We start from the raw sequence: 57,671 nt of genomic DNA on the forward strand, positions 1-57,671 counted from the left end.
TGGTCAATTTGGCCCGAAATCAGGTGGTCAGTTTCCCGCGGAACAGGTGGTCAGTTTAAACCGAAACGGGGTGGTCAATTTCAGCGAAATCTCCATTTTGCCTACAGATAGGTGATAAACCAGACACTTTATAACTACTTATTTACGCTCTCATGTTAAAAACAAGCAATCGCCGCCAATGTCTTTTTGAATATTTGAAAAGAGATATGTCTCTTTTTTCTTTTTAGTCGTCTTAATATCTTTTTTTCAATTAAATCAATTATGATTAACTGTTACATAATAGGTGAACTGGCTACTGAGCTAAGTAAGAAAGTTGAAGTACAGGATGCGTACATCAAAACCCTGAATAAAAAAATGAAATAATTTAGCAGTAATCTGTTAGGAGTCTGAAAACTAATATCCTTTTAAATTTTAATCAAAAAAAAATCAAATGAAAATTTTAATGTTCTCAATCTTGCTGTGTTCAGCAAGTGTTGCTTCTGCCCAAACTAAAGTACTAACCACAGGAAACAATCTTATCGATGCAGCTAATCCTTATGCTGCTGATGTAGTCATCGGAAGTGATGGTGATGGAGGTACCAGGCATGATGGTAGTATGATGTGGTGGTCTAACTATAGTGCTAACCGCTTAAGCAGTAGCGGCAACTCCCTTTATTTTTCGACATGGAACAATCCGCAAACGCCTAATGTTTCTCTTGCAACAGATTTTGGTGGAACCAGCTTTTTGATGGGTAATGTAGGGATTGGTACAGCTGCCGCAAATGATAGGCTTGTGGTAAATGGAAATATTAAGGCTATTCTAGATCAGGCTACTTTTCCTAATAAAAATGTGGCAGGTATTGTCTCATTAGGTTTTTCAGGAATTACGGGGGCGCAGAATTGGGCGCTCAGGGGGGTATATCAGCATGGTTTTGGTGTAAGTAACAATGCTGACGGCGGTGATCTGGATGTGATTAAATCACTAAATGGAAATACCGTACTGGCCACTAAAACCGATGGGTCTGCCTTGGGTAATGTGGGCATAGGAACAACAAACCCGCAAGAAAAGCTTACCGTAGCAGGAAACATTGGTGCCCGTGAAATTAAGGTCTCTACCAATGCTGGCGCCGATTTTGTCTTTGAACCTGCTTATAAACTCCCCGAATTAGCAGAACTCGAAAAATTCGTGAAAATCAATAAACACTTGCCCGAGGTCCCAACCGCTAAGGATATGGTAGAAAATGGTGTAAACCTGGGGGAGTTGAACATTAAACTGTTACAGAAGGTAGAAGAACTGACTTTGCACCTGATAGAAAAGGATAAACAGCTCAAAAACGAAAAGGAAGTAAACCGTAAGCAACAGGAACAGATTGATTGCGTGATAAAAGAACTGGCAAACGTGAGGAAAATAACAAACAGATAAGAAAATGAAGAACTTGAGATAATCAGGTATGAAGAAATAGTAGATACAACAGCCAATTAAAATGAAGAAAAAGCCTTTCAGAAAATAATAATCGAAGTAGCTTAACAGATACTGAATAATTACGGAATATAAAACTAAACAATTAGAATAGTAAAAATGAAATTGTTATCCTGCATTGCAATAATAGCCATCCTTGGGATGAAAGTTCAGGCACAATCTAAAAGTGCCCTCCCAAAAATTATACCCTTAACACCCAATGCTACTGAATTTGTCCGGTATGGGGATTATCAAGTAAATACACTGACAGGACGTCCTGAAATTAGTATTCCAATTTACAATGTCGTATCTGGAAGCCTGAAGCTGCCAATTTCAATTAGTTATTTTGCCGGCGGAATTAAAGTTAGCCAGGTAGCCACGTGGATAGGTTTGGGATGGTCATTAAATGCCGGAGGCATAATATCGCGAAGTGTAAGAGGAATACCTGATGAGGTTCCGCAATATGGCTGGATCGATGATGTTATAAGTCCTAGTGAATTAACCTCTACTCAAGATGCTTCCCTGATTCAAAAATACGGAGACCGCTTGAGAGATGCCGAGCCTGATTTTTTTAGTTATAACTTACCAACTGCATCAGGTAAATTTATATATAAACGCAACATCCAAAAATTTGAGGCAATCCCCTACAGTCCGGTAAAGATTACTAGAACTGTTGGCGCCACAGATATTAATAATAATTATCAAATTACGGATGAGAATGGTATTGATTACATTTTTGCGCAAAAACAAAATTACTCGAACGATAACGATCTTGAGATATCTCAAACGCTTAGATTTTACACACAGTCTTGGTATTTAACAAAGATCATATCTGCAAATAAGAAAGATTCTATTTTATTTAAGTATGAGTATAAGCCTGTATCTACAGATTTGGGTAATGGAAGAAGCACCCAGCCAGAGTGGATTATCTATCCTAGTTACTCCAAAACCTTTTATAAATCTGGAAATAGTGAGGCGGGTAATTATGGAGTATTTACCGATCAGGGGATTACCCAAAGTTCTTCAAGTATTTCAACTGCAGAGCCGAATCTTACTGAAATCATTTTCAAAAATGGTAAGATTATATTTAATGCTATCACCGGAAGGAAGGACTATCCAGGTGCAATGTTGAATAATTTAAGTGTATATGCAATGAATTCAACTGGTGGATATGATTTAATTGAAAAGCAAGTTTTCGATTACGATTACTTTACAACGAATAATCCGGTAGGCCAATGGGACTATAGACTGAAATTGAATTCAATTAGTAAAATGAGTAGCACTGGTAATGTAATCGACCGCCATAATTTTGAATATGAAACGACAAAGCTACCCTCTACAATGTCCACTGCACAAGACTATTGGGGGTACTATAATGGACGGGAGCAAGAATTTCTACCAAATGTACCTCCAACTAACCCCGAACTACAACAGTGGTATTCTAAAACGCCGCTTGGCTCCGCTGACAGGAGTTCAGACATATCTTATATGCAGGCGGGTATTTTGAAAAAGATTACTTACCCAACAGGTGGTTATACGGCATTTGATTTTGAAGCGAATAAATACAAATCTGATATTGTAACCTATGTGAACGTTTCAGTTGTTGACACCCGATTGAACGGGGCCGGAAAAAGAAATCCCGTTTCCACCAGCCAGGATTTTTATTGGCCAACTGATGCTATCGATACCCTTGGTATTTTTAATATTACGTTTTCAGCACATACTAACCCTTCGGCAGCAGATGTTGCACAGCGTGTCACACTAAGAGACTTGACGACTGGGCAAGATGTCAATTCTTGGGAACACACAGGTAATTTTGAAGTGCCTTTGACAATTTCTCCTGGATACAGGTTCAATAGATCACATCAATACAGAGTTACAATTCGAATAGATGATGATGCAGCAACAAAAATTAGCCTTGCTTTATATTGTGAAAAAATTAATACTTCTAACCAAATCAAGGACGGTGGGGGACTAAGGGTTCGAAAAATTGAGAACCATGATAGTAATAATAGTATTCAATCAATCATCGCTTACAGTTATAAAGGTTCTAATGGAGAAGGCGTTGGTAATTTTTTAAGAACAGACGTCGATTTTGTGAAAAACTCCTATAAAAGGTATGACTGGGCGTACAATCCGAATTGTGACCCAACAAAACCTTGGAGCGAATGTCTTCTTTACAAAGATGAACGCATTATCTTCGTGGGGCAAGGAGATATTCCTCAGGTCGATTTTGCTGGTTCATCAGTTACTTATGACGAAGTCACCAAGTTCTATTTAAATGCTAACGGCGAATCGAATGGAAAAATTGTCTATTCATCAAATACTAAAATTTTTCCCAGTAGTATTGAGAATTTAAATGTTCCTGGAGGTCGATGGTATTTTGAAAATAACATGGTGCAGGATGGTAAATTGCCTAGTGAACATTATTATTCTTATGATAAAAATGCTAACTCGTATAAATTAACAAAGGAACGTATCTATCAATATGATACGCTAGTAAATTCTGATACACAAGGAGCTACCAGCATAAGCCGTATAGTATATTTTCCCCTGGCCACTGGCAGCTTAGAAAACTATTTATCAACTACGGATTTTAGCCGAGCATATTACCCAATACATATGGGAGCATACCGTCTCTCTAGGTTGATCGAAAGGAATTATGAACAGTCAGGGATTTCAGAACTTATAACAGAAAACTCCTATAATAATCTCGGGTTACAAAGCCGAAGTACATCTAATAAAAGTAATGGGAAAAGTATCGTAAATATTAATCTTTATGCAACTGATTTTAACTCTGGAATACCATTTATTGACGACATGATTAATAATAACAATATATCTACACCTATAGAATCAGTATCATATATGCAATCTCCAGAAAAAACTGTCGTAAGAGGTTCGCTTATTCAATTCAGGGGGGGAGGTGGCTTGATAGATCGCGTTTTTCAGTTTGAATCGAACGAACAATTAGCAGTGAGTAATTTCAAATTTTCTAATCAAACTATTGGGGTATTACCAGAAATTAATACGTTAGGTACATACTCGCCTGATTTGCATTATCAGGAGAAAGTGACTTATGATAAATATAATGATAATGGTAACCTGCTCTCTGTTAAGCAAAAAGATGGTATGTCTGTCAACTATTTGTGGTCCTACAACTTTGCATATCCAATTGCGGAGATTAGAAATATAGATTATTCCACGGTAGAATCGATACTTGGTGGACCAACAGCTGTAAGTAATTTTGCGGATTCCAATCCCACAGACCAGCAGGTCAAAGATCTGGTCAGCATTTTGAGGAATTCCCCTTTACTTAAAAATGCGCAGATCACTTCTTATACTTATAAGCCATTGGTTGGCATGAGCAGTCAGACCGACGCCAAGGGAATGACCACTTATTATGATTATGATGAGTTTGGCCGGTTAAAAACAGTTAAGGATCAAAACAGCAATATTCTAAAACAAACCGAGTACCACTATAAAAACTAACGCCTCCATGAAACAACATCTAAAATATTTCTGTGCGGCAGTATTGCTGTTGCTGTGTAGCCGCTCTTCTGCCCAAAAGTTGGTGTCGGTTTATAACGGGGAGAGCGAGATCAGTGCCCCTTCAAGTGTGACCCTGACCGATGGTTTTTATGTACCTGCAGGTAGTACTTTGCGGATTTTCACCACAGGGATAAGTTACCTGAACTGTGTACCCTTGTCCTCAACACCAACTACCAGCCAGAACTTTATCCTTACCCGTAGCTTTAGACAGCGCGGGGTTACAGATGCGACCCTGGGTGCCAGCCGCAGTGTATGCCAGGAGAACCAGGCCATCCAGTACTTTGACGGACTGGGCAGGCCTTTGCAGACCGTACAGGTGCAGGGCAGCCCGGGCTTTAAGGATATTGTTCAGCCCATTGCCTACGATGCCTTTGGTAGGGAACAGTTTAAATACCAGCCTTATGCGGCGCAGACAGGGGCTACGGGAAGTTTCCGTGATGCAGCAATCGGTGCTCAGTTTGATTTTTTCCATTTACCACAGGCAGCAGGTGTAAAAGCAACAGACTATGCCTTTGCCGAGACACAGTTCGAAGCCTCACCTTTGAACCGGGTATTGCAGCAGGGGGCACTGGGCGAAGCCTGGCAGATCAACGGGGGGCATACCCAGAGAACCGAATATGGAACAAATGCACAGGATGAAGTTAAGCTTTGGACCGTTAACAATGCGGGCAATGGTGCCTTTGCCGATGTTTACTTTCCAGGTAAACTGTATAAGACCACCAGCCGGAACGAAAACTGGGTGCCAGCTGACCAAAAAGCGGGTATTACCGAAGAGTTCAAGGATTTTGAGGGGCGTGTGGTACTCAAACGGGTATGGGAAACAAATGGCAAATACCTTTCTACCTATTATGTGTATGATGATCTTGGTAACCTGCGTTATGTATTGCCACCTGCGGTAAACGAGCATACAGACAGGCTGCCTGCTGCGATCAGCAGTTTTGATGAAACGCAGGCAGTTTTCGATCAGTTTATCTATGGTTACCGTTATGATGGGCGTAAAAGACTGGTGGAGAAAAAGATCCCGGGCAAGGGCTGGGAGTTTATGGTTTACAACAAGCTGGACCAGGTGGTGCTGAACCAGGATGCGGTCCAGCGTGGTAAAAGCCCGCAGGAATGGCTATATAGTAAATACGATGGGTTTGGCAGGGTAGTGGCTACGGGGCTTTACGCACAGGCGGGTACCACGGCCGACAATGGCACGGTCCCCCAGCGTGGAGCGAAGGATGCCCTTCAGAGCGGACTGGATAACCAGGCAGAGCAGATTGCAAATGGGGATACTTCCATCTCGCTATGGGAGACCCGTAACGGTGGAGATTATGATTCAAAGTCCTTTCCGCAGAGTGGTGGGGATGTGCTGACGGTAAACTATTACGACGACTACGGTTTTACAGGCAATAGTTTTGGGCCGCCTACAGGAGATCAGGCACCGGTAGCTCGCACGAAAAGCCTGCTGACAGGAACGAAGGTGAAGAACCTGTCTACCGGGACAATGCTGCTTACGGTAAATTATTATGACCTTGAGGGCCGTGTGGTGCAGAGCAAAAGCACCAACCACCTGAACGGAACGGATGTGGTAGATAACAACTGGAATTTTGATGGCAGCCTGGAAAAGAGCAAACGTACACACAAGGTAGGTGGGGTAGAAACGATCATTGCCAACCGCTATGAGTACGACCATATGGGCCGCAAAATTGCAGCCTTTGAAAACATCAATAATCAGGGTGAGGTAGGGTTAAACCACCTGGAATACAATGAGATCGGTCAGTTGAACAAAAAGAGCCTACATAACGATACACAGACGACTACCCTTGCCTATAACGAGCGCGGCTGGCTGAAGAATAGTATATCCGATCAGTTCAGTATCCAACTGGATTACCAGGAGAATGGTGGCGGCCAGTATAATGGGAATATTAGCCGGCAGTTCTGGTCGCAGAATGCTTTGCCCTCTAGTTCGCCTAATGTATTCAGTTATGGCTATGATAAACTGAACAGGCTGACCAGTGGTACGAGTACCGGGATCTATATGAGCGAGGTGCTGAACTACGATAATATGGGCAATATCAACCAGCTGGGCAGGAACGGGGGTGCGATGGACCAGTATTATTATAACGGGAACAGACTGGACAGGGTGGATAATGTTGCAGGAACTTATGCCTATGATGCAAACGGGAATGCTACGGTTGATGGCCGGACGGGCATGAGCCTGAGCTATAACCTGTTGAACCTGCCTTCGGGTGCCAGTGGTAGCGGTAAGGTACTGAGCTATGTTTATGATGCTGATGGCGGCAAGCTAAGGAAGACCGTAACGGAGAACGGGCTGACTACGGTCAGGGAATATATTGATGGGATCGAGTATGATGGAAACAATATTGATATTATCCATACCGAAGAAGGTGTGGCACAAAGGAACGGGGCTAACAGTTATAGTTATCACTACAACTTGACAGATCACCTGGGCAATGTGCGCTATACCTTTGATGTTTACGATGGGCTGATCAGGCCGTTACAGGTAGATAATTATTATCCTTTCGGAATGCGCAACAGTTTGGCTTTCGGAAATAATAAATATCTTTACAATGGTAAAGAGGTTCAGGATGAATTAGGGGGCCAGTTGGATTACGGCGCAAGGTTCTATGATCCGGTAATAGGACGTTTTAGCTCAATAGATCCAGTTGCAGAGCATTTTGTATGGATGACGAACTATCAGTACGGTTCAAATAATCCTACTTCTAAAATTGACTTAGATGGATTGGAAGGTGTTTTCTTTTTTGAATTGCCTTATGCTTTTGGCAACTCGAATCTTGTACCTAAAGTGGCCTCAACCGCTGAGGTAGCGGCTAAATTCTCTGAAAATTTAGCAAAAGCGGGAGCAGAGATTGCAGGAGAATCAATTAAATCCCCACAAGAGCACCATATTGCTCCAACACAATGGAAATTTTTGGAATTTGTCCAAAGGGCAATAAAAGGTGGATTTAAATTTGAGGGTAAAGAGAATAAAATTACACTGGAAAAATATAGTAAATTGACAGGAGAGGGTGAGCATGCGAATCATCCGACATGGAATGAAACCATGGGAAGATATATTAAAGAATTGGCAGAGGAGAACAAAACGGCAACCCCTGAAGAGGCGGCTGAGTTGCTTAGAGGTCTAGTTAAAGAAGGACGTGATTTAATAAATAATAATCGTGGGACTAAGATTAATGATCTTTTTAAGAAAAATACACAGGATGGAACAAAGGTAGTTTTGCCTCCAGTTCCTCAGCCCGTCAAACGTTCAAACGATCTTCCTCCCCCAGTTCTACCAGAAAAGTTAAGACCAAAAAAGGGAAAAGGTTAATTTGATTAATAAATAAAAATTTAACGGTGGGTTAATTTAATAATTGATAACATGTCATCTGAAAAATATTACATTTTTGAAAGCGCAAAAGCACCGCAGGAGATTGGTCCGGAATTCCCGCAGATTCAAATGCTTAAATCCAACTATGATATGGAATCTGAAAAATCTATATTTTCATTTTTGCAAAATTCCAGTACAAAAATTAGTAAGATAAAACCTGATTTAAATGCCTTCATACTTCAGAAAGAGTCACTTCCGACTGATTTAATAAGTAATGCTATTACTGCAGCCCATGGCTTCTTGGTTAGTTTGAAATTAAAAAGGGTATTGGAAGGATTTAAACTTCCGCTTCATGAGTTTTTTGAAGCACATGTAATTCATAATAATGTACATCTTAATGATTACTTTTATCTGCATATTATTTCGGATTTAACAGAATATGTGGATTATATTAATTCTATATTTTACTATCATAAGAGATTTTCAAGTGAAAAACATTACATTCAAGTTAAATCAAAGCAAGATTACAACTTAATAAAAAAGAAAATCAGAATAGAATTTCCAAATACCTATATAAAAATAAGCGCGGAAAAGATAGTAATTAACTCTCCAATAGATAATTATTTAGATTTTTTCCAAATAGGAGGATTTGATTTTAATTTTTATACCAGTGAACGATTAATGGAGGTAATCAAAGCCAGCAGGTTGTCAGGAATTAATTTATCGAAATCAAATTTATCGGTTTTTTCGCCTTGAATGAGTATTTCAGGAAAAATGATTCTTCCCTTCATTTTAACAGTAATTCTCGTATAATGAACGCGGATGGATAAAATGCAGAGTCAGTAACGAGTTCAGTATGAAGCTCGATTATGAGGATGGTGTTGGACAGGGCTATAATGGCAACATTACCAAACAATATTGGAACTGGGCAAATACAGCCAGCCCAACGGCAAACATCTTCAATTATGGTTATGATAAACTGAACAGATTGGGATCGGCTGCAACTGCGGCAGGTGTTTCGATGAGCGAAGCCCTGACCTATGATGTGATGGGCAATATTGCCAGCCTTAACCGGGATGGTGCTGGGGCTAGGGTGTATAATTATCAAAATTCAGGGAGCAGTAATAGGCTACAGAGCGTAAGTGGGCTGACTGCGGAGGACTATGAATATGATGCCAACGGTAATGCTATAAAGGATGGATTGAACGGTTTTAGCCTGACCTACAACTACCTTAACCTTCCTGCAATGGCAATAAGAACAACGGGCACAGCTGTTAACCTGTCCTACACTTACGATGCCACAGGTAAGAAGTTGGTAAAGAACAGCAATGGTTCGGTCAGGAACTATATAGATGGGATAGAATATAAACTAGACGGCACAATTGATATTATCCATACAAAAGAAGGTGTAGCACAGAACAATGGGAGCGGAACATACACCTATCATTATAACCTAAGCGATCACCTTGGCAATGTACGTTATAGCTTTGAGGTAGTGAACGGCATTATATCGCCTTTGCAGAAAGATGATTATTATGCCTTTGGAAAAAGGAAAACTTCCATGCTGGGATCGGTAGATAATAAGTATCTTTACAACGGCAAGGAATTGCAAGAGGAGTTGGGACAGTACGATTACGGGGCTAGGTTTTATGACCCGGTGATAGGGCGGTGGAATGTGGTTGACCCTAAGGCAGAGCTTGGTAGACGATGGTCGCCTTATAATTATACTTTTGATAACCCCATAAAATTTACAGATCCTGATGGCATGTGGCCAGATCCGATATTTGGTTCGCTTCTTTATTCCGCATATGTGGCGGTGTCAGCTAAGGTACAATCAATAGTTAACCATGTTGGCAATACTGCTTTGAAAATGGAAAAGCCGCAAAGTAAAAGAAAAGGACAGGATATTGTAAGAGTCGGAGTTGGAGTGGAAGCCGAGCATAAAAGAACTGGGGCAAAAGTTGAAGCAGGGGCTAGTTCAGCAATAAACTCAAAGAAAGGACTTGTTACCGGAGCTGGAATTTCTGGAGAAATAAAGAATGTTGTAAAAGGAGAATTGTCTGGACAAGTTTATCAAGATCAAACGACTGGCCAAACCAAATTTGAAGGAGAAGGAAGTCTCAAGTTTGGAAAAACAGATGAACCAAAAATTACTCTGCCAAGCGAGGAACAAACGATCTCGGGAGATGGTGTTTCTGTATCAGGTAATGTTAAAGAGCTTGGTCGCACTGTTTCGGATGCAGTTGACGGAGTGAAAAAGTATATAAAGGCAGAAGTTGATAATATTAAAAAAACAATTAACCGTGGGAGCAATTAAAAGCTTAAATATAATATCCAGCACTTATTTAATAATCAGCGGGGTTGCCAGCCTGTTTTTTTTAGGCGTTGTCTTGATTCAAAATGATATAGAAGGAATATTTTGGGTAACAATGCCCTTATGTATAGCTGCTGTAGTGGTCACAATTGTAAACAATTATAAAATACTCAGGTCATTATCAATAATAAGCAAGAAAAATCTCTTAATAAATATTGTTTTAACAGCATTTCAAGCTATAAATGTTTCTTTTAATGGGTTCCAATTTAAATATAACCAAGGCTTGGAAATTGTAGTTTATGCGAATATGGAGAACATAAGTAAGAAAGTTAACTGTGGTGCTTATGTTTCCAACTTTAATTACTTTTTAAATGTAAAGTTTATAGGATCAGAATATTCAGTGATCGGTTTAAACTTGTTAGCTCTATCTTTATTCTTATTTTACTTTTATCAATATAAAAGGATAAGACCGGTTGCTGGCAGGGAATAGCTCGAATATTAAACAGCCCCATCTTCGCTAAGGTTTGTATCTCGGTAGTTCTCTAGTGCATAGCGTCCCGCTTGTGCTTAAGATAAATCATAACCCCCGCTGGCTCACCGCGTGTTTAGTTGGTTCGCTGGTGCGAGCCTGTGGCTGGTACCAAAATAGATTAAATTAAAAGCAAGGCCCAGCAGTTTAAAAGTTGCTGGGCTTTGTTATTTTACCCAAAAGTAAGCCTGGTCTTGGTGCCAGGCTTTTTATTTCTTAGCTATCTTCAATATATAAAATTATCCATACAACAAGCTGCACTGCTTGACCGTCTCTAAAGTGACAATCACCAATCTGTCTGTTGTCTACCCCGCTAGCGCACGCGTGTCGCGTGTGAAGTAAGCAAATAGCAAAACTCTTCAACTTAAAATTGTTGGGTTTTGTTATTTTTTGCATTTTTCCGATATACCATTGTTTTTAATAAATTTAGAATTCTTTATTGCACACGCGCCACGCGTGCGCTAGCGAGGGGGGGTAGTTACCACCATTGCCACCCGCTATGAGTATGATCATGCCGGCCGCAAGATCGCCACTTTCGAGAACATCAACGATAAAGGGGAAATCGCATTGAGCCATCTGGAGTACAACGAGATTGGGCAGTTGAGCAAAAAGAACCTGCACAACGATAGCCAGGCCACTACCTTTGCCTACAATGAACGTGGCTGGATGAAGAACAGTACTTCCGATCAGTTTAGTATGAAACTCGATTACCAGGAGGGCAGTGCCCAGGGCTATAACGGTAACATTACCAAACAGTACTGGGAGTGGACAAATATTGCAAACCCAACAGCAAACATCTTTAATTATGGTTACGATAAACTGAACAGGCTGGAAACGGCAGTTACAGTGGCAGGCGTATCAATGAGCGAAGCATTGACTTACGATGTAATGGGCAATATTAAAAGCCTTAACCGGGACAATAACGGTATCAAAACCTATAACTACGATTCTGGTAATCAACTGAAGAATGTAAGCGGTTTAACTTTGGAGGATTATGAATACGATGCCAATGGTAATGCAACCAAGGATGGATTGAATAAGATCAGTTTAACTTACAATTACCTGAATTTACCGGCAACCGCTACAAGGACAACTGGTACAGCAGTTAACCTGGCATACACATACGATGCTGCGGGTAACAAATTGGCCAGGAACAGCAATGGCACAATTAGAAATTATATTAACGGTATAGAATACAAGCCAGATGGTACTACAATCGATATTATCCATACCGAGGAAGGTATAGCCAGAAATAATAATAATGGTAATTACAGTTATGAATATAACTTAGGCGACCATTTGGGTAATATAAGGACTACTTTCTATAAGAATCCTGTAACCAATCAATTGGAGGTTTTACAGCAAGACAACTATTATGCTTTTGGATTAAGGAAAGAACCGGTTGCAAAAGAGGGAACAAATAAATATCTTTATAATGGCAAGGAGTTACAGGAAGAGTTGGGACAATATGATTACGGCGCTAGGTTCTATGATCCGGTGATTGGTAGGTGGAATGTGGTGGATCCGTTGGCGGAGAAGATGCGTAGGCATTCGCCATATAATTATGGATTCAATAATCCAATTAGGTTTGTTGATCCTGATGGGATGGAGGGGACTGATTTTGTGAAAAGAAAGGATGGAAGTATTTATTGGGATAATAATGCGAACAGCCAAGCTACAACAAAAGCAGGCTCTGGAGATACTTGGTTAGGGAAGACATTGAAGTTTGAATTTAATAGTTACATTGATGGAAATCTTTGGGATGGTCCAACAATGGGAGGATTGATAGATCCAGCTGGAGATAAGCTCACCAGCACGGTAACATTAAAAGCCAGCGAGAATGAAAATGGAGAGTTAACAGATCTGTCAGCGAGCAAATCCATTAAACTTGGAGATACACCCATGGGTGAGGCAAGGGATTTTTACCCAGGAGAAGGGGGAAGCAATAATGTCTTAACAAAGTCTAAAACGGGACAAGGTATAAGCATAGGCTTTGAGCAGCACGCAAGCGTTTCAAGGTCCGAAGAAGTCCATCTAAATATGCTTGATTATAAAATTGTAGATGTGGCCCAAAAGCTCAATATTAATTATAATAGCAAAAATGGTAATCTTTCGGTAAATTCTTTTACAAATATATTTCCTTCGGCTACACTTAAAGTTAATGGAGCTAAGATCATGCAATACAACCAACCTTCTTTTAAACAGACACACGGGGTGTCTTTAATCAATATAATTATAGGGAAAGAAACTACCGACGATTATCCTTCTAAATTTTATAAACGATAAACATGAGGCGTATTGTACAGATCATATTAACAACCTTAGCCATTTTTTCATTGGGTGTTGGTATTTGGCAAATGTTGCAAACGAAAACAATGATTCTTCCGTCCTGGTTTTTGGTTGTGATTTCTTTACCTGGCACCCTACTTTTGTCTTTTGCATTAGGTTTTATAGTAAAGAAGTTGCTGAACTCAAAATGGCAAACCTTAACATTTACTTCCATATTTGTAATAATATTTTGTTCTATATTTTGTATAAGTGAATATAAGCCAGTTTATATTGTTGTTGTTCCAAAAAACTATGTTGGAGAGATTAGATTGTTTCTCTCTAATGAAAATGAAAATGATTTTTCCATCAGTAGATACGGTATTGGTTATATTGATATGAGAACTTTCAATGATGGTTTTTATCCAAAAATAATCCAAGGAGGTAATGATATAACCAAACAAATAAAAGAGTATAGCAAGGGAGCGTTGGCAACGACATCAGAAGATGTTTACTCTTTTGAATATTTGTCTTTTTATATCCTGGATAATGGAAAAAAAGTAGAAGGCAAGGATATTGAAGAACTAGTCAAGATTAAAGCAATAGATACTGCCCGTTTATATAAAAAATAATTACCTCCGCTGGCGTAACGTGTGTTTAATCGGTTCTCCAATCTGGTGCAATTGTTAAGCGCAGCGTCACTTGTGTCTAAGACAAAATCAAAGCCCCGGCGATGTAAAAGTTGCTGGGCTTTGTTATTTCTGTAGAAACCCTAATTTGATAAGCCTTGCTTTAATTGCTCCGTATGTACGTGAATGTAGTTTGGCGAGTTGGGTAATCTTAGTGTCTTCGTTAAAACGTTGTGTGAGCAATTCGTCTTCTTCTTTGCTCCAGGCCAAGCCCTAGTTACCTTTTTCGGCGAGGGCTTCGAGTTGGTTAATGGCGAAGAATAGCCCCCATCTGTCCGTAGCATTGAGCGTAAGGAGACTATGGACTAATTAATGAAGAACGTTTTACTTTACTATTACAAGTCTTTGTGATCTTGCAGGGCGTGAGTGGATAATTGTTGCTTGAAAACAATTTTATTTTTAGCCTGGCCTTGGTGCCAGGCTTTTTGTTTTGATGGTATGGTCAATACTCTGTTTATACATACAACATGTCAAACTGCTTAATCAATGTTACTGCTGGTAATAACCTGGGCGAACCATTAGTTACGATGTAATGGGCAATATTGCAGTTTGGCCCGCGTTAATCTTGGAATGAACAATTACACTGGCTACGATGGTAACAAATTAACAGCAATCAATGGTTTTACCAACGGTACATACAGCTATGATGTTAATGGCAACCAGAAAACTAATACGGCCAGAGACATTATCAACATAGATTATAATTATCTGAATCTGCCTGTTTCTATTGTAGTCCCAAATGTTAACTACACCTATAATGCAGCTGGTAAAAAACTGGCCAGGAACAATAGTAGCACGGTGAGGAACTACATTAACGGTATAGAATACAAGCCAGATGGTACTAGAATCGATATTATACCGAAGAAGGTGTAGCCCGGAATAATAATGATAATTACAGTTATGAATATAATTTAGGCGACCATTTGGGCAATATAAGGACTACTTTCTATAAAAATCCTGTAACCAATCAATTGGAGGTTTTACAGCAGGACAACTATTATGCTTTTGGTTTAAGAAAGGAGCCTGTTGTAAAAACTGGTACCAATAAATACCATTTATAATGGCAAGGAATTGCAGGAAGAATTGGGGCAGTATGATTACGGCGCGAGGTTCTATGATCCGGTTGTGGCTAGGTGGAATGCGATTGATCCGCAGGCGGAAATTTATAGAAAATGGTCGCCATATAATTATGCAATGAATAGCCCAATCAATTATATAGATCCTGATGGAATGTCTACAGAAGATTGGATGAAAGAACATGGTATTACATCAGACGATATGATAACCGTCTATCAAGCGCCCGCTCCGGCGCAGACACAGTCAGGAAATGAAGTTTCTTGCTGTGAAATCAAACCAGCTCCTGTAGTTAAGAGTAACACTTTTGTAAACAAAAATGGCGAGTTGATTAAGGCAGGAGGTAAGCTTGCAGCTGGGATGTTAGAACTGCTTGGTTATATTACTATAAAGCTTTTTTCTTCGAATGATAATCCAGGAGAAAGCCTTCAGCTTGCTTACAACAGTGCCGCGAAGTTTAATTTTAAAAATGCCGAAGCAAACCAAGGTTTGTTTAATGAGCTTATGAGGAATGGGTACAGAGCACCAGGCGCAGATGAAGAAGAAGATGATAAATATATATATCGTGGAGGTCCAGCGACAAACTCAAATCTTACTCCTCGGTTTAAAGATTTGGATGGATTATCTACTTTTACAACGGCGGCTCAGGCGAAATCAGGGGCTAAGATTGCAACTAAGATTAGTGTCAATTCTTTGCGAAGCCTAGGTTTACAGGTAGATTATAAGGGTAATCATGCCTCAATAAGGCCTGCCACCGCTAAAGAATTAGCAGAATGGTCTGCTACAAGAGCAGGATTAGCAGAAGGAGGGAATACTCATATAAATACAAAAAAGTACAAGCATCAATAAGAGGCATTGAATAGATATGAAAAATAAGAATTTTATTCCAACTAGCATTTATGATATTGAGGCGGTTGAACGCCTAAAGCATTTGCCATTTGAGTCGGTTAAGGAAGATGTTCCAGCATTGCTAGAATGGTTACAAGATACGCATTGGGATGTGGCTGAAGGTATTGCTAAATATTTTGTGCCTCATGTTAATGAGATCAAACAAGAATTATTGTTTATACTCAACTCCAATGATGGTATGTGGAAGTATTTTGTTATGTATATATTAATTGCTCGTTCACTGGATAAACTTGACCCAGCATTAATAGAAGTTTTAAGAAGAATCGCTGAACATCCATCAGATATTGATGCAGAGGATGGTGTCGATGAAGCTGCAAAGGATATACTCATGAATAAATTTTTATGTGACTAGAAGTAAAGTAAGATGCCATTTTGCGCCTATCTGTCCGTAGTCTTGAGCCTGAAGATTGCAGATAAGGCGACTACGGACTAATTAATAGAGAAGTGTTTTCAATTCCAAACACCAACCAGTTGGAAGTATTGCAACGCAATGATTATTCACTGTTTGTTTATTTTTTAAACTGTGTTCATGAGCTCGGTTGTGCCTCGGTTATTATACTTTCGGTTTAAGAAAAGTAGGTTCTCCAAATTCCAATGTAAACAAGTATCTTTATAATGGAAAGGAGTTGTGGGATACTTAAAAGCGAATTCGATCTCCATAGGACATTTGAATCCTATAGCGATGCAGCCCGAGAAGTAGACTGTGCCATCTACAGATACAACAACCTCAGACTTCACGCCAGCTGTGGATACCAGACACCAGAATATACATACATGAAGACAAAAAAAGAGAAAGAAACGTTGACTGTAAACCTATATCAGGAAAAAAACATACTATTGTAAACCCAATCCAGTATAGGACAACGGACAAAAAGGCTGAATTTGATTACCCTTCCTTTACCTGTTGTTTACCCTTTCTTGCTACCAGGTTAACCCCAGGCTTACCTCAGGGTTACCCTGGCTGTACCCTTTGGTTACCTAAAAGGTAAAGCCAGGGCCTGTTTTGGCCGATTGGTCACACTACTTAGGGTTATGCAACCCTTAAGCAGGCCGCCATGTCATGTAATGAAGTTGAGCCTTTAGTACAGTAGGCGTTAATTTAACCACAGATCAGGACGGATATAGGTATAAAAATCCGTGCTTATCTGTGTGCATCTGTGGTTAAAAACCCTTAATTTAACCACATTAGGCTGCCATGTGCGCTCAGGCCCTTGCAAACTGCCACGCTATAAGGGCCATTTTAGCTCATTAACGATGCTAATGAGCTCAATTTGGCTCATTTAAGCCCAAAATGAGGCGCCAATGCTCCTAAGCTGCTAGGTTTGCGCATGGATTTAAACATACCGGTGTAAACAAAAATCCTTTTTTGAACAACATTTTTTCATTTTAAAAAAAAACAAAAATGATGGTAAGGTATTCAAAAGGTATAAATGGCGCATTCTCAGGTAAAGCAGGCCGCATCATTAGCAATAGCAGGCATGAGGTAGGTTATTTAAAGGAGCTTACCAAAAAAAAGAAGTAATAAATATATTTTACAACTGCTGGTAACTGAAATACTAATGCAGCAACCCAATCTCAGCAGCACTATAGTTTTTAGCTACGGCAGGTATTCGTATCTTTTTTACGTTTACCGCTTCAAGCCCATTTTCCTTCATTTCTATCTCAAAAAACACTGTTTCATTCAACTCCAAATCTAAATCATTTAACCGGTTGAAGCCGATAGTTTGTCTGTTTTCATCAATGATGATTCCAGAACGATTGGTTAAACATATACTTTTAATTTTGCCTCTTCTCATTTTCGGACTGTTTGTTAATTCACTTTTTGATCTCAGTTCGCTTGTTTTTTATAGATTGATATATTTAAAGTCAATAAAATAAGTTAGATGTATTGTGTTTGATTTCTTATGATTTTCCTAAGATTATCTTGTATTCTCTCGGTGTTAAACTTGTTTTGACTTTGAAGAAATAACAGAAATAGGTCTGACTCTTAAAACCCAAATCAAAAGCAATTTCCTTGATGGATCGGTCAGAGCTATGAAGCAATCTCTTTGCCTCGAGTAAAACACGTTCCTGAATAAAATCCAATGCAGACATTTTGTACTGCTTTTTGCAAAGTACCCCCAGGTAATTGGATGTGATGCAAAGGTGGTTCGCATAGAACGATACCGATTTCTGGGTTTTAAAATGCTTGTCAACCATTGCCTGGAATTTGTAAGCAATGGACTTGGACTGCCGCGGCGAATGATCGCCAAAGGTATGCGCTACCCAGAGGGTGATCATTAAACCTACTAAACGGCACCTTGCATTAACCAGTTCGCTGAAAACAGTAGATGCGGATAGTTCTTTATTAATGGCTGAAAATTCTGCGCAGACTTTTTCGTACATTTCCGTATCCAGATCCAGGAGCGAGTGCGCATTAGGTCCCAAAAACGAAAATTGCAAAATGGTGGGAAAGGTCTCAATCAATGGCCGCTTTATCAGCAGGATTTGGCCCTTTGGCTCATTCTGGAAACTCCATTGAGCAATTTCTCCGGGTGGGTATATACAGATCTGCTGGGGCTTGATCACTTGTTTTTGAGAAGTGATGTTTTGCTCTCCCGTTCCGCTTTCAAATAGTATCAGCGCGAAATAATCGCCTTCTAGAGCCGCAGTGAGCATGCTGGCGTTATCAAAAGACTTATATTCTACGAAAGCTTTGTTTTCGGGACCTGGATCACTGTCTGGATGTCCAATGTAGCTCTTTGTTTTAGACATTTAACAATTAATAATTAGCTTGAGTGATGTTGATTTTTTAGGTAGCGGTATCAAAGTTTGTGAATTGTTCTTCTTAGCCATAGTTTCGAAGGGTTTTTACTTCTTGCTGGAGCTTTTTGATCCGCTCTAGAAGGTGCATTACCGTTTCTATACCTTCCATATTGATCTCCAGATCATAGTGAAAGTGAATGTATTTCTCCAGGTCGTTCAGCTGCTCATAGGAAATAAAGGCCCCTTCGCCAGATGAAATAAGGCTTATTAATCCATGTTGATCCAGTTTTTGTATAAAAGACAATTCAATTTTATAGTAGATACAGCACTGTTCTACAGAAATTTTTGTTAAATTTTCCATCGGCTTTATTATTTTTTGGACTCTTTTGCAAGTTGCCAGAATAACTCCTTTTCACGTTCAGTGAGGTTTTTGGGGATTTGCACATCAAAGGTGACGTAAAGATCTCCAAAGGTGCCTTCCTTTTTGTAGATAGGAAATCCCTTGCCTTTTAAACGTACTTTTTTTCCGTTTTGTGTTTCCGGGGGAATATTCAATTTTACTTTTCCGCTCATTGTTTGAATCATTTCTTCTCCTCCCAATATTGCTTTGTAAAGATCTAACAAGACAGTTAAATACAAATCATTTCCTTTGCGTATGAAAGCAGTATTGTTTTTAATTTCAACCCTAATATATAGATCGCCTTTTGGCCCTCCGTTAGCGCCATCGGCACCATAGCCCTTAATTTTGATTTCCTGGCCATTTTCTACACCCGCAGGAATGGTAATTCTAATATTTTTCCCGTTTATGGTAAAGGTTTGCTTATGGGTTGTATAGGCTTCTGATAGATTGAGCTGGAGCGTAGCACGAAGGTCTTGCCCCTTAAAATGGGACTGTCTGCCTCCCCTTGATCTGCCCTGGTCTCCAAACATCGAAGCAAAAAAGTCAGAAAAGTCTCCATCATCATCGCTTGAATAATACCCTGCCTGACCTCCGAAAGGGTTGCCTCCGGTGTAAGCAGACTGTTGTTGTTGCCTGCGGGCCTCTTCAAACTGTTCTGCATTTTTCCAGTCTTTTCCGTACTGATCATATTTTTTTCTTTTCTCAGGGTCGCTGAGCACCTCGTTGGCCTCGTTGATCTGCTGGAAAAGTTTTCCCGCAGCGGGATCATTAGGGTTCAGATCGGGATGATGTTGGCGGGCTAACTTACGATATGCCTTCTTGATCTCATCGGGTGTTGCATTTTTACCAACACCAAGAACTTTGTAATAATCAATGTAATCCATTTGGCTGGGTTATCTATAATAAACTGTCTTAAATTTGAATCTTGATCTAATAGACGGGGCCGTTTTTCTTTGTTGGCAATAATTGTTCATTTTCTTTGATTGAATTATTCGGAAGTTGCCGAATAACTTTGAAGCATAGTTATGGTTGGCACAAAATAAAGTGTACCGGTTTTAGCGGTACTAAAGTCAAGTATTCGGTCAGAATTTCCCGGAGGACTTCCAATAAACATTCTGGTTAGCATTTCTTTTACGGTGCTGAAGGTATTGGCATAGGCAATAAAATAGGTGCCAACTTCTCCTTTTGCCGGATGTCCAAAAGGCATATTATCCCTGATGATTTTAAGATCGTTCCCCTCGGCATCTTCGATTCCGGCCAGCGCACTGTGCGAATTGCTTGGTTTTACCTCATCGGTCATTTCGATGTCGCTCATTTTATAACGGCCAATTACCTTTTCCTGGTCCTCGGTAGACAATGCCGTCCAGTTTTTCATCTCATGCAGATACTTTTGTACAAATAAGTAACTTCCACCTTTGTAAACCGGATCTTCATCTCCCACAAGGGCAAAAAGTTGCCTTTCCTCTCCAATAGGGTTTTCTGTGCCATCTACAAAGCCGAGTATAGAACGGCCGTCCCAGTACCTGAAACCATGTATTTCCAGGCTGCATTCGGCTACAGGTTCGAGCACCGCTGTAATGTCGCTGGCCATATCGAAACATATGCCCATATCCAGTGCCCGTAAATGTAGGTGTAGATCTCCTGGAGTAGACACTGCGGTGTGTCGTTCTCCAACAATGGGCTCGAATTCTGCCAGTTCTTTTGGGAGGGGGGTGGGTAGCCCGAGTTTTTTCCAGGCATCATATCCTACACCGAGCACACAACTCGTCCGGCCCTTTACAATACGGATTGCATAAGAGCGATTTATATTTTCTACCAAGGCACATAGTTGCTCGAAGGCGGGTTTGATGGCTGCGCCATCTTTGAATTTCCAAACCATGAAAATGGTGTTGTTATTAGGATAGTCTGTTACGTTTTGTGGTTGATTCACGCTGGTGGGTTTATAATTTTCAATTTTATCTGATTTTTATCTTAAATATACGCTATCCAAATCAATTCCTGTTACGGTGGAACTTGGCTGTTAAATGCCTGGTATAATTCTTCAATATCAATAAGATTACTTAAAATAAAGATTACTTAAAATAAATAGAATAACATGGTGCTCATGCAGAAAATCACTGTTATTTTTCAACAAACTTAATGCAAATCAATTTCAGGCTGCTGTAGCTTTATAAGCATAGATTTTTTTCGCGTTTGCATAACCCGTTTTTAAAAGGCATAAGCCAAATTTAGTTGATGTAACTGTGATACAGTTCACATTTTCTGCAAATGCATATTATTCGATATTATTTTCACTAAATACAACATTTATAGTTTTTAGCGTTTCTTTTCCCGTGCTTTAATATTTAAATAACCTAAACAAACTGCTCTTCATCCGAGCCCTAGCCCAAAATATACCGGTTTAATATTTATTTTTTTCTGCTATCTAAAATCTTACCTGGCTTTGCCATGGGCTACAAAATCATTTTTGCAGGTCGGGCGGTCTGGACGTTTTTTGCAGTTCCCGGATCGATAATTTACGCTACTATTTTCATGCTATTCTATAGTGATAGCGCAAGATGCCGTTTTTTTATTATCTAATATTGTATTGGCTGATGCCATGAAATTTGATAGTTGTAAAGAATACAGAATGTGCCCTAAGCACCAAGTGAGGTTAGGAATTGGGATTTCTATTGAGGTGTATAATCACTGTCTATTTTAAGACAGGTGATTTCGATAAACAGGGTTTTTGGCTAAAGAAAGTATTAATCTGAAATAATTAAATTTTTAACTAAAACTTATCTAACATTATGGGCAAAATTATAGGCATTGACTTGGGAACCACCAATAGCTGTGTGGCAGTTATGGAAGGAAATGATCCGGTAGTGATCGCTAACGATGAAGGAAAAAGAACCACTCCTTCTATTGTGGCTTTTTTAAAAAATGGAGAACGTAAGGTTGGCGATCCTGCGAAAAGACAGGCTATTACCAATCCGCAAAATACGATTATGTCTATTAAACGTTTTATGGGCCGTCGTTTTGATGAGGTAACAGAAGAAATAAAGCATTGTAGCTATAAAGTTGTTAGCGGAGACAATGATACCATCCGGGTTGATATTGATGGGAAGTTGTACACCCCACAAGAGATCTCTGCCATCATCCTGCAAAAGATGAAGAAAAACGCAGAGGACTACCTCGGACAGGAGATAACCGATGCTGTAATTACTGTGCCGGCATATTTTAATGATGCCCAAAGACAAGCAACCAAGGAAGCAGGTGAAATTGCGGGGCTTAACGTAAAAAGGATAGTAAATGAGCCAACTGCGGCTGCGTTAGCCTATGGCCTGCAAAAGGCAGATAAGAACCAGAAAGTAGCCGTTTTCGATCTTGGAGGGGGAACGTTTGATATTTCAGTACTTGAACTAGGGGATGGTGTTTTTGAAGTGAAATCAACCAATGGTGATACCCATCTTGGTGGTGATGATTTTGATAAGGTAATTATAGATTGGATGGCAGATGAATTCAAGAAAGAGGAGGGGATTGATCTGCGCAAGGATCCCATGGCCCTTCAGCGTTTAAAGGAAGCAGCTGAGAAAGCCAAGGTTGAACTTTCAACGGCTACCGAAACGGAAATTAACCTGCCCTATGTAACTGCAATGGATGGAATTCCTAAACACCTGGTAAAAAAACTGACCCGTGCAAAATTTGAAAAGTTAGCAGATAGTTTATTTTCGCGCTGCCTAAAACCTTGTGAGACGGCCCTGAAAGATGCCAAACTGAAACCGGCAGATATTGAGGAGGTTATCCTTGTGGGTGGAAGTACCCGTATTCCAAAAGTACAGGAAATAGTAGAAAAATTTTTTGGCAGACAACCCAGCAAAAGTGTTAATCCTGACGAGGTGGTTGCATTGGGAGCTGCAATCCAGGGTGCGGTATTATCTGGTGATGTAAAGGATGTGGTGCTATTGGATGTGACGCCACTCTCATTGGGAATAGAGACCATGGGTGGTGTAATGACAACTTTAATCCCAGCCAACACAACCATACCGGCAAAAAAATCAGAAGTATTCTCTACTGCATCTGATAACCAGCCGGGGGTTCAGGTACATGTATTGCAAGGGGATAGAGCCATGGCAAAGGACAATAAAAGCCTGGGCATCTTTAATCTTGATGGACTTCCACCTGCGCCAAGGGGAATCCCTCAGATCGAGGTTGTATTCGATATCGACTCCAACGGGATACTTAATGTGACCGCAAAGGACAAAGGCACCAATAAGGAGCAAAAAATACGGATCGAGGCTGGTAGCGGGCTAAGCAAGGAAGAGGTTGAAAAGATGCGGGAGAGCGCAAAGGCCAACGAGGCTTCTGATAAGGAGGCCCGGGAGCGGGTAGATAAACTGAATATGGCGGATAGTCAGATTTTCCAGTCTGAAAAACAATTAAAAGAGATTGGGGAAAAACTTTCTGCAGATAATAAACAGGCAATTGAAGGCGCACTTTCTGCCCTGAAATATGCATACGAAAAACAGGATATTGCTGCTATCGATACTTCCCTTGCAGATATAACCAAAGCATGGAACAGTGCCAGTGAGGAGATGTACAAAACCGATCAGCCTTCACCGGGAGCAGAAAATGTAAACCAACCTGCAAATGACGCACCGGATGATGTGACAGACGTTTCTTTTGAGGACGTAAAGTAAAAGAATAAAAAATGATACCGTTTAAATGGAATGCGCTCCAGTTAAACGGTATTATTGATCGAGATATAAGATCTACCTGTTATGGGTTTTGTGTACAGCGGCAAAAAATAAGCATATTGGCGCCTCTAATTCTCTGCTCAATCAGTATCTTTATATTTCATTTTTGACTAGGACGATTTATGAGGGATATTCCATCGGTTTCGATTAAACACTTGCCCGTAAAAAAAGTATCGGGATTTATCGCTTCCCCGGCGCTCGACATACTTTCTGTGGAAGAACCGCTGGAAATCCGGATAATATACGGACCTGCAGACGCTCGGGTCCAAAAAAATATCTCCGTAACCATGCGGACACCTGGCAATGATCTGGAGCTTGCTTTGGGTTTTTTATTCACCGAAGGCATTGTATCTTCCAAAGAGGAGGTGACTGTTATTGCCCACTTGGCAATGGCATGTGAATTTGACAAGGAAAATATTGTTTGTGTTGAATTCAGTGATCAATTTACGCCTAATCTCTCGCAGTCTGACCGTAATTTTTACACCACGTCGAGCTGCGGAGTTTGCGGTAAGGGATCAATACAGTCTATCAGGACATCAAGCATTTATTCAGGTCTGGCCAGTGAGCAGGAACTCAGCCTGTCGCCTGAAATCCTCTACCAGCTGCCAAACAAACTAAGGTCAGCCCAGCAAAATTTCTCTGCTACGGGTGGGATCCATGCGTCGGGCCTTTTTACGATTGAAGGAGAAATGCTGATGCTTAGGGAGGATGTAGGCCGTCACAATGCTTTGGATAAGCTCATTGGTGCGGCACTTGCCAGCGATCTGCTTCCCCTTAACAGATACATCCTGTTGTTAAGCGGGCGGGCAAGCTTTGAGCTGATCCAGAAAGCAGCTATGGCAGGAATCGCAATTGTAGCCGCTATCGGAGCCCCATCCAGTCTTGCTGTAGAACTTGCGGCCGAATTTGGTATCACTCTTTTAGGCTTTTTAAAGGAAGACCGTTTTAATATTTATACCAGTAACGACAGAATTTTAATACCTACATCACATGAAAATTAGAATAAAGGGCAATTCGCTCAGATATCGTTTAACCCAGTCTGAAGTAGCGGCATTAGGAATGGTCGGGTTTCTTTCCGAACGTACCCACTTTGCTAGCCAGGCGCTGGAATATGCAATCATGACGACAAGCGAGGGACAGCTTACTGCCGATTTTTCGGAAAATCGGATCGTGCTGAATATGCCCGAAAAAATGATTGGGGAGCTGGTTAATACAGATAAAGTCGGTTTTAGCGATGTGTCTGGTCCGGTAAGCCTGCTTATAGAAAAAGATTTTACCTGTTTGGATAATGTGGAAGAAGATCAGAGCGATAATTTTCCCAATCCCAATATAAACTGTTAAGCCATGGAACAAGATAAAAAGATACCTTCTGCAGAAAATCCATATAAGCTGCTCGATCTGAAACTGACACCTGTAGAGAAATCGGCAGCAGGAATGCACGCGGTAATGGCGGCTATGGGAGATTTGATAGAGGAGAAGACATTTTTCAGGGGAAATCACGCACTTTTGAACATGAACCAGTTTAAGGGATTCGATTGTCCGAGCTGTGCATGGCCAGATCCTGATGATGAACGCTCTCCTGTTGGCGAATACTGTGAAAATGGTGCAAAGGCACTTGCAGAAGAAGCCACAACGAAAAGAGTGACAGCCGAGTTTTTTAAAAAGAATTCAGTTTTTGATCTGGCCAAGCTGGATGATTACCAGATTGGCAAGTTCGGGAGACTTACCGAGCCGATGTATATGCCCAAAGGCGGAACGCATTATGAGCCTATTAGTTGGGAGAATGCTTTTAAGAAAATAGCCGCGCACCTCAATGCACTCGAGTCGCCCAACCAGGCAGCATTTTATACTTCGGGCAGAACCAGCAATGAGGCATCATTTGTGTATCAGCTCTTTGCCAAGGAATTTGGTACCAACAATATGCCAGATTGTTCGAATATGTGCCATGAAACTTCTGGTTCTGCACTGCGGCCAACTATTGGCATTGGAAAGGGGACCGTTACACTAGAAGACTTTTATGAAACCGATTTGATTATCGATATTGGCCATAATCCTGGTACAAATGCGCCCCGGATGATGAGTGCCCTGTCTAAGGGGAAAAAAAACGGCGCCATGATCATAGCCATCAATCCGCTGCCAGAGGCCGGATTGCTTGGTTTTCAAGACCCACAATCTGTAAAAGGAATGATTGGTGGCGGGGTTAAGCTGGCAGATTTATATCTCCCAGTAAAAATCAACGGCGATATGGCCTTGCTTAAGGCCCTGGAAATTCTACTGATCGACTTCGAAAAGAAATTTCCGGGACAGGTTTTTGATCAGGAATTTATCAAAGATAAAACAACCGGATATGAAGCATTTTTGGAGCAATTTGAACATGAGGATTATAATCTTGATCATTTATCCGAACAATGTGGTGTTTCCAAAGAAGATATTTTAAGGGCTGCGGAGATGATTGCCTTTAAAAAGAGAATCATTTTCTGTTGGGGAATGGGACTTACACAACAGCCTAATGGTGTTGCGATGATCCGTGAAATTCTCAATATTCTGTTGCTTAAGGGCAGTATCGGAAAGCCTGGAGCCGGCGTATGTCCGGTACGTGGGCACAGCAATGTGCAGGGTAACAGAACCATGCTTATAGATGAAAAGCCGACAACAGAACAGCTCGACCGGCTTGAAAGTTACTACGGCTTTAAAATGCCGCGAGCGCATGGCTATGATGTGGTGCGGGCAATCAAGGCCATGCACGAGGGAAAGCTCAAATTTATGTTTTGCATGGGCGGAAATTTTTTGTCTGCAACTCCTGATACTACCTATACCGCCAATGCTGTACGAAAACTGGATCTGCTGGTTTGCGTGTCTACCAAGCTCAATCGAAGCCACCTTATTCACGGAAATGAGGCATTAATACTGCCAACTTACGGCCGGAGTGATAAAGACATTGTAAATGGCGAGGTACAGATCATTTCTACAGAAAACTCCATGGGTGTTGTACAGGCTTCGAAGGGAATGCTGGATGCGGTATCCAAAGACTTGATTAATGAAACGCAGATAGTATGCCGAATGGCAATGGCAACACTGGGAGAAAAGTCGGTGGTTAACTGGCAACTTTACCATGATAGTTATGACGCTGTTCGGGACGCGATAGAGAAATGCATTCCTGGCTTTGAAAACTATAATGAAAAGGTAAGGCAAAAAGGTGGATTTTACTTGCCAAACGCTGCAAGAGACGGGAAGTTTATAACCAAAGAATTTGGCGACCGTGCGCCTTTTACCCTTACTAAAATTCCTAATAACCATCTCGAGGAAGATGAATTTATGATGGCCACAACCAGAACACATGATCAGTTTAATACCACCATATATGGACTGGATGACCGTTATCGAGGCATTAAAAATGAGCGGCGTGTGATCTTCATGAATAAGAAGGACATCGAAAAACTGGGGATGAAGGCTGGAGACAGAGTAGATTTGTTTAATTTCGATGACGGCATTGAACGGATTGCCCCGCTGTTCATCATTGTACCTTACCAGATTCCGGAACGTAATACGGTAACCTATTTTCCCGAAACCAATGTTTTGGTTTCTGTGAACAATGTGGTAGAAGAAAGTAATATGCCAGCTTCTAAATACGTAAAGATTAAAATTAAAAAGCATGAGCCCACTATTTATGACCGGGTAAAAAAAGTAGAAGAAAATTATCGGTTGATGCAATAGTAATCCTAAAGCATGGAACCAGATTGTATCTTTGACTATGAAAATTACCATTGTCTAAATGATCAATAGCTCAACATAATATGATAATCAGGAAAAAAGAAAATTGGTTCAAAATGCTTTTTGTATGGCATGGCTCGGTTCTTCCCAGGTTACTGCCACGGCTTATCTTACTTTTTGTACTTTCTGTAGGGGTAGTGTTCTTTCATGGTAAAATACTTTCCTTTAAAGTGCCTTTAAATCCCACACCATTAACCTTGTTTGGTTTTGTGCTTGCCTTGTTCCTGGGCTTTCGAAACAATGTGAGTTATGACAGGTTCTGGGAAGCCCGAAAGCTTTGGGGCTCCCTTTTAAATTGTAACCGTTCACTCGCCAGGCAAGTGATAACCCTTCCCCGCACTTCATCAGAGAAAGCTGAATCCACAGGCTTTATCAATCTTTTGGTATCATGTACCTATGCGTTAAAACATCAGCTAAGAGGTACAAATGCAGAAAATGACCTTAAAAAAAGACTCAGCGATACCCAATTCAGCCTCATCCATACTACGCGTTATAAACCGATCATGATGATTAAGCTGATGGGGGATTGGATTGCTCATGCACACAGCAAAGCGCATATAGATTCAATTCAGCAGATGCGGTTAGATGAAAACCTAGATAAGCTGGCCGAAATTGTTGGAGGCTGCGAGCGTATTATATCAACACCAATACCTTACAGTTACCGGGTGTTATTACACCGTACAGTATACCTCTACTGCTTTCTTCTACCTTTTGGACTGGTAGATAGCCTACAATGGTTAACCCCATTTATTGTTGTTTTTATTGCCTATACTTTTGTTGCTTTTGAAGCCATTGCAGATGAGATTGAACAACCCTTTGGTACGGCGCCTAATGATCTTGCATTGAATGAAATGTGCCAGATGATAGAAGCGACATTGATGGAGCTTGACGGCAAGGAAATTCCCGAAATTAAAGCCAGGAAAAGTGGCACCATAGATTAACCGATGTAATCTGATTAAATTCCGATCCCAGGATTTCTGTTTGGGAGTCTTTGATATAAGATCACTATAATTAGAATAGACATTGCACAAAAAAGAGGAAACCTTTTTAGGCTCCCTCTTTTTTTTATCTGATCTATATTGTTATTTGATCTATATTTGGTTTATTTATAAAGGTAATTCATTGCAATTACATCATTTGCATTAAATGTGCGGTCGCCGCCGTTAGAGCAAGCCAGCATAAACGATTCTGCATCTGCTTTTGACGGTGTTCCCGGAATCTGTACTGCACCTACACCTGCTGTTCCTTCGTTGGAGCGTTTTCCTCCACAGCTATATGCCCTGTTCATGTAGTCAGTATGGCGGAATCCTATACAATGTCCAACTTCATGTTGTAAAACAGAAGCTACATATAACAAATTAGGATTTGTTCCATAGGCATTCACATTCGTATTCATTTTAACCTGGTTAAATGGTTCACCGCTTGAAGTAGGAAAACCAGATGAACCTAAAGTGATATAACCACCGCTCGGGCCTTCGTTAAATCCAAATACATCAATATTACCTGTAGTGCCGGTACTTGCCCGTTGAAAAGTCATACGCAGGCCTAGCGAATTGTATCTTGAAATCATCAGGTCAACAGCATCGCTATATACTTGTGGTAAATTGGTAACAGAAATCGTAATCACACGTGGCAGTGATTTAACCACATTCGTTGTGCGGTACTGCTCGGTTTCAGCAATGTTTAAATTAGGGCTTAAAGATTTTTCAGTTAAGTTGGCGTCTGTTAGCACGATGTCGCCTTCAACCAGATAACCGTTATCCACTTTACGTGCATTCTCGACACTAAATCCCAGGCTTTTTATTTGTTGTAATGTACTTGCTGATATTTCGGCATTGTTATCAGTTTGTTCGGAAGTGTTGTTCTTTTTACAAGAAGATGCGCAGATAAATAAAGCGCATAGCATGGCTAGCGATAGAAACTTTGTGTTTTTCATGTTTAAGTTAGTTTAGGTTAATGTATCGATCAGATAAAGCTAATATATAAACAAATTGTATGTAATCAAATAGTTACAAAGTTTTTTTGCCAAATATTTATGAACTTGTTTTTATAATGCTTTGCGAGGCCGTAAAGCCCCACTAACATTGTCGCATATGACCACTGGCAAACCCGAATTTACATGCCATCTTTGTATAGTCAGGAAATAATATTAAAAAAAACAAATTGATGGAGCAGCTACCATTCTAAAAACGGGCGAAACCGAAAAGCCTTAAGAGTAGGGAATTAAAAAATGATATTATGTCGAATAACACCGTTTCATTACACAGAGTTTTAAAAGCATCGCCAGAAAAAGTATACCGCGCATTCACCGAGCCGCTGGCAATTGCTTCATGGTTACCTCCATATGGCTTTCTTTGCACTGTTCACGAAATGACAGTGGCGTTAGGAGGTTCTTTTAAAATGTCGTTTCAAAACTTTTCTACTTCCAATGGTCATTCATTCGGCGGAAAATACCTTGAGGTAACACCGAACGAGTTTTTAAAGTATACCGATCAGTTTGATGATCCAAACCTGCCTGGTGAGATGATTACCTCTGTTTGGTTGAAAAAGACTTTAGTGGGTACCGAAATTAAAATTTCGCAAGAGGGGATTCCATCAGCTATACCTGTAGAGATGTGTTACCTGGGCTGGCAGGAATCGCTAGAAAAGTTAGCGAAGCTGGTAGAACCAGAGATACCAGATGCTTAATTTAAAGGAATTATATTTTTCTGCAATACATAAAACAGTTAAGCACGCAGCTTAAACCCCTCTAAATGATTTTGGAGGGTTTTTTTGCGTGCTTACCCCATATTAAGCGATTTTGCCAAATGATTAAGCCTGATATCCGTAAAGAAAGTCTTAATTTTTTTTTCTCTAATGCTTTTTTTGGAGGAGGTGTAATGTTTCTAAATATCTATTTTCCATTTTAATAGTTTTAAGAATATCATGGAAATACCCCTGTTCGTCACTCCAAAAGCATCGTTCGTCAAAAATATTTGATGTTTTTTTGAATATAAACTATTTTGTAATCCAATTCAAACCGGAAACAACTATTTACTTTTTTTATGCTAAAAATTACACAACAACGTGCAATTTCAATTTTACTTGTCATCACAGCAGTCCTGTCTCTATTATTGATCGGTAGTTATTTTATGAATGAAAAAAAAATAGCCTATGTCGATTCGATGAAAATATATAACGGGTATGTAGGGATTAAGCAAGCAAAGATCGAATTTGAAAAAGAGGTAGAGTTTTACAAAAGTAGAACCGATACCCTAACTGCAAGGGCGAAAATTACGATCCTAAAATTAGAAAAAGCAAGAGATAATAAGACTGAGTACACTAAATTATCAGATTCGGTACAGTTTTATAAAGGACAGCTCAATAATTATCAGTCATCCATGAATGAATCCTTGAAACAAAAGGAATCGCAGCTTACGCAGAAAGCCATGCTAAAACTGAATTCGTTTTTAAAAGAATACGGCAATTCCCAAGGGTATGATATGATCCTGATTGCAAATCCATCGGGTACAATTGCCTTTGCAAAAGATTCTTTTGATATTACTGAAGATGTTTTAAAAGCTGCAAATGAAAAGTTTTAACCTTTTTTTGATAGGTATTTCTTTTTTGTTCCTCTTTTCCTGTAAAAGGGAGATGAACCGCGAACAGCTCAGGTCCTACATTTATGATGATAGTAATGGTTTGAAAAAGGTTTACCAGGATAAGGACGGTTTGCTTTTTGAAACCTATCTGATCCGCAAGGAATTGATCGAATCAACCAAAATTAAAGGGAATGCCTCTACAAACGATTCTTTAGCCTATTTTATGTTATCGTTTAGCAGAAACGGACGAGAATTACTTGTGCAGGGCAATGATTTTAGCACTTATGCCACATTGATTAATAACCTGAGTTTTAATGCTGCAGCCTATTGTCAATTATTGGTAAATGAAAAAGATACCTTAAAATTGAATAATAGCAGTTTCGTAAATACTTTTGGAACTGCTTCTGCAAATAACCTCCTTTTGGTTTTTAAGACCAAAAAACCGGTAACCGATTATACTTTACTTTTTGAAGATATTGGTTTTGGTACTGGTAACCAGAAATTTTTATTCCGTAAAAAAGATATTCAACATTTAAATAATATAGTTCTCAAAAATTAACATGCTCTTCTATGTTCAAAAAAGCTCCAATTAGGAAGATTATAGCGCTTACGCTAACTTTCTGTGTATTGAACAATATTTTAACACCAAGTTTGGTGTTTGCGCTCACAGCTGGCCCTGAAAATCCTGACGTAACCAGTTTCGAACCGGTTGACACCACCGATATGGTGAATTTACTAACCGGAGATCTGGCCTACAATATTCCATTATTAGAGGTTCCTGGTCCTGAAGGAGGTTATCCATTATCACTTTCTTATCATGCAGGTATTATGCCTGATGAAGAAGCTACCTGGACAGGATTGGGATGGAGTTTAAGTCCAGGTTCTGTTAACCGTACGGTGAGCGGTTTTCCCGATGATTTTAACGGACAACAAAATGTAGTACGCGACTATTGGGCTGGTGGTAATACCTCTACTACGTCCATTGGTGTAAACATCGGCCTTACGGGAGCACTGTCTGCTGAATTTGGATTAAGTATCTCACATGATACCATGCAGGGAACTGGAATTGGAGGCTATATTGGTTTAAGCGCATCACCTGATTTTGCTAAATTTGGAAAAGGTTTTGGAGCCTCTGCATCTATTGGTTTATCATTTGATCCTTTTGGTGGAACATCAATATATGGTGGAATAGGAGTAAGTTATAGTGGTGCTATAGGTAAATCTAATGCTTCATTAGGAGGAGGATTGGGACTTGGATTTACAGCAAATTCGAAAGGATTTAACATGGGAGCTGGTGTTGGCTTAAGTGCGGGACTAAGTAGGCCTGGACATGCAAATTCTGCGTTTGGCAACATGTCACAATCACTATTGGGGGCATCCATCAGTTCTGGTGGTGGTGGCATCAGTTTAACTACTGGTGGGGGATATAGCAGTGTAGAAAATGTAAATGCAGGTAGGATTCAAACCCAATCACGCGGTTGGGGGATCACCATTCCGGTATGGTTTGGCATCTCGATTTCCTTAAAACGAAATTTTACACGCTATTGGTCTGATGAAACCTCTTATGTGCGTACTTTTGGTACTCTGAATTATCCAAAGATAGCGGAGGATATCGGCTATTATAATACGGAGTACGATAGTTATTATCTGGCAGACATCAATGATCCAAATTATACATTGTTGGGTAAGAACGATCCGGTTAAATCAACAGGAGGTACTTTTCCTGATTATGATACTTACTCAGTTTTAGGTCAGGGCGTTTCTGGCTACATGAGGCCTTATGGCTATCAGATGCAGCTCGTCGGAAAAGGCAAATACTATTCTGGTTATACTACAAACAGAACTCAGTTAGATACCAGAGAAGAATATATCTGCGATTTTGACTGGACAACAGGAAATGATTATAACTGTAGAACAGAAACCTATTACACCACGCATATTAATAATCCTGATAAACTAAACTTTAGGTTTATCAACGATTTTTCTAATAATTATATTCAGCAAAGCCCGCAGGTTACGAATGTTTCCAATATTAATTTCGATACTAATCCCACGCATGGGAATAATGATGGTAATTATGGTTATGACCCAGCTACCGAACGTTTAGCTTCATCAAAAAATATAGAATATTTCACCAACGATGAGATAAAAAATGGATCGGCTAAGCTTAAAGGCTTTATCAATACCCAAGCTTCAGGCTTTGACCGTACTAAAAATCCTGATGGTTCTAATATTTCTACCGAAGACCGCAGGATAGGTGGTTTTATGATCACAAATGAAAGTGGAATTACTTATCATTATGCCTTACCGGTTTATGCCTATGATGAATTAACCCGTACTGATAATACCTATGGTATTCAGAACTATAATAAACAGACCAGACCGAATCCTTACGCCACAACCTGGCTTTTAACTGCCGTAACAGGTCCTGATTATGTAGATACCAATAACAATGGCTTAACAGATCAGGGCGATTGGGGTTACTGGGTGTCTTTTGAGCATGGCAAATGGACTGGTAATTATAAATGGCGTAATCCAGGGATGGGTAAAAAGAAGGATATGGATGCCCGTTTCGAATATTTTTCTACCGGGAAAAAAGAGATTTATTATCTCGACGCTATAATGACACCATCACATACTGCACTTTTTGAGAAAGAGATAAGAGCTGATGGAAAAGGTACTGCTAGCGACAATGCAAATGATCCGTATAACGGGATGCCCCCTAGCTTGCTAAGATTAAATAATATTATTTTAATCAATAACAGTGCATTACCTAACGGATTGAATACATTAAGAGCATCATCAGGTGGCTATAATAATTATGGTATTCATCTTGGCAATAATATTATTGATAAATTTGATATTGCCCAGCTGGCATTATCATCAGAAGATATCTTAAGGAAGATTCATCTCGGTTATGATTATACTTTGTGCCCTCAAACACCTAATAGTTTTGATGAAGCAGGTTCGTTATATGATATAGCTAATACCAATACATCAATTATGCCGCGTTTGGGTAAGCTAACGCTTAATCAGGTTCAGTTTTTAGGTAGAGGTGGGGAGGCAAATATACCTGCTATGACATTTGATTATGAGATCCCCGAAGATCTGGCAAATTCTGATGAAGTAGAATTTTACGCTAAAAAGCCTAATTCTGACATATACACTTTTGTTACTCCTACCCGCCGCTATTTATCATTTTTGTCCTTTAAAGAAGGAGATATTGTTAAGTTTAATTTTAATGGTACAACTTTTTATGCATTGATAAAGCAGGCTAATGAAACCCGATTGCAAAATGACTATTCTTTCTCAGCTTTTGAAGTGAAATTTTTATCAACCCCACCATATTTCCCTACCGGTCATGACAAATACCTATGGACCACTACTAAAAATCCACCTTATCTGGCGCAAAACTATGATATGTGGGGAATGTTCAAAGGAGATTTTCAGGCTTTCAGCGGGAATGAAAACTTAGCACGCTTGCCATCGAAAGCTTCAGCACAATCAGTTGATGTCTGGTCATTAAGACGTATTCATCACGCCTTGGGAATGACAACTGATATTGTTTACGAATCAGATACTTATAACAAAGTGGCCTTGTACCGCAATGCTGCAATTCAGGTTAGCGGAGTAGTTAACCTTGGGAATTCAAGTATGCAGATCAATTCGACTGGTGATTTCGGGATTGATTTAAGAGACTTTATTAAGCCCGGCGACAAGGTAAAGGTAAATTTAACAGGATTATACGAGGTTTATGGTTATGAGGATCAATATGGTAATATCGTAAATACTCAGCAGCCCATTAATCCGAAATCGGGAGATACGCCTTCTTTATTGGTTACAAGTGTCTCAGAGAATTATGTTGTTATAAATGATCCTGGATTTTATAATCAGGTTTTTGTTGACCAACCGAATGCCAGCTATAGCCATGGAAACATGACTGCCGGGGGCATAGGCAATAACTATGGTGGTGGCCTCCGCGTGAAGCAGGTAATAAACAGAGAGCCTATAACTGATGTAAAGATGGCTGTCAACTATAATTACAACCGCGCAGAAAATATGGGTTTAAGTTCGGGAACCACTTCTTATGAGCCGCTTGGCTTAGATGCTGTTGAGTTACGGGGTGGAGCCGATCAGATCGATATGCTTAAATCCTTTTCAAAGCTACTGGGGATATCGAGGGAGGTACCAGCACCGGGTATTATGTACGAATATGTAACAGTAACAACCCAAAGAAGTACAGGTAATATAGAGGTTCAACAACTTGGTAAGACAGAATATCAGTTTGAAGTCTTTAAAGAAGGAATGGTAGGACTCTGGAACTTAAACCCGGTAAAATCACAGTATCAAGAGATGTCTACAATCCTTTTGCAAAATTATGCAAGTAGGGTTGGGAATTTAAGAAGAATGATCCAATATGATGTAAATGGCAATAAGTTAAATGAAGTAATTAACCATTATTTACACGACGAACAACAGGGGCAATCTGCTGATGCAAATAAAACTGAATACGAACCGCTATTAGCTCGTTATAACAAGCAGGGCTTAATTATGGAGCAAACAGTTGAAGGTAGATATAACGACGGTAAAACAAGGGCTGTTTTATCTACCAGGGCTAATTACCCTTCTGTAATGACTGGTACCACGAGTATTGATTATAAAACGGGTATTAAAACAGGTAGTCAGACACTTGCATTCGATTTTTACTCTGGGCAACCCGTTAAAACATTAACAACCGATGGTTATGGAAACCGTTTCGTTAGTGAAAGCAAACCTGCATACCGTTTTTATCCGGATATGGGGCTAAAATTCATCAACACTAAAAATGCGAACATGTTAAGCCAAATAGCCGAAGAATTGGTATATAAAGTTGATCAGAATAACAACCCTATTGGGATTTTGTCTGCCAGCGCAACCACTTGGAGTAACCAATCTATTTTGCTGAATGATAGCGAACAGGAAGTGAATTCGAAAAACGCGCACAGTTCAGAGCCTAATATTTGGCGTAAAAACCAAACCTATCAATGGATGCCGGAAGAAAGGACTGGAGGTTTAACCAGTATGCCAGAATTTGCATCCTTTTTTAATGGTGGGCAAAATTTACCGACCTGGAGTTTGACAGGACAGATTACCTTATACAATAAGTACTCCAGTCCACTAGAAGCTACAGATATTAATAATAATTACGCTGCTAACCGAATGGGGCATCATCAATCCAAAATTGTGGCTACTGCAAGTCCCGCCAATTATTACGAAATGAACTACACGGGTTTGGAAGATGAGGCTATTGGTTCTGGTATACTGGCAAGAGGTTTCGCTTTAGGAGCTGCCAGCTTAGTGCAGACGGTGAAACATACAGGTGAAAAATCTGCAATGATCAATTCTGGTCAGTCTGGCATTAGCTATACCGTAAATAGCAATAAGCTAAAACCAGGACGGAATTATTCTGCCTCTGCTTGGATGAAACAGCAGGGTAATGGCTCATCTTCTGGTTTATATTATAGGATAAATGGAGGTGCAATGGTGACAGCAGTTGCAACTGCAAATAAAAAAGCAGCTGATTGGTACCTAATTAATCTGCAGATACCCGGTAGCAGTATACCTGCAAATGCCAGTGTAGAAATAGGATGCTTTAACAATGGACCGGCAGAGGCTTATTTTGATGATTTAAGGTTTAAACCTATCAATGCCAGTATGAATACCTATGTGTACAACCTTAAGACAGGTGAACTAGAATATACCTTGGACAATAGCAATATATTTACGCATTTTCAGTACGATAGCCAGAGCAGGTTGGTTAAAACCTTTCGCGAAACTTTTGGTTATGGGGTTAAACCTGTAGGCGAGTTTGTATATAATTATGCAAAATCGATAAAAGGAACCTGGCAAAACACGGGTATAGAAAGATGCCAAACCGTTAACGGTGCTACAACAGGCTTGAGGGAAGTACAGCAAGTGGATGTAAATATATTGAGTTCTACTTATCTTCAAAACAGATGGGTAGTAGATGGCAGTTCATCAGCCTGTGGCGCTAATCCGGAATCATGCACTGGCCCTGACCGCAAGTATATTAACGGAACCTGTAGTACTGGTTATAAAGAATATACGAGGTCTGTTCGACATAATTTTGATAATGGCTACACCTGCTATTTCTGGTATACCTTTTCAGATGGGACCCATAGTGTCGAATATTCTGAAGAAAATCCTTACGAATGTAATCTAAGCTGGTAAATCTAAAATTAACGCGATGAAAAAGATAAAACTCTCCATACTTTTCTCCTTTCTTCTTGGGCATTTATTTGCCCAGGAAATTATTACAAGTCCTACAACAATAACATTGCCTACCCAGGAGGGAGGAACTAAAATTATCACAAGCGGACAGTCTTTGAGTGTAACAAGCGGGCAGGCCATTATTCTTAAAGATGGCTTTCATGCTCAATCTGGTTCATCTGTTTCACTGCGGATTGCTACAGGTACAATTTACCCCGCCCCGCCATTGGTGAATAATGCCAACCCGGAGCTTAACTGGGTAATGAGCAGGACTTTTAATGCCAATGGAGATACCATTTCTGAAAGTAAAAATTTCTTCGATCTGGGAGGGCAGGCCTTACAAAGTCAGGTTAAAAGTTTTGCAACCAAACATGTACTGGCCTCACAACCGGTCTATGATTTATATGGTCGGCCTGCGATACAATCTTTATCCGCACCGATAAACAGCAGTGGCTTTTATTATAAAGCTGATTTTTTAAGGAATAGTAACGGGTTTGGTTATCAAGCCAATAACTTTGATATAGCTGGTAAGGTAAACAACCCTGATCCTTTAGACGCTTCACAGCCTGGTACATTGGGTTGGTACTACAGTAACAATAATAGTTGGGATAGTTATGTGCCTGCCACAGGTTATCCATACAGTCGTAATGAATTTATGACCGATGGAAGTGGCGCCCTCGCCCGCTCTGGCGTTATTGGCGAGGTGTTGCGATTGGGTAGTGGTCACGAAAGCTATGGAGGAAACTTTGCTGTTGAATCTCAATTGAGCCATTATCTTTCTTTGCGAAATGCTTTTTTTAATGATGCCACAATGGGCAATACTGGGCAAACCGATCTTGTAGGAGAGGCAACGCAAAGTGTAATCCGTGATGAACAGGGGAACTGGGGGATTGTAATTGCAGACAAACAGGGAAATACATTAATGACTGCCAGACCGGGCAATTGGTTAAGTACTAACAATACCATTCAGTTAACCGAATATAAAGAAGAATTTATCTTGGATGGCAATACGGGCGATTATATTAATAATATCAATATTGTTGGAGCAGGTAAATTAAAAGTGCTGGATAATGGAAATTTAATTTACCATGGAGCAGCTTCTGCATATACCCCCCCAGCCAGCTTAAATTCGTCTCATATTTACACCTTAAGGTCTAATAAACCATTAAAAGTATCCTATAGTGTTGTTTATAGTTCAGGCGTAGACCGGTTTTGCGAAGATTGCCATTCTAAAATAGCTACAGGCAACGTAATCGGCCAGGATTTTCATTATTTCAGCCTGGCACAGGGTAGTAATCTAACGGTTACAGGTGGAAGTATCACTTTAATAAACCTGATTACCAATAATACAGAAACAAACTATGGCAATCTGCCATTAGGCCTTTATAAAGCAATAGTAGAAAGTGGCGAACCACAGCTCAGTTACAGTGCAGGATACGCTGATATCAGCTATAGTTTTTACAACCAAAAAGGCGAGTCTGTTGCTGCAATAGCACCTAAGGGTGTGCAGCAGATTTTAACAAATGGTTTAGGTGCTTATGGTAATAAAAACCTGTTACCCTTTACGGAATTTAATGAATTTGATAAGCAAGGTCGTTTAACTAAAAATACTTCAACCGATGCCGGAACAAGTGAGTTTATTTACCGTAAAGATGGAGCAATCCGTTTTAGTCAGAACGCGGAGCAACGGAAAACTGGTAAATTTTCTTTTTCTAATTACGATGAGATGTCACGTTTGATAGAATCAGGAGAGTATTTGGGAACGGATATTTCTTTTGAAACAGCAAAGACAAATTTAAGTTTAATAAATAGTATAGCTTTAGATGGTGGATTAAATAATACATATAAAAGAGAATGGAACCGTATTCATTACGATTTAACCAACAATAGTCATGGTTTAAGTAATTACCTACAGGATTTCGTTGAAAATGGAGTTTCGTGGACAGAAAGTGAGTATACAAAAACCTGGTATAGTTATGATGAACAGGGAAGAACGGTGTGGACAATTAAACAGATAAATGGATTAGGCACTAAAACCATTGATTACGAATATGATTTTTTGGGTAATGTATTAATGGTAGCTTATCAAAAAGGAAATACTTCAGAAAGTTTTTATCACCATTATCAATACGATGCTGACCAACGCTTGGTGAATGTACAAACAAGCATGGATGGAATAAATAAGATTCAACAGGCAGCTTATCAATACTTTCTTCATGGCGGTTTAAAGCGGGTAGAACTGGCTAATAATCTGCAAGGCATAGATTATACCTATACAGCAGATGGTAAACTTAAAGCCATCAATCATCCTGAAAGTAGTAATGATCCTGGAAAAGATGGTATACAAAACAGCTTTGCTGCTGACGCTTTTGGTATGACCTTAGAGTATTTTAATGGTGATTATGTTAGGAATGGCACCGGCATAGCGAGTTTAAATACCAATACCAATAAGGCATATTACAATGGTAATATTACGGCACAAAGCTGGAAAAGTATAAAGCCAAGCTCATTAGGGACGGCCTATAACGGAGCAGCCATGTCTACATATGAATATGATGAAAAATACCAGTTTAACAACAATAAGTACGGAAGTCCAAATTTTTCCAATAATACTTTTACCGAAAACTTAAATCTCAACAAAGAACATGGTTTAAGCTACGATGCCAATGGAAATATTCAAAGTTTAAATAGGAACAATAATTCAGGTAGCCAATTAAGCCTCAATTACCATTACCAGGCCAATAGCAACAAGTTGAGCAGTGTAGATAATTATGCTAATTACAGCTATGATGACCTCGGGCAGATGGTTAGACAGCAAAAGGCAAATGGACAGGGATTTTATGTAAACTATACACCAAGTGGAAAAGTGTCGGCTATTTATGCTGATGCTACAAAAACACAGCTAAGGATAAGTTTTGTTTACGATGAATCGGATATGCGTATCCTTAAAACAGATCATATTCAAAACATCAGTACATATTATATTTATGATGCAACTGGTAATGTATTAGCCGTTTATGACAATAATGGAACCGGATTGCAGCAAAAAGAAATCCCAATTTATGCCGATGACCGTATCGGTGTATTTAATCGTTTAAGCAATAATTATCAGTACGAGTTAACAGATCATTTAGGCAATGTAAGGGTAGTCATCAATCGCAGTAAAAATAGTAATGGTCAGGCTGATGTAGCTTATTATTCTGATTATTATCCTTTCGGCTCCCCATTAACTTTGGCAAACAACGATTACAGGTATGGTTATCAAGGGCAATATGCAGAAGTGGATAAAGAAACCGGTTGGAATAACTTTGATTTCAGGATGTATGATGCGCAGATCGGAAGATGGATGAGCACTGATCCTATGGGTGAATTTTGGTCGCCCTATACCGGGATGGGTAATAACCCTATTTCTACTGTTGATCCAGATGGTGGATGTACAGATTGTCCTAACCCCAAAGAACCTACCTATAAAGGAAATGGAGGGAAAGCACTAGATGAAGTAACAATTACTGCTCCAAAACTTAATGGGTATGGCAGAATGAAGATGAGGAGCGAGCGGGGTATTGATCCACTTAAATTCATGAATGGTAAACCTGATTATGAAGCCATGAATACTGCTAGTACTTATGCTGCAATGAAAAAACCTGAAGATCTTCAGGAATATCTGATTGATGCAGTTATGATAGTTGACGGGGCAGAGATTGGCTACTTGTTAGTGAAATTTGTAGGAAAAGGATCCATTACACTGGCAGGGAAATATATCCTTAAACAAGCTATTAAAAACCCAGAATATGTAGGTAGAGAACTTTACGCTTTGGAAAATTCAGCTAATAAAGGAGTTCAGGCGATGATGAAGGGAAAAGGCATTGATCGGGCCTTTAGATCAATTGCGAAAAAAAATATTATTATTAAATTAGCTCAGAAAGTAAAAATTCTTAAGATAAATTCAATGACTAGAGGAGCAGATATGGAAGGACTAAATCTACTAGGAGAATATTGGTGGGATATTACTACAGCTAAAGATTGGGTAAGACATACTACTAAGTATGGATCTGGGGGAAAGGGATTGTTTTATTAATTTGGGCCATGAAAAAGAATGAACTTATAAACCGATGGTATTCTGATGAAGGGACTGCTTTATTAAATAGCATAATCTGGGCGTTTTCCAAAAAGAAAGAATTAGAGGAAATCGTTAAGTTAAATAAATATGGTGGACGTTGGGATTTGAGGGGAGCTCCATTATCCCATATAGTTGATCAAAAAAAAATAGGAGACTCCAAGTATCAAATTAATTTAACTACCGGTTCCTTAAGCGTTACCAAGTATGATTTTGTAGATATCGATTTTACTTATGCAGATATCAGCTATGGAACATTTCAGGAATGTAGTATGGATAACTGTTTGCTATCCAGAACAAAGGCAAGGGAAATGCATATTTACGACTGTAATTTTAATAATTGTGTTTTTGAGCATGTAGAGTTTTCGTATTCATTTATGAATGATAACATTGGAAACCATGCAGGTTCCTATACTAATTGTAAATTTATCAAATCAAAATTGAATGAGTGTATTTTTACTTTTCCTGTTATTGATAATTGCCTTTTTGATGATTGCCATTTATACGCGACAAATTTTGATGGTAGCCGCATGCGAAATACGAAATTTAAAGGAGAGGTAAATTCATGTATATTCCGAAGCTTTTCACGGCATGCTGTAAAATCGGTTTTTTGGTTATTTAATAGGGTACATCCAAATGATTATCCCAACAGAATGGATAATATCGATTTTTCAGAGGCCCAAATGTATGGAGTTTCTTTTCTTAATGGCATAAATCTAGATAAGTGTAAGTTCCCTGATGAGGAAGAATTGTTATTAATTAGAGATCTTAAGTCTATTTATGCTTTGGCCAGCAAACGGATTGCAGAAGAATGGGAGGGAGAGCACAAAAGAATTGGCCTAAATTTAATTAATAATGTATTTTTTAATAAAGATAAGCAGAACCAACCGGCTGATCTTTTAGATAAAAAGATGATGAGGGATAACAATGGAATTGGGGAACGTTTCTTTGGATTAATGACTGAATTGGCAAATAAATCAAATTAATATCAACAAATAAAATATAAAAATGACTAAACTAAAGCTCCTATTAATAGTATTATCCCTTTGCATCGCTAACAACCTCAAAGCACAATCTGAGTATATCGTTACACTTCAAAATGATACCATTAAAGGTGAAATCAAAAATTATTTAGAAGATAGGGTTAAATTTATCCCCGAGGGCAGTACAGAAAGGGTAAGATATAAGGCCACCGAAATAAAAGCTTTTCATGTAAAGCAAAAAAAAGATGAAATAGATTTAGAAGCCCTAAAATTGCCCGGAAAAAGAAAGCCTTTATTTGTCAATCGGGTTTTGTCAGGTAAAATTATTTTGTACGAATTGATCGAAACTTTTGTGAGGTACAATGGAGCAGTTTCGCATGGTGTAACCTGGTATGTTAAAAAATTGGACCAGGATATCGTAGAAGTTAAAACTTCTGAACTATCCTTTAACCGAAAAGAGAGAGAAGATGCATTTTTTGTACTGTTAAAGGATAATCCTAAAGTAGCTGAACAATACCAGAATGGAGGTAAGTTTAGTTTCGATTTTATTAAATCAATCATCAACGCTTATAATCAATCTTAATATTTAAGCAGAACTTTATCTAAATTAATCACAATGATCAAGACATTCTATCTATTTGGCATTTTGGTGTTATTTTCGTTAAGCAGCCAAGCTCAAAATGCTTCTTCACAACGATTGAACACTCCCGAAAAAAAAGCTACTTTTTTGGTCCGCGATCTGCAGAACAAAATTATGCTGAACGATCAGCAAAAAGATTCGCTTTTCACTATTTTTCAGTTACAATTTAGACTGGCCGATTCTCTAAAGAAAAATCAAACTGGCGGGATAGCTAAAAGACAATATTTCCAGTCTATGCTGGCCTCTTCCAAAAGCAGGATAGACAGTGTTCTGACTAAGGATCAGAGAGTACTTTTTTACCAATGGAAGAGTAATCGCAAATCATTAAAATCTAAAATATAATTTCACTTATTCTTATACATACTGAAGCGGTGTCGAGCTCAAATATGTGTTTTAGAATATAAGTTTTCTGAATTTGACATGTGTATATTTTGAGCTGAAAAGCGTATATAAGCGGCCTGCAATAGCGGCTGCTTATATATCCTTATTTCCATTTCAGTATATTAAACTTATGCCCATCAGGGTCGGCAAAGGCGCAACCGTACATGCCCTGAAATTCTTCAGGTGGCGAGAATATAGAACCGCCGGCATTTTTTACTTTTACCGCCCATTCATCTACCTCTTCTTTTGTTTCGGCCGAAAGGGTAAAAATTACTTCATTGCCCTTACTTAAATCGGCCAGTTCGCCTTTCATGCCTTTTTTTAAGCTGTCCTCTTTAAAAAAGTGGATCACAAAATTGTCCACTCCGAATAAAAAGCTGGCTAATTCCTCGCTCTCGCGTCCTGCATTTTTTTCAAAGCCGAGTTTGGTATAAAAGGCTCTGCTTTTCTCTACATTTTTAACGCCTAAATTGGCCCAGATTTTTGTTTTCATAATTATAGTATTTAAAATATTGATTCCTAATTATAATGCTTCGTAACGCAACAATACGGTACCACTTTTAAAGCTTCGGGTATCGGTTAATTTCAAATTCAATTGCCTTTGTATGCCACTAAAAATAGAAGTGCCCTTACCAATGGCTACCGGATCGATCATGATTTGGTAAGTGTTAATCAAGCCTGCTTCAGCTAATTGTGCACTTAGATTGCCACTGCCTAAAATGGTAATATCTTTTATCGATGTTTTCTTCAGTTCAGCTATCTGAGTCAATATATCTCCACTCATTATCCGTGTATTTTGCCAATGGGCGTGTTGCAGCGTATTCGAGCATACAATTTTTTCGGCCCTATTCATGCCATTGGCTACCTGGGGCATCGCATCAATAGCATTTTGCGATGGCCACCAAGATGCCATCATTTCATAAGTTATCCGGCCGAAGAGCAGGATGCTACCGTACTCCAGATTTTTTGCGCTAAACTCGCCTTCTTCCTGGCCGTGTTGATGCCAGTTTATGCCATTGTCTGCATCTTTATAATAACCATCCAGACTGATAAAATTGAATACATTTAATTTGCCCATTGTTTCTATTGCTTTAGCTGTTTACAAATCTCTGTAGATTATCGATACCATTTAGGTGGCATAAATGACAACTTGAGGGCGTGAAAGTGACATATAAAATGCCTAATTTAGTTGTTAATAAATAACTATTTATTATGTTAAATGTTTGTCTTTATATTTTCGATGAAGCTGTTCCTTCATCGGTTACAGGGGTGGTAGATTTACTGAGTGGTGCCAACCGTTATATGGAGCGTACCGGTAAAAAGCCTGTATTTGCACTAAGTTTGGTAGCAGAAAAAGACCACGAAATTCCTTTTCATTTTAACAATATCAATATTCAGTTGGTAAATTACGAGGAGATACAAAAGGCTGACCTGATTATTATCCCTTCATTCAGTGTAGGCAATGAGGGCGTGTTGGATAGAAACCAGGCGGCCGTTAGCTGGATAAAGGAAATGTATGCCTCCCGAACCGAGGTAGCCAGTTTATGTGTAGGCAGTTACTTTTTGGCCGAAGCAGGCTTGCTTGATGGTAAAGAAGTAACCTCACACTGGGCAGTAGCAGCCGATATGCAGAAACGTTACCCCAAAATCAGGATGAAAAGCGATTTGGTTACTACAGATCAGGATGGCGTTTACACCAGTGGTGGGGCATTCTCTTCGCTTAAACTGATCCTCTACCTGATCGAGAAATTTTGTGGCCGCGAAGCTGCTTTATGGATCAGCAAGATGTTTGCCATTGAGATGGATAGAAGCAGCCAGGCACATTTTAAGGTATTTACCGGCCAGCATCAGCATGATGATAAAGACATTTTAAAGGCCCAACGCTACATTGAAGAAAACTACCAGAACGATATGACAATGGATGAGGTATCTAGCCTGGTGAATATGGGGAAACGTAATTTTATCCGTCGGTTTAAAGCCGCCACCAATAATACACCATTCGAATATTTACAAAGGGTAAGGATAGAATCGGCCAAAAAAGCCATCGAAATGAACCATAAAGACCTGCCATTTATTATGGAAGATACAGGCTACAGCGACCTGAAAGCATTCAGGAAAATCTTTAAACGCATTACGGGGCTATCGCCTATGGAATACAAACGAAAATATGCGCGGATTTAAATTATCAGATGGGCAGGGTATGCCGGGAGAACAATAAAATTTTATGACGTAGGGGTAAATCGAAATGTTGTTGTCATACTTTCAAAACACAATAAATATTTAATTATTTAAAAAAACAAAAAGTATGAAAATGAACAGGTTTTATTTATTAGTTGCTGTTATGGTTATTACAGCGGGAGCGGTAAAAGCACAAGATGCTGATCTTGTATTTGGTGTAAAAGCAGGTATAAACTATGCAACATTGCCAACAAGTTTGAATGCCATAACAGATAAAAAAGGAAAGGTAGGTTATAATTTTGGCGTGTTTGCCCGGGTTGGTAAATCGTTATATTTTCAGCCAGAATTAAACTATGTTAGCTTTAAGAGTTCGTATGTTTATGCAGCTAACACTTATACCCCAAAATTTAACCAATTAAATTTGCCCCTTATGGTGGGGTACAAACTTGTTGATACCAAAGACTTAAATTTTAGGGTTTCTGCAGGTCCTGATATTAATTATACCCTTAACGAGGCTAAGGGGCCGAGTGGCTTTGAGTATAAAAAACTTAATTTCGGTGGAGTGCTCAATGCAGGCGTAGATATCGGTAATGTCAGTATTGATGCCAGATACAGCAGAGGCCTTACAAAAATTAATAAGGGACTCGGCGAAAAAAGTGGTTTGTTTAATCTATCTGTTGGGTTTAAACTATTTTAAAAGAGTCGGTTCATTAACCAATTCCATATAAAACTTGCCCTTCAGTTTATGCTGAAGGGCTTTTTGCTTTTTATCCTATTGATTTATCAATGAAACCATCATTCAAGATGAACTAAATTCTTTAAAAACTAAAAATGTGTAACTTAAATCCGTAAAAGATATATCAAATGAAATATAACCGACGCGATTTTATTGGTGGCAGCATGGCACTCACATCTGCTTTATTTTTAATGCCAATGGAAACATTTAGTACACCTTTTTCCGGATCTGAAAAATCAACAAATGGTTTCGCACTAAAAATCATGGCCCCTTATTGGGGCTTTAATGGCTCAGTAACCGATTTTTGCAAAAAGGCAAAAGATTCAGGTTATGATGGAATAGAAATTCTCTGGTCGGTAGAAATTGCTGAAGAATTATTTAAATCGTTAAAAAAATATCAATTAGAAGTGGGTTTTCTTTGCCGTGGAGATGAAGCTCTTCCAGTACCACATTTTGCAACTTTTAAAAAAGTACTTAAAGAAGCCATTGAACATCAATACCAAAAACCATTGTATATAAATGTTCATTCCGGAAAGGACTTTTTTCAATACCAGGAAAACAAAAAATTCATTGATTTTACTATTCAGTATGCTAAAGAAACAGGCGTTCCTATTTATCATGAAACCCATCGGTCGCGTATGCTTTATTCGGCTCCGGCATCATTATCATATTTACAGGGAAACCCTGATTTAAGGCTAACCCTCGATATTTCTCATTGGTGTAATGTTAGCGAAAGTTTACTCGACGATCAGCCAGAAACCGTGGCACTTGCTATTTCACGTACCGATCATGTTCACGCCAGGGTTGGCCATGCAGAAGGACCACAAGTAAGCGATCCAAGAGCTCCGGAATGGAAACAAGCAGTTGAAGCGCATTTTGCCTGGTGGGACAAAGTTGTTGCCATCAAAAAACAGCAGGGTAAAATCCTGACGATGTTAACCGAATTTGGACCGCCCAGTTACATGCCAACCATTCCGTTTACCAATCTGCCAGTTGCCGACCAATGGGCAATAAATGTGTATATGATGCAGGTTTGGAGAAAAAGATATTTGTAGTCTTTCGCGCTTGTTGTGTTTTTTTAAGCAAAATAGAGAATATAAAAGGTGAAAAATCATTTTTAATCAATATTAAAAGGTTTTGGCTGAAATATAACGGTTAGAGGTTTATTGAATTCAATTTTTAGCCTATATTAGATTCGAATAATAAATGATATGGAAAAATATGTCTAATAAAGCTATGCAAATGAGATTTAAAATAGGTTTGATATATGATTACTTTAAATAATTTCAACGTGGAACAGTCGTATGCTATCGGAATAGATGTTGGCGGCTCATCACTCAAATGTGGAGTAGTAAACCAAAGTGGAGAAATTTTATATTCCATTATTGTATCGCTAAAAAATGCAAAAACACAAGGTGCAATTATTGCGCTCATTGTAGAAGCGATCAATACCTGTGCTAAAAAAATTAAAAATCCTATTCTTGGCGTAGGCATTGGTTTTCCGGGGATTATTTACAAGAATAAGATTATCGCTGGGGCTGATAATTTACCAGGCTTTAAACAATTGGCTTTAGGCGAAATCCTCCAAGAAGTAACACGTTATAATATTATAATGGATAATGATGCCAATTTAATGGGACTTGGAGAAATGACTTATGGGGCTGCCAAAGATTGTAGCGATGTGGTTTTTCTTACCGTGGGTACGGGAATTGGAGGCGGAGTGATGATTGATAACAAGCTTTACGGAGGGTTTAGAAATAGAGGTACAGAGTTAGGACATATTGTTGTACAGCACAATGGCGTTGCTTGTGCCTGTGGAGGTCGAGGTTGTTTGGAAGCTTATGCATCAGTATCGGCCCTGCTTAAACATTATCAGTCTATCCATCCTAATCCACCAGAAGAGATTGATGGTAAATATATGGTAGAAAAGTACCTGGCCAGAGAAGAATATGCTGTTGAAGCTATGGAATCGCATTTCGATTATCTGGCTACGGGCATCATTAGTTTTATAAATGTATTTAGCCCGCAAAAAATTGTAATTGGTGGAGGCATAAGTGAATCTGGCGCCTTTTATGTTCGGGAAATAGAAAGAAGAATAAAAACATTAGCCGTGCCTATTGCCCCTGGTAATGAATTGGTTGTTGCGGCTAAGCTGGGCAACAAGGCCGGTTTATTAGGCTGTGCGGCAAATGTTTTTCAAAAGTTTAAAGCATTTGATTATGCAACGAAGTAATTTTTCAGAAAAATAATAATGTAAACCTAAATCTATACCTTTTTCGGCGAATCAATAGGAAACAAAAAGTATTGAATTTAAACAGAAAGGATATTCTAACTTTTAGAATATCCTTTTTTTCGTCAAATACACAATATCGCTTACTGGAAAATATAATCCGATCAATTATTTACGCCATTTATCTTCGTTTGCTTTTGAGTTATTTTGTTAAAATAATCACAGAAAAGATCGGAATAACCTTTTAAACACAAATTTGAAAGTATTTTAAACTCCTTTTATCCCTCGCAATAAATTTCTAACCTTGCCATTTAATGTCAAATTATTACCTCTTTTTCGAGGAGAAATAAGTCTGATAGCATAAGATTATTATTTTAAGCCAGCCCTTTCTAAATCTCATTGTAAAATAAACAAGGCATTATTATTGTTAAGGGGAGATCAGTGTTGTTTTTAAAAAAATAGCGTAATTTTATAACTATAAAAATAATACGATTTTTCAGCTTTAAAGATTTTTAAAAAATGCATTTCCTTCATCATATTAAATTATCGCAACCCCAATACGCTCATGAACTATAAAAAATTGCAGGAAGATGTAGAAAAGCACGTTCGCGATTACTTCCATCGCCATAACGACCCACGTTTAGTTTATCATAACCTGGAACATACGCAAGAAGTGGTAAATGCTGCGCAGCAAATCGCCAATCATTACCAGTTAAATGAGCAGGATTTTTTTTCTGTAACGGTTGCAGCCTATTTTCATGATACAGGTTATTTTGAAGATGCATTAAATCATGAAGCAAAAGGAGCAGAACTGGCTGATGATTTTTTAGCAAAGCATCAGGTTAATCAAGAAATCCGTGATCATGTTAGGAACGCAATACTGGCCACTAAAATTCCGCAGAAACCTAAAAATGAAATTGATAAAATTATTTGCGATGCAGATCTGTTCCATTTAGGTCTGCCCGATTTCCGCGCAAAAGGGAAATTGATGCATAAGGAAAATGAACTGATCTATAAAAAAGATATCAGTAAGCTCGATTGGCGTAAAAAGGATATCCAGTTTATGGAATCACATCATTACCATACTGATTATGCCAATCTGCTGTTAAGCGATCAGAAACAAAAAAATATCGAAAAACTGAAAAGTAAATTAACAGCACAGGAAGAAATTAGTGCCGAATTGGCCGAGCCCGAAAATTTTGCATCAGCCATTGTAAAAGAGAAAGACAAAAAAAAGAAAGGTAAAGACGATCGGCCTGATAAAGGTATTGAAACCATGTTTAGGATTACTTCTGCCAATAACCAACGCCTAAGCGATATGGCCGATAACAAGGCTCATATTCTGATTACGGTAAATTCGATCATGCTTTCCTTAATCGTGAGTTTATTGTTAAGGCGGTTGGAAGATCATGGCAACCTGATTATCCCCACATTTATTTTATTATTAGTGAGCTTAACCTGCGTGGTGGTTTCCATTTTATCTACCCGTCCGTCTATTCCAAAAGGAGAATTCACTCAGGAAGATATGGATAATAAAAAGGTGAATTTATTGTTTTTTGGTAACTTTTATAAGATGAGCTTACCAAGCTATACCGATGGTATGATTAAGGTAATGAACGATAAAGATTTTTTATATGGAACATTGATAACCGATGTATACTCGCAAGGTGTAGTTTTGGGCAGAAAGTATAAACTGATCCGCCTGGCCTATAATATTTTCATGTTTGGTTTAATTGCAGCAGTATTTGCATTTGTAATTGCTTACGCAGCTTACGGTAAACTTTAATGGAACAGATAGTAGAAACCTCTTTTTTTAACAGAGATTTAAGTTGGCTAAAGTTTAACGAGCGTATTTTAATGGAAGCAGAACGAAACACTGTTCCGCTTTTAGAACGCATTAAGTTTTTATCTATATTCTCTTCCAATCTTGATGAGTTTTATCGCGTAAGGATGCCCGTGTTACTCGCTTTAGAGAAATTGAGCAATAAGGACGATAACGATATCCGTATGGATGATAACCTGCTCAATACGGCCAATCAGCTTATTTCAGAACAGCAACAGCGTTATGGCAAGGTACTTCAATCAGATCTTATTCCGTTGCTTAAAGAGAATAAGATTAACTTAATTTACGGAAAGCCATTCCCCCCCGAAATTCAGAAAAATATAACCCGGTATTTTTTGAGCCAGGTAATGGCCTTTTTGCAGCCAGTTTACATTAATGCCAATTCCAATTTCTTTCCCTCAAATAATGAGCTGTATTTTCTGATTACGCTAAAAAAGAAAGAAGATGCAGAAGTGGTTATTTTAAATATCCCTTCCAACCAGTTAGCCCGTTTTTACAAGGTAGAAACAGCTGATGAAACTTTCATTGTTTTTTTGGATGATATTGTGCGTTTTCATTTAGACCGTGTTTTTCCGGAAAGCGAAGTTACCGGATGTTATAGTTTCAAAATTACAAGGGATGCAGAAATAGATCTGAAAGATGAATATTCTGGCAGTTTATCAGAACAGCTGGAAAAACAATTGTTAAAACGCGACGCTGGTTTAGCCACACGTTTTCTCCACCAACCCGGTATACCGGATAATGTATTTGAACTGCTTAAAAAGCTTTTCAACCTTAAAAAAGCAAATAGGATAGAGGGTGGCCAGTACCATAACCTGAAAGATTTTATGGGTTTCCCGGTTAATTCGCCAAAATTATCTAACCAAAACTGGCCAAAACTATGTAATACCGATTTGATAGATGGATCGTTAACCGAGGCGATTTATAAAAAAGATATTATTGTACATACACCTTACCAGAGTTATGATAGTGTGTTACGCTTTTTTAATGAAGCTGCTATTGATGCTGAAGTTAAGGAAATATACGTTACGCTTTATCGCGTAGCCAGCGATTCGAAAATTGTAAATGCATTAATCAGCGCTGCAAAAAATGGTAAAAAAGTTACGGTTTTGGTTGAGCTCAAAGCCCGTTTTGATGAGGCCAATAACATTAAATGGGCAAAAAAAATGAAGGAAGCAGGCATTGATATTATTTACAGTGTTACCGCTTTAAAAGTGCATGCCAAAGTAGCCTTAGTGAAACGCCAAACTGGCAATAGAATGCGTTATTCTGGTTTGTTTGCAACCGGAAATTTTAACGAAAGTACAGCTGCCTTTTATACCGATCATATTTTAATGACGGCGAATAAAGAAATGCTGCGTGAGGTAGAACTACTTTTTATTTTTCTGGCCAAAAGGGTTAAACCTACCTCTCTCAATCTGATTAAATTTAATCATCTATTGGTGGCTCAGTTTAATTTACAAGAAGTTTTTCTTCATTTGATAGAGAGAGAAATTGAACATGCCAAACAAGGAAAACCATCGGGTATTACCATTAAAATGAACAATCTCGAAGAGAAAGTTTTAATTAACAAACTTTACGAGGCATCATCGGCAGGTGTAAAGATCGAAATGATTGTGCGAAGTATTTGCCGCTTAATTCCGGGCGTACCGGGCATGAGCGAAAATATTAAGGTTACCCGTATTGTTGATCGTTATCTGGAGCATGGACGTGTTTTTATTTTCCATAATTTGGGAAAGAATGACGTATATCTGGGCTCGGCCGATTGGATGAACCGGAATATTTATAGAAGAATTGAAGTTTGCTTTCCGATTTATAATGAGCAGATTAAACAAGAAATGATAGCTATTATCGAAATCCAAAAACAAGATAACGTGCAGGCCGTTTGTATAGATGAAAACATGAATAATATTCCTGTTAAAAAGAGTGAACCCCTTATTGAGTCTCAACACGACATTTATGAGCTATTAAAAAATAAATAAAGCGCCGCACTTGCGACATGATTTGTGTTCCAAGTAACGCCGTGGTCTGTGTGCTCACCATAGTTCGTCATTTCGACTGGAGTGCAACGGAATGGAGAAATCTATGAAAATAATATTAAATAGATCTCTCCAGTACGGAGATGACGATCAAACGGTAGGGAATGAAACGCTCTGTGGTCTGTGTCCTCACAGATCAGATGGCTTTAGTTAAATATGATTTTATTTACTGGTCTGTAAGAACAGAGACCATAAACATTAAATTTTACCCTTATGAAATGCAATAAATTTTTTTTGGCCTCAGGTCTTTTAATCGCCTCAGCTTTTTTTAGCGTATCGTGCGTTAACAGTAACCGCGATGATAAACAAAGTGATTCAACAGAAACCGTTTCAGCCGGTGGAGGAGAAAAATCGAATCTTCCTTATGATTTGGCAAATCCGGTAAAATATAATATGCCGCAAAATCTCTTCGAAATTTCTGGAATTGTATTTCACAACGGCGATCCGAAAGAAGTATTTGCGATTCAGGATGAAGATGGAGACCTCTTTCATTTAGGTTTAACCGATAAAGAATCGAAATTTACCAAATTTGGAGGTAAAGGCGATTATGAAGACTTAACCATCATCAAAAATTATTTCATTGTGTTAAAAAGCAATGGCGAACTGCACACCTTCCCAATTTCTGAACTAAGCAAGCCAGAAGCCGCTAATGTAACCAAAACCAAAGGGCTTGTACCCAAAGCTGAGTATGAAGGATTGGCGGCAGACGAAAAAAACAATATGGTTTATATTTTAACTAAGGATAGTAAACCTGACTCAAAAGCAAAGGCCTCCAGTATTTATGGCTTTAAGTTTGGCGATGATGCCTCGTTAAAACCAAGTGGAGAATTTAGCCTGTCGCACAAAGACATTGAAAAAATATCTGGAAGTTCAAAATCAAGGTTCCGTCCATCGGCATTGGCTAAAAATCAAAAAACCAATGAGTGGTATGTGCTTTCTTCTGTAAACAAATTACTTGTGGTTACCGATACCAATTTCAAGGTTAAAGCCACGTACCCATTAAACCCAAGTTTGTTTAACCAGCCAGAAGGTATTGCTTTTGACCGTGATAATAACCTTTACATTTCCAACGAAGGCGGAACTTTAGCTGCAGGAAATATTTTAATGTTTAAATTAAAAAAATAGGTTTTGTTAGCGATGCCCTAATGCGATCGTCATCCTGAACTTGTTTCAGGATCTATTAGGAGGCTGTCTCATTAACATACATTGTAATCCTGAGGAATGATTTATTTGTAAAAATCAATATAAATGGCAGTAGAATTTAATGGAAATAAATCTCCCCAAGGGATCGTCGTTGCGAGAAGGCTTTTTCAGCCGACGAAGCAATCTTTATAGCAAGAATCATTAGCATGAAAGATTGCTTCGTCGTTCCTCCTCCAGCAATGACGACCTTTTTGGGAGTCTGTCAATGGAAGCGTAGTCGAAGAACTCACTAAAATGTATGATAAAGCGCGTTTCGATACCTCATCGAGCTTCAGTACAAGCTGAGCTCAACGTGACAGGTCTGAACCTGAATTAAGTTTATGAGATAGGTTGGACGATGCTCATAAGAAACAAAAATAAATTTTAAAATAACTATCTTTATACAAACGCTGAGTCTATGATTAAAAGATTTACCCTTTTTACCATCTTATTTTTATTCAACTTCATTGCCTTTGCTCAGGATGATGTAAAATATCGTGTAATTCTTTTTGGCGATGCGGGCGAAATGAATCCTGCACAAATGCATGATTTAAAAAATGCTGCCAAGCAAATTCTTCCAAAAAAAACAACCGTTGTATACCTGGGCGATAATATCTATCCAACAGGAATGGGCCTGCCAGGTAGTATAGAGGAGGATACAACTAAAAAGATTCTGCGTTCGCAGTTCGAACCTATGCGTAAAATGGGGGCTGCGGTTTATTTTGTTCCCGGTAATCACGATTGGGATAAGTCTGGCCCTAAAGGTTTGGCCAAAATCAAAGCGCAAGATGATTTCCTTAAGGCGCAGAACGATCCATTATTAAGATTAATACCGGAAAACGGATGCCCTGATCCTGTTGCAATTCAATTAACCGATAAATTAACCATTATTGCCTACGATAGCGAATGGTGGCTTTTTCCATATAATAAATCAAATCCAAACGGCGAATGCGAATGCAGGACTAAAGATGAGGTTTTGGTAAAAATGGAACAATTACTTGAAGAGAACAAAGACAAGGTTATTCTCTTGGCTTCGCACCATCCATTTCAGAGTTATGGGCCGCATGGTGGTTATTTCAACTTAAGAAACCACATTTTTCCGCTAACATCGCTTGATAAAAATCTATATATTCCTTTGCCTGTTTTGGGCTCCGTGTACCCTTTACTCCGCTCCACTTTGTTGAGCCCCGAAGATTTAAATCATCCGGCCTATAAGGATATGATTAAATCGGTAAACGATGTATTTGGAGATTATCCTAACGTAACTTATGTTGCCGGGCACGAGCATGGCCTTCAGTTGATTAAAGGAAAACAATTGCAGGTTATCAGTGGTTCAGGATCAAAAGTATCGCCAAATAAAGAAGGTAAAACTTCGTTGTTTCACGAAATGCAGCAGGGGTATGTGGTAGCCGATCAATTGAAAAACAACGATATGCGCTACGAATATTATATCTATTCGGATACAAGTGTTAAAAGGGTTTACAGTTACATTAAAAAGTTCGAAACCCTTCCTCAAAAAGTGAGAAATAGAGATAAACCAATTACCGCTGACAGCATTTTTGTACGCGTTAAACCCGAGTATGATAGCGTTGGCCGTTTTCACCGCACTATTTTTGGCGAGAACTACCGTAAAGAATATGCAGCAAGAACAAAGGTTCCGGTGTTAAGGATTTCCCAGATGATGGGCGGTTTAAAAGCAACACAACGCGGTGGGGGCAATCAATCACGTTCTTTACGGTTAGAAGATAAAAAAGGCAAAGAATATGTGCTGCGTAGTGTAGAAAAATATCCTGAAGTGCTGTTACCTGCAGCACTGCGCGAAACCTTTGCTAAAGATGTTATAAAGGATAATATGTCGGCACAGCATCCATTTTCTGCGCTGGTAGTGCCCGAACTAGCTAAAGCTGGCGGAATCCCGCATAGCAACCCAATTATTGGCTGGGTTTCGCCTGATGATAATCTTGGAGAATTTGAACCGGTTTTTGCAAATACCCTGTGTTTGTTCGAAGAGAGAGAACCAACAGGAGAATCGATCAATTCTCCGAAAATGGATAAAAAACTAACCGAGGATAACGATAATAGATTAGATGGTCCTGCCTGGGTAAAAGCCAGAGCATTTGATGTGTTATTGGGCGATTGGGACAGGCATGAAGACCAGTGGCGTTGGAAAGAAACCAAAACCAAAGATGGCGCTGTTTATTCGCCGGTGCCAAGAGATCGTGACCAGGTATTTTTTAGATCAGACGGCCTTTTACAGCGTTACGCACAATCTTCTTCACTGTTACCGATGATGCAGGGTTATGAGCGTGGTATAAAAAATATCAACTGGTTTTTATGGGAAGGAAGAGAAATCAGTAGCCGTTGGACTGCCAATATCGATGAAGAGGAATTTGATAAAATTGTAAAAGATTTCTGTGCAAATTATAATGATGCTGTTTTAGAAAAAGCACTGAAAAAACTTCCAGAACCAAGTTATTCAATGCACCATGATGCATTTTTGGCACAGCTGCGTAACCGGATTGCCACTTTGCCAAAATTAATGAACCAGTATTATCATTTCTTTAATCGCATTGTAGATATCGAGGTGACCAATAAAAATGAGCTGATCCGGATCTCTGATGCAGGTAATAACGGATTACGTGTAAAAATCAATAAAATTTCAAAAGAGGGTAATATTAAAGACGAGCTTTTCGACCGGAAATTTGATCCGAACGTAACCAAAGAAATCAGGGTGTACATGCACAACGGTAATGATAGCCTGATCCTGAATAATAAAAACTCGAACATTAAATTGCGGATTATCGGTGGAAAGGGCACTAAAGTTTACGATTTTGTAAACAGTAACGGATCTGTAAGGTTATACGGTAGAACCGATAAAGCCACTTATAATGGAGAGGATGCCAATAAAATCAGAAAAATAATCTCTAACGATACCTCAAATTTCAGCCACATCCCAAAAGATATGTACCGTCGTAATTCGTGGTTGTTAAACGCAGGTTACAATAATGATGATGGTGTTTTATTGGGTTTGATCTACAGACAGACTAATCCTGGTTTCAGAAAACAACCTTATGGCAATTCGCAGACTGTTTCCTTTTTGCATTCATTTTCGACTAAAGCTTTTAGGTTTAATTATAAAGGTGAATGGTTAAAAGCCTTAGGCAAGGGCGATTTTGTGTTGAAAGCTGATGCTTTCGCACCCAATAATACACAGAATTTCTTTGGTATGGGAAATGAAACACCTTTCGAAGATAACGATAACATCAGTTATTATCGTGCACGTTTTAATTTATACCAGGTTGATGCCTCAATCAGATGGCGCCGTCCTAAATCTACTTTTAGCGTAGGCCCTTCGTATCAATATTATAAATTTAACCAGGAAGATAACGTAGGCCGTTTTATCGAAAATCCATCGCAACTGCATTCTTCTGATTCGCTTACCTTTCGAAACGAAAAGATGTTTGCAGGTGCATTTGTAAATTTTACCAACAACACACGTGATAATGATTTATTACCAACCCTGGGTAGTTTTGTAGATTTTAAACTGCTGGGATATAAAGGTGTTAATAAGTATTCTAATTCTTACGGACAATTTACAGCGAGTATAGCATTATATAAAAACCTCGATGGTAGAAAAAACTTCATTTTGGCCGATCGTTTCGGTGGAGGAGTAACCATTGGTAAACCTGCATTTTACCAGGCTTTATTTTTAGGTGGACAAGGGAACCTTTT

The 57,671-nt window shown here is 39.0% G+C and carries 41 protein-coding genes (1 of these 41 running past the window's edge); 33 read left to right on the plus strand and 8 right to left on the minus strand.

Annotated features, from left to right (window positions below; translation table 11 throughout):
- Positions 1-430: 430 nt before the first annotated feature.
- The 12 genes from HDC90_RS16455 to HDC90_RS25765 all read left to right on the plus strand — a co-directional run bounded on the left by HDC90_RS16455 (position 431) and on the right by HDC90_RS25765 (position 16,950).
- The gene (locus HDC90_RS16455; RefSeq protein ID WP_184468279.1) at positions 431-1,402 is read left to right on the plus strand and encodes a hypothetical protein; all 972 of its coding nucleotides are present in this window, start codon (positions 431-433) and stop codon (positions 1,400-1,402) included.
- Between the two features lie 156 nt (positions 1,403-1,558).
- Complete coding sequence (locus HDC90_RS16460; RefSeq protein ID WP_184468281.1) at positions 1,559-4,930, plus strand: hypothetical protein; 3,372 nt, start codon at positions 1,559-1,561, stop codon at positions 4,928-4,930.
- Between the two features lie 7 nt (positions 4,931-4,937).
- Positions 4,938-8,327 carry a DUF6443 domain-containing protein gene (locus tag HDC90_RS16465; protein WP_184468283.1) on the plus strand — a complete coding sequence of 1,130 codons (3,390 nt, stop codon included), beginning with the start codon at positions 4,938-4,940 and terminating at the stop codon, positions 8,325-8,327.
- Positions 8,328-8,378: 51 nt separating this feature from the next.
- The gene (locus HDC90_RS16470) at positions 8,379-9,083 is read left to right on the plus strand and encodes a hypothetical protein (protein WP_184468285.1); all 705 of its coding nucleotides are present in this window, start codon (positions 8,379-8,381) and stop codon (positions 9,081-9,083) included.
- A 100-nt stretch (positions 9,084-9,183) separates the two neighbouring features.
- Positions 9,184-10,644 (plus strand): RHS repeat domain-containing protein, encoded by a 1,461-nt coding sequence (locus tag HDC90_RS16475; RefSeq protein ID WP_184468287.1) that lies wholly within the window; start codon positions 9,184-9,186, stop codon positions 10,642-10,644.
- The gene (locus HDC90_RS16480; protein ID WP_184468289.1) at positions 10,631-11,131 is read left to right on the plus strand and encodes a hypothetical protein; all 501 of its coding nucleotides are present in this window, start codon (positions 10,631-10,633) and stop codon (positions 11,129-11,131) included. Before HDC90_RS16475 ends, HDC90_RS16480 begins: the two co-directional genes overlap by 14 nt.
- A 606-nt stretch (positions 11,132-11,737) precedes the next feature.
- A complete protein-coding gene (locus HDC90_RS16485) occupies positions 11,738-13,456 on the plus strand; it encodes an RHS repeat domain-containing protein (protein WP_221451876.1) in 1,719 nt (572 codons plus the stop codon).
- 2 nt (positions 13,457-13,458) lie between these two features.
- Positions 13,459-14,067, plus strand: coding sequence for a hypothetical protein (locus HDC90_RS16490; protein ID WP_184468291.1), 609 nt, complete (start codon positions 13,459-13,461; stop codon positions 14,065-14,067).
- A 627-nt stretch (positions 14,068-14,694) separates the two neighbouring features.
- Positions 14,695-14,997 carry a hypothetical protein gene (locus HDC90_RS16495; RefSeq protein WP_184468293.1) on the plus strand — a complete coding sequence of 101 codons (303 nt, stop codon included), beginning with the start codon at positions 14,695-14,697 and terminating at the stop codon, positions 14,995-14,997.
- A gap of 180 nt (positions 14,998-15,177) precedes the next feature.
- On the plus strand, positions 15,178-16,047 hold the full coding sequence (locus tag HDC90_RS16500) for an RHS repeat-associated core domain-containing protein (RefSeq protein WP_370576642.1): 870 nt from the start codon (positions 15,178-15,180) through the stop codon (positions 16,045-16,047).
- A gap of 16 nt (positions 16,048-16,063) precedes the next feature.
- Positions 16,064-16,459 (plus strand): DUF5071 domain-containing protein, encoded by a 396-nt coding sequence (locus tag HDC90_RS16505; RefSeq protein ID WP_184468298.1) that lies wholly within the window; start codon positions 16,064-16,066, stop codon positions 16,457-16,459.
- 263 nt (positions 16,460-16,722) lie between these two features.
- A complete protein-coding gene (locus HDC90_RS25765) occupies positions 16,723-16,950 on the plus strand; it encodes an integrase core domain-containing protein (RefSeq protein ID WP_184468300.1) in 228 nt (75 codons plus the stop codon).
- Positions 16,951-17,663: 713 nt separating this feature from the next.
- On the opposite strand, the gene HDC90_RS16515 is transcribed toward HDC90_RS25765, so the two are convergent.
- From HDC90_RS16515 to HDC90_RS16535, 5 genes are all read right to left on the minus strand, one after another.
- Positions 17,664-17,903 carry a hypothetical protein gene (locus tag HDC90_RS16515; RefSeq protein WP_184468302.1) on the minus strand — a complete coding sequence of 80 codons (240 nt, stop codon included), beginning with the start codon at positions 17,901-17,903 and terminating at the stop codon, positions 17,664-17,666.
- Between the two features lie 106 nt (positions 17,904-18,009).
- A complete protein-coding gene (locus tag HDC90_RS16520) occupies positions 18,010-18,861 on the minus strand; it encodes an AraC family transcriptional regulator (protein ID WP_184468304.1) in 852 nt (283 codons plus the stop codon).
- A 73-nt stretch (positions 18,862-18,934) separates the two neighbouring features.
- Positions 18,935-19,213 (minus strand): chaperone modulator CbpM, encoded by a 279-nt coding sequence (locus HDC90_RS16525; protein WP_184468306.1) that lies wholly within the window; start codon positions 19,211-19,213, stop codon positions 18,935-18,937.
- An 8-nt stretch (positions 19,214-19,221) separates the two neighbouring features.
- Positions 19,222-20,136: a DnaJ C-terminal domain-containing protein gene (locus HDC90_RS16530; RefSeq protein WP_184468308.1), complete on the minus strand. Its 915-nt coding sequence runs from the start codon at positions 20,134-20,136 to the stop codon at positions 19,222-19,224.
- A gap of 104 nt (positions 20,137-20,240) precedes the next feature.
- Complete coding sequence (locus HDC90_RS16535) at positions 20,241-21,182, minus strand: Dyp-type peroxidase (protein WP_221451877.1); 942 nt, start codon at positions 21,180-21,182, stop codon at positions 20,241-20,243.
- Positions 21,183-22,041: 859 nt separating this feature from the next.
- Between HDC90_RS16535 and dnaK the strand changes: the two genes are divergently transcribed.
- The 5 genes from dnaK to HDC90_RS16560 all read left to right on the plus strand — a co-directional run bounded on the left by dnaK (position 22,042) and on the right by HDC90_RS16560 (position 28,700).
- A complete protein-coding gene (gene dnaK, locus HDC90_RS16540) occupies positions 22,042-23,931 on the plus strand; it encodes a molecular chaperone DnaK (RefSeq protein WP_184468310.1) in 1,890 nt (629 codons plus the stop codon).
- Between the two features lie 179 nt (positions 23,932-24,110).
- Positions 24,111-24,989 (plus strand): formate dehydrogenase accessory sulfurtransferase FdhD, encoded by an 879-nt coding sequence (fdhD, locus tag HDC90_RS16545; RefSeq protein WP_184468312.1) that lies wholly within the window; start codon positions 24,111-24,113, stop codon positions 24,987-24,989.
- A complete protein-coding gene (locus tag HDC90_RS16550) occupies positions 24,979-25,329 on the plus strand; it encodes a hypothetical protein (RefSeq protein ID WP_184468314.1) in 351 nt (116 codons plus the stop codon). The genes fdhD and HDC90_RS16550 overlap by 11 nt, the downstream gene beginning before the upstream one ends.
- A gap of 3 nt (positions 25,330-25,332) precedes the next feature.
- Positions 25,333-27,702: an FdhF/YdeP family oxidoreductase gene (locus HDC90_RS16555; protein WP_184468316.1), complete on the plus strand. Its 2,370-nt coding sequence runs from the start codon at positions 25,333-25,335 to the stop codon at positions 27,700-27,702.
- 80 nt (positions 27,703-27,782) lie between these two features.
- On the plus strand, positions 27,783-28,700 hold the full coding sequence (locus HDC90_RS16560; RefSeq protein ID WP_184468318.1) for a bestrophin family protein: 918 nt from the start codon (positions 27,783-27,785) through the stop codon (positions 28,698-28,700).
- A gap of 161 nt (positions 28,701-28,861) precedes the next feature.
- On the opposite strand, the gene HDC90_RS16565 is transcribed toward HDC90_RS16560, so the two are convergent.
- A complete protein-coding gene (locus tag HDC90_RS16565; protein ID WP_221451878.1) occupies positions 28,862-29,695 on the minus strand; it encodes a M57 family metalloprotease in 834 nt (277 codons plus the stop codon).
- A 302-nt stretch (positions 29,696-29,997) separates the two neighbouring features.
- On the opposite strand from HDC90_RS16565, the gene HDC90_RS16570 reads away from it, so the two are divergent.
- The 8 genes from HDC90_RS16570 (at position 29,998) to HDC90_RS16605 (ending at position 43,692) form a co-directional block, all read left to right on the plus strand.
- Entirely contained in the window at positions 29,998-30,447 is a 450-nt protein-coding gene (locus HDC90_RS16570) for an SRPBCC family protein (RefSeq protein WP_184468320.1), read from the plus strand.
- A 356-nt stretch (positions 30,448-30,803) separates the two neighbouring features.
- Positions 30,804-31,340 carry an OmpH family outer membrane protein gene (locus tag HDC90_RS16575; RefSeq protein ID WP_184468322.1) on the plus strand — a complete coding sequence of 179 codons (537 nt, stop codon included), beginning with the start codon at positions 30,804-30,806 and terminating at the stop codon, positions 31,338-31,340.
- Complete coding sequence (locus HDC90_RS16580) at positions 31,327-31,899, plus strand: hypothetical protein (protein ID WP_184468324.1); 573 nt, start codon at positions 31,327-31,329, stop codon at positions 31,897-31,899. Before HDC90_RS16575 ends, HDC90_RS16580 begins: the two co-directional genes overlap by 14 nt.
- 11 nt (positions 31,900-31,910) lie before the next feature.
- Positions 31,911-37,571: a hypothetical protein gene (locus HDC90_RS16585; RefSeq protein WP_184468326.1), complete on the plus strand. Its 5,661-nt coding sequence runs from the start codon at positions 31,911-31,913 to the stop codon at positions 37,569-37,571.
- 16 nt (positions 37,572-37,587) lie between these two features.
- Positions 37,588-41,688: an RHS repeat domain-containing protein gene (locus HDC90_RS16590; RefSeq protein WP_184468328.1), complete on the plus strand. Its 4,101-nt coding sequence runs from the start codon at positions 37,588-37,590 to the stop codon at positions 41,686-41,688.
- An 8-nt stretch (positions 41,689-41,696) separates the two neighbouring features.
- Positions 41,697-42,713 (plus strand): pentapeptide repeat-containing protein, encoded by a 1,017-nt coding sequence (locus HDC90_RS16595; protein ID WP_184468330.1) that lies wholly within the window; start codon positions 41,697-41,699, stop codon positions 42,711-42,713.
- 22 nt (positions 42,714-42,735) lie between these two features.
- On the plus strand, positions 42,736-43,293 hold the full coding sequence (locus tag HDC90_RS16600; protein ID WP_184468332.1) for a hypothetical protein: 558 nt from the start codon (positions 42,736-42,738) through the stop codon (positions 43,291-43,293).
- Positions 43,294-43,326: 33 nt separating this feature from the next.
- Complete coding sequence (locus HDC90_RS16605; protein ID WP_184468334.1) at positions 43,327-43,692, plus strand: hypothetical protein; 366 nt, start codon at positions 43,327-43,329, stop codon at positions 43,690-43,692.
- A 142-nt stretch (positions 43,693-43,834) separates the two neighbouring features.
- Here HDC90_RS16605 and HDC90_RS16610 read toward each other — a convergent pair whose 3' ends face one another.
- Positions 43,835-44,224 carry a VOC family protein gene (locus HDC90_RS16610; RefSeq protein WP_184468336.1) on the minus strand — a complete coding sequence of 130 codons (390 nt, stop codon included), beginning with the start codon at positions 44,222-44,224 and terminating at the stop codon, positions 43,835-43,837.
- Between the two features lie 30 nt (positions 44,225-44,254).
- Positions 44,255-44,809 carry a dihydrofolate reductase family protein gene (locus tag HDC90_RS16615; RefSeq protein WP_184468338.1) on the minus strand — a complete coding sequence of 185 codons (555 nt, stop codon included), beginning with the start codon at positions 44,807-44,809 and terminating at the stop codon, positions 44,255-44,257.
- Between the two features lie 134 nt (positions 44,810-44,943).
- Between HDC90_RS16615 and HDC90_RS16620 the strand changes: the two genes are divergently transcribed.
- The 8 genes from HDC90_RS16620 to HDC90_RS16655 form a co-directional block, all read left to right on the plus strand.
- Positions 44,944-45,912 carry a GlxA family transcriptional regulator gene (locus HDC90_RS16620; RefSeq protein ID WP_184468340.1) on the plus strand — a complete coding sequence of 323 codons (969 nt, stop codon included), beginning with the start codon at positions 44,944-44,946 and terminating at the stop codon, positions 45,910-45,912.
- Between the two features lie 130 nt (positions 45,913-46,042).
- Positions 46,043-46,606 carry a porin family protein gene (locus HDC90_RS16625; RefSeq protein WP_184468342.1) on the plus strand — a complete coding sequence of 188 codons (564 nt, stop codon included), beginning with the start codon at positions 46,043-46,045 and terminating at the stop codon, positions 46,604-46,606.
- 167 nt (positions 46,607-46,773) lie between these two features.
- Positions 46,774-47,700 (plus strand): sugar phosphate isomerase/epimerase, encoded by a 927-nt coding sequence (locus tag HDC90_RS16630; RefSeq protein WP_184468345.1) that lies wholly within the window; start codon positions 46,774-46,776, stop codon positions 47,698-47,700.
- A 212-nt stretch (positions 47,701-47,912) separates the two neighbouring features.
- Positions 47,913-48,878: an ROK family protein gene (locus tag HDC90_RS16635; protein WP_184468347.1), complete on the plus strand. Its 966-nt coding sequence runs from the start codon at positions 47,913-47,915 to the stop codon at positions 48,876-48,878.
- A gap of 562 nt (positions 48,879-49,440) precedes the next feature.
- Complete coding sequence (locus HDC90_RS16640; RefSeq protein ID WP_184468349.1) at positions 49,441-50,661, plus strand: Pycsar system effector family protein; 1,221 nt, start codon at positions 49,441-49,443, stop codon at positions 50,659-50,661.
- Entirely contained in the window at positions 50,661-52,700 is a 2,040-nt protein-coding gene (ppk1, locus tag HDC90_RS16645) for a polyphosphate kinase 1 (RefSeq protein ID WP_184468351.1), read from the plus strand. The genes HDC90_RS16640 and ppk1 overlap by 1 nt, the downstream gene beginning before the upstream one ends.
- Positions 52,701-52,970: 270 nt before the next feature.
- A complete protein-coding gene (locus tag HDC90_RS16650) occupies positions 52,971-53,882 on the plus strand; it encodes an SdiA-regulated domain-containing protein (RefSeq protein WP_255497722.1) in 912 nt (303 codons plus the stop codon).
- A gap of 475 nt (positions 53,883-54,357) precedes the next feature.
- Positions 54,358-57,671, plus strand: partial view of a BamA/TamA family outer membrane protein gene (locus HDC90_RS16655; protein ID WP_184468352.1) — the 5' portion only. The gene runs 289 nt beyond the window's last position; 3,314 of the gene's 3,603 nt are visible here — the first part of the coding sequence; the start codon lies at positions 54,358-54,360; its stop codon lies beyond the right edge, outside the window.

Origin of the sequence: Pedobacter sp. AK013, from assembly GCF_014205835.1 — a bacterium.
Classification (GTDB): domain Bacteria; phylum Bacteroidota; class Bacteroidia; order Sphingobacteriales; family Sphingobacteriaceae; genus Pedobacter.

Bases quoted from the DNA above. Each gene is read 5' to 3' on its own strand.
- HDC90_RS16455 (WP_184468279.1), top strand. From the start codon at position 431: ATGAAAATTTTAATGTTCTCAATCTTGCTGTGTTCAGCAAGTGTTGCT.
- HDC90_RS16460 (WP_184468281.1), top strand. From the start codon at position 1,559: ATGAAATTGTTATCCTGCATTGCAATAATAGCCATCCTTGGGATGAAA.
- HDC90_RS16465 (WP_184468283.1), top strand. From the start codon at position 4,938: ATGAAACAACATCTAAAATATTTCTGTGCGGCAGTATTGCTGTTGCTG.
- HDC90_RS16470 (WP_184468285.1), top strand. From the start codon at position 8,379: ATGTCATCTGAAAAATATTACATTTTTGAAAGCGCAAAAGCACCGCAG.
- HDC90_RS16475 (WP_184468287.1), top strand. From the start codon at position 9,184: ATGAAGCTCGATTATGAGGATGGTGTTGGACAGGGCTATAATGGCAAC.
- HDC90_RS16490 (WP_184468291.1), top strand. From the start codon at position 13,459: ATGAGGCGTATTGTACAGATCATATTAACAACCTTAGCCATTTTTTCA.
- HDC90_RS16495 (WP_184468293.1), top strand. From the start codon at position 14,695: ATGAACAATTACACTGGCTACGATGGTAACAAATTAACAGCAATCAAT.
- HDC90_RS16505 (WP_184468298.1), top strand. From the start codon at position 16,064: ATGAAAAATAAGAATTTTATTCCAACTAGCATTTATGATATTGAGGCG.
- HDC90_RS25765 (WP_184468300.1), top strand. From the start codon at position 16,723: ATGGAAAGGAGTTGTGGGATACTTAAAAGCGAATTCGATCTCCATAGG.
- HDC90_RS16515 (WP_184468302.1), bottom strand. From the start codon at position 17,903: ATGAGAAGAGGCAAAATTAAAAGTATATGTTTAACCAATCGTTCTGGA.
- HDC90_RS16520 (WP_184468304.1), bottom strand. From the start codon at position 18,861: ATGTCTAAAACAAAGAGCTACATTGGACATCCAGACAGTGATCCAGGT.
- HDC90_RS16525 (WP_184468306.1), bottom strand. From the start codon at position 19,213: ATGGAAAATTTAACAAAAATTTCTGTAGAACAGTGCTGTATCTACTAT.
- HDC90_RS16530 (WP_184468308.1), bottom strand. From the start codon at position 20,136: ATGGATTACATTGATTATTACAAAGTTCTTGGTGTTGGTAAAAATGCA.
- dnaK (WP_184468310.1), top strand. From the start codon at position 22,042: ATGGGCAAAATTATAGGCATTGACTTGGGAACCACCAATAGCTGTGTG.
- fdhD (WP_184468312.1), top strand. From the start codon at position 24,111: ATGAGGGATATTCCATCGGTTTCGATTAAACACTTGCCCGTAAAAAAA.
- HDC90_RS16550 (WP_184468314.1), top strand. From the start codon at position 24,979: ATGAAAATTAGAATAAAGGGCAATTCGCTCAGATATCGTTTAACCCAG.
- HDC90_RS16555 (WP_184468316.1), top strand. From the start codon at position 25,333: ATGGAACAAGATAAAAAGATACCTTCTGCAGAAAATCCATATAAGCTG.
- HDC90_RS16560 (WP_184468318.1), top strand. From the start codon at position 27,783: ATGATAATCAGGAAAAAAGAAAATTGGTTCAAAATGCTTTTTGTATGG.
- HDC90_RS16565 (WP_221451878.1), bottom strand. From the start codon at position 29,695: ATGAAAAACACAAAGTTTCTATCGCTAGCCATGCTATGCGCTTTATTT.
- HDC90_RS16570 (WP_184468320.1), top strand. From the start codon at position 29,998: ATGTCGAATAACACCGTTTCATTACACAGAGTTTTAAAAGCATCGCCA.
- HDC90_RS16575 (WP_184468322.1), top strand. From the start codon at position 30,804: ATGCTAAAAATTACACAACAACGTGCAATTTCAATTTTACTTGTCATC.
- HDC90_RS16580 (WP_184468324.1), top strand. From the start codon at position 31,327: ATGAAAAGTTTTAACCTTTTTTTGATAGGTATTTCTTTTTTGTTCCTC.
- HDC90_RS16585 (WP_184468326.1), top strand. From the start codon at position 31,911: ATGTTCAAAAAAGCTCCAATTAGGAAGATTATAGCGCTTACGCTAACT.
- HDC90_RS16590 (WP_184468328.1), top strand. From the start codon at position 37,588: ATGAAAAAGATAAAACTCTCCATACTTTTCTCCTTTCTTCTTGGGCAT.
- HDC90_RS16595 (WP_184468330.1), top strand. From the start codon at position 41,697: ATGAAAAAGAATGAACTTATAAACCGATGGTATTCTGATGAAGGGACT.
- HDC90_RS16600 (WP_184468332.1), top strand. From the start codon at position 42,736: ATGACTAAACTAAAGCTCCTATTAATAGTATTATCCCTTTGCATCGCT.
- HDC90_RS16605 (WP_184468334.1), top strand. From the start codon at position 43,327: ATGATCAAGACATTCTATCTATTTGGCATTTTGGTGTTATTTTCGTTA.
- HDC90_RS16610 (WP_184468336.1), bottom strand. From the start codon at position 44,224: ATGAAAACAAAAATCTGGGCCAATTTAGGCGTTAAAAATGTAGAGAAA.
- HDC90_RS16615 (WP_184468338.1), bottom strand. From the start codon at position 44,809: ATGGGCAAATTAAATGTATTCAATTTTATCAGTCTGGATGGTTATTAT.
- HDC90_RS16620 (WP_184468340.1), top strand. From the start codon at position 44,944: ATGTTAAATGTTTGTCTTTATATTTTCGATGAAGCTGTTCCTTCATCG.
- HDC90_RS16625 (WP_184468342.1), top strand. From the start codon at position 46,043: ATGAACAGGTTTTATTTATTAGTTGCTGTTATGGTTATTACAGCGGGA.
- HDC90_RS16630 (WP_184468345.1), top strand. From the start codon at position 46,774: ATGAAATATAACCGACGCGATTTTATTGGTGGCAGCATGGCACTCACA.
- HDC90_RS16635 (WP_184468347.1), top strand. From the start codon at position 47,913: ATGATTACTTTAAATAATTTCAACGTGGAACAGTCGTATGCTATCGGA.
- HDC90_RS16640 (WP_184468349.1), top strand. From the start codon at position 49,441: ATGAACTATAAAAAATTGCAGGAAGATGTAGAAAAGCACGTTCGCGAT.
- ppk1 (WP_184468351.1), top strand. From the start codon at position 50,661: ATGGAACAGATAGTAGAAACCTCTTTTTTTAACAGAGATTTAAGTTGG.
- HDC90_RS16650 (WP_255497722.1), top strand. From the start codon at position 52,971: ATGAAATGCAATAAATTTTTTTTGGCCTCAGGTCTTTTAATCGCCTCA.